Origin of the sequence: Dawidia soli (genome assembly GCF_018598185.1) — a bacterium.
Lineage (GTDB): Bacteria > Bacteroidota > Bacteroidia > Cytophagales > Cyclobacteriaceae > Ohtaekwangia > Ohtaekwangia soli.
On record NZ_JAHESC010000026.1, the window covers coordinates 1 to 57,671 of the forward strand.

Sequence of the window (57,671 nt, forward strand, 5' to 3'; positions counted from 1 at the left end):
CTTAGACGCATGGTCGTGGGGTCGGTGATGTGTTTAAGAGACAGGTTCTATAGCCTCGCCCTGGTTTGTGTGGGGGCCTCTCCCACGGTGCTGGCGCTGGTCTGCTGCCTGTTTTGTTTTGGATTCTTTGCCAACCTGCTGAACATCTCGATCAATACCCAAGCCGTTGTGGTCGAGCGACGCTATCAGCAAAAGCTGATGGCAACGTTTCACGGACTGTGGAGCCTGGCGGGTTTTGCCGGCGCGGCGCTTGGCGCCTGGATGATGGCGCACGCCGTGCCGCCGGCCCATCATTACATCCTCATCTGCGTCGTCTTCCTGCTGGTGATCAGCACGTGTGCGTTTTACCTCGTATCGCAAGACGATGTGGCGGGCGAGAAGCTGCCGCTCTTTGCCTTGCCTGACCGGGCGCTGATCAGCCTGGGCCTCATTGCCTTTTGCTCGATGATCGCCGAAGGGGCGATGTTTGACTGGAGCGGCGTATACTTTAGTAACGTGGTGCGTGTCGATGCCGCGTATACGGGCCTGGGGTACACCACGTTCATGATCGCGATGGCGGGGATGCGGTTTGTCGCCGACAGGCTTTCCGGCCGGTTTGGGTTGAAGCGCATTTTACAAGCGAGTGGTCTGCTTACCACGGTGGGTTTATTGGTAGCGGTACTCTTTCCTTCCATCCTACCCTCGCTGGCCGGCTTCTTTTTGATCGGCATGGGCGTGTCTTCGGTCGTGCCCCTGGTCTTTAGTGCCGCGGGGAAGTCGAAGACGCTTTCGCCGGGGGTCGCGATCGCGGCGGTGTCTTCGCTGGGGTTTATGGGCATGCTGATCGGGCCGCCGATCATCGGCTTTATTGCCGAGGCTACCAGCTTGCGGATGTCTTTCCTAGCCTTGCTGGTGTTGTCGGTCTCTGTTGTGATCCTTTCTTCGATGATCAGGCGATCTGCGGCTGACACGGAATAATTGAACCGACCTGAACGAACAATTATATGAAAACTCTTTTTGAAGAAGCTACCCGGAACGAATTGATCCAACGGGTCCATTCGCTGCAAGAAGGCAACGAAGCCCTGTGGGGAAAGATGAATGCATACCAGATGGCTAAACACTGTACGCTGTGGGATGAATGGGTGCACGGGAGGAATAACCCGGTCTATACCCGCTCCTTTCTCGGGCAGATCTTTGGGAAGTGGGCGTTGAAAAACTCGGTAAAGGATGGGACGCCGATGCAGCGCAACATCCCGACGTCCCGGGACCTGGTTATACGGGAAACGAGCGGAGACCTGGGGCTTCAGAAAAAGAAGTGGATGGAGCTTATCGCGGCCTATGCGTTTTATTCAAACCCGGCCTTCGTACATGACTTCTTTGGGAAGATGACGAAGGAGGAGATTGGGATCTTTGCGTATAAGCATGCGGATCATCATTTGCGGCAGTTTAATTGCTGATTTCCTTACACCGTGCGATACATTTTTCAGGAATATTTATTTCTTGCCGGCTAAATACTCCTGTTATGAATCGCTATGCGTCTCTGCTTTTGGTTGTTTTGCTAATATTTGGTAGTTGCCTGGGGCGAAAAACACAGGATGAGTCACCTGCTATAGGCGACAGTTTGGCAGCACCTCGGGAGGTGACTTCGACTATGCCTGACGATACCGTCGTTTATTTATCGGAGGAAACGATGGAAAGCGGTGAAGACGGGTGTGTTTTCGATACCAGTACGTATACGTTCACCACGGATAAGCTCAAGGAGTATAAACCAAACATCTCCTACCACTGGGACCGGTGGCAGGCAAAAGCGCGTACAGTACTGGCTGACGGTGATACGCTATGGCTTCACATAGGCGGGTGCGATCATTTCAGTTACATGGCTACGTTGAGCACTGCCTTGTCGATCAACGACTCTGCGGCGCTGATGGACAAGACGCGTTGGTTGGCTCGCACGTTCCTGGACAATGGATTTGATACCGGGTATGATGAGATGATCACCAAGAGACAATTTGAACTTGGTAAGCGCTCAATTCCCGGGAAGGAATATCTTTACAGCGTTATTGAGTCAGACACAGCCGTGGCAAATCATTTCAATGATGGCTTTCGTTTCTATGATGGATTTTCGTTTACCCGTCATGGGGCGGGTACGCGGATTGAGATTGCGGGGTATATTAATTAGTTGGGAATAATTTTACTATACTATATAAATCCACCACGCCAGTCTGGAGACTGGCACAATGCCAGGCACGTCCCGATGGCTATCGGGACGCCCTCCCTTCGGTTGGAAGACGTCGCGCCAGATGTTGATGTTTGTAAGGGCTACGCCCGTACCCTTTGCTGACGCAAAAAAAGTTTCTCTCTATGTGAAACATTCTCCGGCACGTTATCAATCCTTGTTAAACGTTGGGCAGGGTATAAAGCGTTCTTTTTTACGGGTTTTGACGCGGGTGCCAAGGTCGACTTTGAATTTGAGGGCGATCTCGTGGGCGCCGCCGGAGATGGGGCCCAGGTCGGAGACGGTGACATCGTAGCTATAGGTGAGCTCCACTTTCTGGAGCTGAAAGCCGAGAATAACTACGACAGCATCCTGACTGATATTATCGCGGACGTTTTGCTTGATGGGGATGCCGCGGTACCAGAGGCCCAACACGAGGGGTTCGTAGAGGAAGTAGGTACCGATGTCGAGCTGGTCGAAGGTGCCTTGTGTTTTATATACAAACGACGGTGCCAGGGCGGCGACGCGGTCTTTCTTAAACAGACCGTGATACAACGGTATGCGCACACCGCCGTGTATCGTGGTCTTGATGGGGATCTGCGCTTCGCTGTTGAGCAGCGAGCGGTTGGGACGATTGATGTGCGCGGTGGCCATGCCGATCCAGAACTTGCGGCTATAGGCCAGGATGCCGCCGCCGAAGTCGAAGTACGAGGTGTTCTTGAGGCCCAGGTCCGTGGGGGGCGGCAGGTTGATGCCATCCTGGTCGAACTCGAGCTGTTCATAAAACACCAGGCGGTTATAGTCAACGGTACGGAAGCCCACGCCAAAGTTCAACCCCGCTGATAGCAGCCATTTGTCTGAGAGGTGGACCTTATAGGCATACTGGAGGTTGAACTGCGTGGACTTTAAATTCGCGGAGCCGGCTTTGTCGGCCAGCAGTAAAATGCCCAGCCCGCTGTTGAGGCTGGACAGGTTGTAGTCGTATGAAAAGGCATAGGTCTCGAAAGCGGTGCTAATGTTGGGCCACTGGTTGCGGTAGTTGGCCATGAAACGGTGGTCTTCGGACGTGCCCGCAAAGGCGGGGTTCAGGTATAGCGGCGCGGCGTAGTATTGCGAAAACTCGGGATCCTGCGCCTGGGCCGCGAGTGTATAGACTATAGCCAGTATTGTAAAAAATCTTTTCATGCGGTGCCTGTTATCATTCCTCTTCTACCCTATCCTACCGTAATAAATTGATATCGCCTGTGCGCGTAAACTGCTTACCATCGTCGTACTCGACGGTGATCTTATAGATGTACACATCCTGCTGGCAGAGCTGCCCCTTATAGTAGCCATCCCATCCCGACTCGGGGTTTGAGCTTTCAAACAGCAGCTGTCCCCACCGGTTGAAGACGAACATCTGGAACTTGGTGACGTTACGCATGAGCGGCAGGAACACCTCGTTGTTCGACACATTGGTGCTGCCGGGCCCGGTGCCATTGGGCCGGAAGGCGTTGGGCACAAGCAACTGTCCGCGTTTGATGGTTTGCACGGCGTTCGTGACGGAAACGGTGTCCGAGCATCCGCTGGGGTTGTAGGCGATGAGGGTGATGGTAAAGATGCCCTCTTCGGTATATTTATGCTGCGGTTCTATCTCGGTCGATGTCTGGCCGTCGCCAAAATCCCAGAGGAAGCTGGTCGCGCCGAAGCTGCGGTTGTTGGTATACAGCGGCTCGGTGGGGATGTTGAGCACCTTGGGATAGGTGGCAAACTGTGCCGTGGGGCCGTCGTATGCCTCTATGATCTCTGATTTGGTGATATGAACGGTCTGCCCCAGGGCGTTTGACGCCGAAAGCGTGACCGAGTAGATGCCGGGTTCGAAATAGGTATGGACCGGATTGACGGAAGTCGACGTGCCGCCGTCACCAAAGTCCCAGACGTAGCTGCCCGGGTCGGCGTATTGCGAGGTGTTGGTGAACTGTACCGTTAAGGGTGAACAGCCTGAGGCGGGGTCATAGGTGAAGTCCAGTACGGGCGGAACAGGATGAATGGTGACCGTCTCGATATGGTCATCGACGCAATCATTGTCGCGCACGGTCAGCGTAATGGTATAGGTACCAAAGGTCGCGTACGTGTGCGGCGGCACGTCACGGCCGGTGGCGGTGGTACCGTCGCCGAAGTCCCACCGGTAATCCCACGGGCCGGGAGTACTGGTGTTGGTGACGGTGACGGTGGCATCGGGCAGTGTTTGTTCGACAGGCAATGCGGTAAAGGAGGCGCTGATGCCGGGGTTTCGTGGGATCAGCACGTTGTGTGTCGTGGGTGGACTCGGGCAATTCGCGAAGTTGGTGGTGATAAGCCGGATGACGACGTTTTGGTCTACGGTGGTCGATCGCTGAATGGCATAATCGAGATTATCGCCTGTAGGGGTGGCCATCACCACGCCGTTGATGGTAATGCGCCAGTTGTAAGCCTGCAAGCCCTTTTGTGTGGCGTCGAGGTGCAGCACGACGGTATCGCATGTATACGACACGGTGTCGTAGGTGAAGGCGGACGACGGCACGGGGTTTATGCGGATCGATACGGTCGAGTCGCCATAGCACGTGCTGGGCAACACCGCGCGCAGAGTGACGGTAAAGTCACGAATGGCCTGGGTCGCGTTTTGAAACTCATAGGTGAATGCGGGCGCGGTGCCGGTACTGACCCAATCCAATTGGCCCGAATCGTCGGCGACAGTCCAGATATACTCGGACGGGTTCATCGACTGCGTTTCGGTATCGACGGCAAAGTCCACTTCTACCGGCGAGCAGTTGTCGTTGAAGGGCGAATAATTGAGGGACACAAAGCCTGCCGCGGGCCCGGGAAATACGGTGATCGTAACCGGTGCCGATACGGAGTCGCAGCCACGGTTTGTGACGGCCCGCAACCGCACCCGATACTCGATGTTGACGAGCGTGTTGTTGACAAACTCGCGTGTATACTGACCGTCGAAGCCGGGATCGGTGGGGCGTTGTACGGCGTCTACCAGGAAGGTGCCGCTGCCGTCGTCAATCTCCCACCGGTATTCCTGAATGGTGGCGGCCTGGCTGGTGGCCGTGTTGGTGAAATTCACCGTCAGGATGCTACAGCCTGAGAGGCGATCGGCCGTAAAGGTAGAGAGCGGCTTGGGGTCTACAATGATGTTGGGCTTTACCAGCATCACTTCGCAGCCGCTGCTGGTGACGACGCGCAGGGCGACACGACGTGTACCGGCGGTGGTGTAGGTGTAATCGAATTCTGTTTCATCGTCGAGGGTCGGGTCTTTATCAAAGGTGCCGTCGTACTCCATATCCCACTCACGCACGGTGATGCCTTCTGCCAGGATCGGATCGAGCGTGGTGGCATCTATAAAATGTGTAGCAATACCCAGGCAGACGCGGTTGAAGGTAAAGTCGGGTTTTGGTTTTTCGTATACGCGTATCGTGTCCGTGTCTTCGGTCGTACAAAGGGTTACGTTGTCACGCACGGTGAGTCGTACACGGTAAACGCCGGGGGTTGTAAAGGTGCGATCGAACGGGCCGAGCAGCGTTGTTGAAAAACCACCGCCGGTGGGCGATTCCAGGATCAGGGCTCCCGTGGCGTCAAAGAACTCCCAGCGTCGCCCTGTCGTGGCCGTGGCCGTGCCGGTGGAGATATCGGTGAAGCGTACGTCGAAGTTGGTGAACGGTGCTGCGGCTTCCTGGCAGAAGTCCGTCGTTGCCAGCGGCCCGTTGGTCGCCGGATCGATCAGGCCTATGGCCGCTACGAGCGACGGCGTGATGTTTACGGTGTGGGTAATTTCAGCTTCACACGTTCCCTGCGCCGAGTTATTGCGAACACGCAGGCGGACGAGCTTTGTCCCCCCGGTGGGATAAGAATAAACCGGATTCGCGTCGGTGCTGGTTTCCAGCAACGTGGTACCGGCTGCGTCGTCGTAAAACTCCCAGGTATACCCGAAGTTTCCGGAACCGGTGGTCTGGTTACGGAAAAAGATGTCTTCGTCGATGCAGAAGTTAGTCGTCGTGACGCCGGCGGCGTTGCGCGTAAAGAAGGCAGGCACGGGGGCGGCCACAATCTGCACATAGCCACGGGTAACGATAGCGTCTTCGTAGTTAGGATTGGCGTTGCTGCCATTCCAGGGATTGCATACGTTCCAATTAAACATCGTGACTTCAAAGCGATTACCTACTGCGTTGGCCGCGTCGGCGGGTGCGTTCATCGGTAATGATACGGAGATGGGCGCGTCGGCCGGTACAGGTACTATGTCTACGGGACCGAAGTACGCGGCTGTTACGGGGAGTACCGTGCCGCGGGTCTGTGGGCTTACCAGGTTGCCGGTGGCATTGGTGAGTGGCTGTGCACCGCCGTCGGTCAGTGTGAGATTGCGAATGGTAGCGGCAGGGTTGTGGTTGGTGCCATATACAAACTGCACGTGGCGTGCCGCACGGTTGGGCACGTCGGGCTCGACCTGGATGTTACAATTAAATTCGGAAGCGTCGCGGAAGACGGCATCGACGACGGGGTTGTTGTAACACACATTCCAGTTTTCCGGCGCCATCTCTACCTGACCATTCCCCTGATCGTCCGTGCTCCAAAAGAATGCACTCTGACGCTGGATCGATGTCGGGCAAACGGCACCATTGATAACAATGTAGGCTGTGGGGATAATGCTACAATCGTTGTTGGTGTTGTAGGTAAAGTTCGCGTCTGCGGTAAATTCCGTATTACCGGCACCGACACTTAATCCGTTGCCTACGTTAACAAGTGTCGTAGAGTTTGCCGGGTCATTCCATTCATAGAGGATGGCGATGGCGTTAGGATCTTGCGGCGTGGAGAAGGAATACGTTACGAGGAATTGTGTTACCGACACGGGCGCGCAGTCCTGATCCGTATCGAAATCTACGGAAATTGTCGGGCGTAGCTGATTACACTGCGCATGCGCATGGTACACTGCCCCACAAAACAAAAAAAGAGAGAGTAAAGCTTTTTTTAAATCCATCCCATTGACCCGGTTGCACACTTATCCTACCGATCAAAGGCCAGCTATAGAACTTGAAGACGGCCGTTAATAGCGAAGCGGGCACAAAAGAAACCTTCACAAACGGCCTGAAATATTACCTGATCGTCGAACCCGAATAATCCGGTGTTAAAGTGCGTGAATGTAAGTCGGATGGTTTAAAAAATCGGGCCGAAACCGATCCCAGGTATAACGATGATGTTGAAAGCCTGAACAAATCTTGTCTCGAAACGCGGGCCACTTGTCCGGATTTTATTGGGAAATGTCGCCATCCGGGCATAGAAAGTTGTGAGCACGACACTAATTCACTTGGTTTTGTGGCGTAAATGGCTAATTTTAGAAACCAGAGGATGGGCCTATGGGAAGATTTTTACAGTATCACGTACGACCTCTCGTTACTTTCTATAAAAACCGCGTTTCGGAGGTTTTACGGGTGGCTAAACCTCTGATGCCGGCCGGTAGCCGTGTGCTACGGCTGGATAAACACCCACGAGTCCCCGCCTTTTCTTACGGAAGATACTTCGTAATCAACACAGCGTTTTTTTACCAATTTACTCATTACCATACCTAACAGCATGAAGAAATCTCTACTCCTCGGGCCCCTCCTCCTATGGACGATGCTGCAGGCACATGCCCAGGAATTTAAAGTTTCAGGAAAGGTGACGGCGGCAAAAGATGGTTCTTCCCTACCCGGGGTAAACATCCGAATTAAAAATACCAACCGCGGTACGATCACCGACGGTGACGGTGTATATGAGCTGATGGTGCGTTCTTCGCGCGACACGCTTGTCTTTTCGTTTATCGGCTTTCAGCCGCGCGAGGTTGTCGTGGGCCAACGGACCTCACTGGATATACCACTCGATGCGGAGACGACCGAGCTGGATGAAGTCATCATCACGGGTTTCCAGGAAGTAGACCGGAAGTTGTTTACCGGTTCGACGGCCACGGTGAAGATGGCCAATATCAAGAGTACGGGGATGAACGATGCCAGCCGTATGCTGGAAGGCCAGGTAGCCGGTGTTACCGTTGACAATGTATCGGGTACGTTTGGTACGAGCCCCAAGATCCGCATTCGCGGCAACACCTCCATCAACGGCGATACACAACCGCTGTGGGTGGTGGATGGAGTAATCCTGGAAGACCTTAACAACGTGGCGGCCGACGATATCATTACCGGCAATGCGAATACCCTGACGGCATCGTCTATCGCGGGGATCAACCCGGACGACATCGAGTCGTTCCAGGTACTGAAAGATGCTTCGGCGACGGCACTGTATGGTACGCGTGCCAAGAACGGTGTTATCGTGATCACCACCAAGAAAGGCAAGAGCGGTCAGACACGGGTGAGCTATGCGGGAAACTTCTCGATGAACCTGCGGCCCACTTATAAGCAGTATGACATTCTGAACTCGGCCGACGAGATGTCGGTATACCGCGAGATGTATGAGAAAGGTTTGATCGATATCACCACGGCGGTGAAAGCGCAGACGTTTGGAGCGCTGGGGAAGATGTTCAATGAGAAGAATGCCGGTACGCTAAACTGGAGCAACGAGGGCAGTGGTGGTCTGAATGAAGATTTCCTGCATCAATACGAGACAGCCAACACCGACTGGTTCGATGTGTTGTTCCGCGATTTTTCCTTGCAACAGCAGCACTCGGTGAGCCTCACCACGGGTACCGAGAAGCACAACAGCTATTACTCGCTGAGCTATCTGAATGACAACGGTCAGACAATTGCGGACAACGTAAAGCGGTACTCGGGCACGGCGAAGAACAGCTTTATATTTTCGCCCAAGCTTATGGTCGATCTGAAGCTGACGGGCAACTATCGCGAGCAAAAGGTACCGGGCACACAGAACCGCGACTTCGATCCGATCTCCGGGCGTTTCCGGCGCGATTTCGATATCAATCCCCTGAGCTATGCGCTCAATACGAGCCGGTCGATCCGGCCTTACACCAGCGACGGTGTGCTGGAGTATTTCCGCCGGAACTATGCGCCGTTTAACATTCTGGAAGAGCTTCGCCTGAACTTCATCAATATATCCGTTGCCGACGTTTCTACGCAGGCGGACATTACGTACCACATCCTGGACAACCTCACCTTTCGCAGCACGCTGATGGGCCGCCATGCCACCACCAAACGCGAGCACGTTATACACGAGCGTTCAAACCAGGCAGAAGCATACCGTGCCGACGGCACACAATACATTGCCGATGCCAACCAGCTGTTGTACAAAGACCCGGATGATCCCAACGGCGAGCCCCTGGTCGTATTGCCGGAAGGCGGTTTTAACAACGTGACGGAAGACGAGCTTCGGAACTTCTATGTACGGAACAGCCTGGATTGGTCGCACACCATCAACGACGTGCACCTGGTCAACGTCCTGGCGGGACAGGAGATCAAGTATACCAACCGTACGAGCCTTCGCGCCGACGGTATCGGGGTGATGTATGACAACGGGGGCATTGTTAACCTGGACCCGAAGATGATCGAGTTCCTGAGCCGCCAGGGTATCCGCACGTACGCACTGGCCGTAGACCGTGAGCGGTTTGCCGGTCTGTTTATAAACGGCGCCTACTCCTACCGGGGCAAGTATATCTTTAACGGCACCGTGCGGTATGACGGTTCCAACCGGCTGGGTAAAGCGAAGAGCGCACGTTATCTGCCAACCTGGAACGTGAGCGGTGCCTGGAACGTGACCGAAGAAGACTTTGTCAATATCGACTGGCTGAACAGCCTGAAGCTGCGCGCCACGTACGGCCTGTCTGCCAACCTGGGGCCTAACACCAGCGCACTGCTGAACCTGCAGTCGGGCGTAACCCTTCGCCCGACCGATGTGGAGACCTACTTATACATCGATGCCCTGGAAAACCGCGACCTGACGTGGGAGAAGCTGAAAGAGTTTAACGTTGGGTTTGATTATGCGGTGCTGAACAACCGCGTGTCGGGCACGGTGGATTTCTTCAAGCGCAATTCGTACGATCTGATCGGGTTGATCCAGACGAGCGGTGTCGGGGGGAACCCGTACAAATATGGCAACTATGCGGACATGCAATCGCACGGCATTGAATTTACGATCAATTCGCAGAATGTGCGCGTGGGTAACTTTTCCTGGGCTACGAGCTTTAACGTGGGATATACCAAAGACAAGATCACGCGTCTGAACTTCAATCCACGTTTAGGCGACGCGATCGTACAGGGTGGCGCGGCAGTGCAGGGTGGTCCCCGCCGTGGTCTGTACTCCACACGTTTTGCGGGTCTCGATCACCGTGGCATTCCTACCTTCTATGATGGCAGCGGCGAGATCGTTTACAACTACGACTTACAAGATCGGGAGAACATCTGGGACATTCTGCGGTATGACGGCCCGGCGGAGCCGCGGGGTGCCGGTGGCCTGACGAACATTTTTAATTATAAAGGGTTTACGCTCAGCGCGCTGTTGTCGTTCAAGTTCGACTATAAGATCCGGTTGGACGATGCGTACAGCCCACGATATACTGATTTCAACTCGTTGTCGCGCAACTTTGTGAATCGCTGGGTGGTGCCGGGTGACGAGTTGATCACCGATGTGCCTGCTATTCTGGACAACAACACGATCGTCACGGGAAATCCGGATTACCAGAGCGCATATGATCTCTACAACAAGAGCACGGTACGGGTGGCCGATGGTGGCTACGTGCGGTTAAAGACGGTGCGGGTAAGCTACAACTTACCGGGGCCATGGGTGCGGCGGATCGGTGCCAACACAGCGTCGATCTCGGTGGAAGGTCAGAATCTGGCCCTGCTCTACTCGGACAAAAAGCTCAACGGTCAGGACCCTGAGTTCTTTTCTTCGGGAGGCGTGGCGTTGCCACAGCCGCGACTGTTTACGACGGCGATCAACATCGGTTTTTAATTTAACGAGGGCATTTATATGAAACGATATATCACTCACCATCGCTCTTCGCTGCTGCTGGGTCTCCTGCTGCTGACGGCATGTGACCAATACCTGGAAGAAAACCCGGACAACCGTGTTGACCTGAACACGACCGAGAAGGCGGCGCAGTTGCTGACCAATGCGTACAGCGCAGGGGGCTACCAGTTTACGGAGTGGATGACAGACAACGTGACCTATACCAGCGGCACGACCAAGCTGCCGGAACACGTGCAGGCGTATGAATGGGAAGACATCTTTCCGGTAAACCAGGATACTCCGACGAACTTCTGGGAAAACACCTACGATGCCATTGCGCATGCCAACGAGGTATTGGCGGTGATCGACAATCTCCCGGGCGAGGAAGCGCAGAGAGATGCTGTCAAGGGCGAGGCGCTGCTGGCGCGTGCGTATGGACACTTTATGCTGGTGAACCTGTTTGCCAAACATTACGATGCGAGCACGGCTACTAGCGACCCGGGCATCCCCTACCCGACCGAACCGGAGCGCGACTTTCTGGTACAATACGAGCGCCTGTCGGTACAAGAAGTGTACGACCAGATCGAGGACGATATGCTGGACGGCTTGAGGCTGGTCGACGCGACCTTTTATGCCAATTCGGGCAAGTACCATTTTACCCGTGAAGCTGCGCTCGCGCTGGCCTCGCGCTTCTATCTTTTTAAGGGTGAATGGGAAAAGTGTATCAGCTATAGCACACAAATGCTGGGGGACGATCCGTCGGTCTTTGTAAAGGACATTTATGGCATGCTGGCGCAAAGCAGCAACGACGACGATTTTATCCGCAAGTATACAGCGCCGACGGAGCGCAGCAACCTGCTGATGATCCGGCAGGTGACGAACTTTCCGGTAAACGTGGGCTTCTGGCCGGACTTCAACATTTTCTCTTACTTGTTCTACATCAATCCTTTTAACAGCGATGACGACGCCCGTATCAGCACGGAAGGTTACCCCGTGTACCAGCGCGGCGACAACGGCATCTGTGTGAACAAGTATGAGTTTTTGTTCGAGCGGAACAGCATCACGTCGAACGTGGGCCTGAACTATACGATCGCCACGGCATTTCATGGCGAAGAGGTGCTTCTGAACCGGGCCGAGGCATATGTACAGCTCAACCAGCTCAACCTGGCGCTGGCGGATCTGCAGATCCTTGCACGCAAGCGGTATACACCGACAGCCACGCTGACGACGAACCTGTTGCGCCAGTATTACAACAACTCCAACAACCAGCAGAACGCGCTGGTGTACGTTCTGGAGGAACGGCAAAAGGAGTTCATTCACGAGGGTTTGCGCTGGTTCGACATCAAGCGCTATGGCTACATGATACGGCACCTTTTACAAGATGGCAGCATCATTATCCTGGAGGCAGACGACAAGCGCAAGGTGCTGCAAATACCCCAGGCGGCCATCGACGTCGGTGGTCTTACCCCCAATGAACGTTAATCACCTCCTATCGACATTTCTTATATGAAACATATCATCACTAAAATCACCCCGTTGTTATTGACCGGCACGTTGCTGATGACGGTTGGATGCTACCAGCGCGACGAGATCGATATTGAACAACGCGATACCACGCCTTCGACGGACGAGCTGGACATTTACATTCAACAGAATTTTGTCAAGCCGTATGGCGTCGCCGTGCGGTATGCGTACGTGGACCGGTATGTAGACCCCAGCAAGCGTGTGACACCACCCGACCGCGACAATGTGATCCCGATGCTGAAGTTTTTACAGAGCTATTGGGTCGACCCGTTCACACAAGTGCCGAATGGCACAACATTCTTTAAGAAGTATGTTCCCTCGGAAGTGGTGTTTATCGGTTCGACAATCTACAATGCCGACGGCACGGAGATCCTCGGTACGGCCGATGCGGGAGCGCGCATTACATTGTCGCGCGTGAACTACATCGACACCCTAGACCAGCAATGGATGTTCCTGCAGTTGGGCACGATCTACCATGAATTTGCACACGTGATGCACCAGAACTTCAAGCTGCCGCCTAACTTCCAAAGTATCTCCCCGCAGGGCTATACATCTTCGGGATCGTGGTTTGTGCTGACGGATGAAGAGGCGCTGCAACGCGGTTTTGTTTCCCCCTATGCTACCAGCTCGTTCAACGAAGATTTTGCCGAGACCGTGGCGTTTATCCTGTACTATCCGAACTTCTACGAGCGTTATTATAACGACGAGGAGAATTGCGCTACGCTGGACTGTTTAGCCCGCAACGAGGGCCGTGAATTGATCCGCCAGAAGTACAATGCTATTCTGGCGCATTATAAGCAGTATACCGGTGTGGATCTGTTGGAGATCCGTGCCATTGTTCAAGAGAAACTGTCAGAGTAACCCTTTCTACCGCGCTATACTATGTATTTACCGATAAAAAAATCTCTTTCCCTGACGTGGTTCTGTCTTGTGCTTTTGCTGGCGGGGTGTAAGGATGACGATTTCAATAAATTCGACAAGTCGGCAGACGAACGTGTTGCCGAGGCCAAGGCTGATCTGAAGAACAGCCTGGTGTCGCCCACGCACGGCTGGAAGCTGCTCTATACGCCGCAGGAGGGGTATGGTTCGTTCCTGGTGCTGCTGGACTTTCAGGAGGACAACAAGGTGACCATCAAGACCGATCTGGGTGTGAGCGACGGCAAGTTTTATGAGCAAACCATCGGTTATCGCATTGACAGCTCCCTGGGACTCGAGCTGATCATGGAGAACTTCTCGTTCTTTGCTTATCTGTTTGAATTAGATCGGGCTACGTTTGGCGCCGAGTTTGAGTTTAACTACGTGCGGAAAAACGACAACGGTTCGTTGCTGTTCAGCAGCAAGTCGGACGTTTCCGATCCCACACAACTGCTTTTTGAAGAAGCGAGTGAGGACGACCTGGATGATCCCGGTGTGCGAGTGGCCGAGAAGCTGACGACGATGACGGCCGACTTACACAAGATCACCACATCACTGCGCATGACGTACGAGGACAAGGACCTGATCTTTTATCTATCGCTACAGGAATCTTACCGGCTGCTGACGATTTCGTCGGCCTCCCGGAAGAGTAATACAAATACCACTCAACAGCTGAATTTTACGACGGGTTATTATTTGAAGAACGACTCGATCATATTTCACTCCCCGCTGGCGGGAACGTTTGTCGGCATCGCCACCTCTTTAAAAGGCATCCAGGTGAACGGTTTGGAAAATACCGAGCTGGACCTGTGTGATGATCCCATTCCGCTGCATGGCTATAAAGGTGTAACCTCGGCAGGCGACGATGTGTTGCTGGAAACGTCTGTGGCGGATGCCAGCGGCGCGACATTTACGAAGTTCGATTTTCTCCAGGGGCCTCCTGCCAACGTGGCCTATCTAGGGGAGACGGCATATGAGCAGGTGACAACCGATATCAACACGCCGACACACATTCAACTGTATTACAACTATAGCCTGGGCGACGGCTCGACGATCAACGCCCTGGGCTTCCGCATTCAAAACCCCGACGGTTCGATCACGTTTGCCTTGTGGGAATTTGTGCCGACGCTGGAAGGCAATAACCTGAAGTTCGACTTTGCGCCCGAGATCAGTGAGCTGGGGGACGGCCCGACGTCGGAAGAGAACCTGGCGGCGGTAAAAAAATACATTGAATACCTGACGGATGGCGGTAATACCTATGTATTCCAATACAGCGACGGCGTGTATGAGTTCAGTAACCCCTGTACCGGATGGAGCGCTCTTCTAATTGCACCACAATAGAAACAAAACCTAAATCTTAATAATCATGCGAAACCCTTACCCATTTTCCAAATCGTTGCTCGCACTGGCCGTTGTTGGTGTGAGCTTGTCCGCCTGTAAAGACGACGACGGCGACTCGAAGCCTGTCGTAGGCTTTGCATCTTCTACCCTGTCAGCGAGCGAAAGCAACGGCACGATCGAGGTAGAAGTCGAGCTGGACAAGGCGGCTTCCCAGGATATCACGGTGACCTATAACCTGGGTGGTACGGCGCGTGACCGCGAAAGCGGTGGTGCCATTAATTACGACTACACGATCGCCGGCACGGCCGGTGAGATCACCATTGAAGAGGGTGAAACAAGCGCCACCATCGAGATCGCGCTGAACGACGATGGCATTGCGGACAACAACGAAACCATCGTGCTGTCGCTGGACGATGTCGAGGGCGACCGCGCTGTGGTTGGTGACGATGACGAGATCACCATTACCGTTGCGGACGGCGTGCTGCTTCCCCAGGTATCATTCTCAGAATCCACGTTGTCACTCTATGAGTCGGATGACGAGACTGAGATCGAGGTTATCCTGGATCGGGCGGCCACCACAGACATTACCGTCACGTATGAAGTGGCCGGCACGGCTACCGACGCTGTGACGGCCGAGGCCGAAGACCTCTGGGCGGACTACGAAATTGAAGACCAGGGAACGGTGGTAATCAAGGCGGGACAAACCAGCGCGACTATTTTGCTTTCGCCGATCACCGACATCTGGATGGAGGACGATCCGTTCACCGAAGAAACAGAGGCTGAAACCATCGAGCTCTCCATCACCAACGTAAGCACCGGCGCCATTATCTCGGCAAACAATACCCTGGAGATCGACCTTCTACAGGAGGCCGGGCTTTTTGCTTTCCTGGGCTGGGGCACGGAAGGAAACGAGTATCCTGACGTAGACATGGACCTGATCTTCTGGCTGAAACAATCCGGTTCACTGCAACCATTTGCCGCTTCGTCGTATGAAGGTCCTGAATATTTCGAGGCGATCTTCATTCCGGATGTATTGCCGAACGGGCAATATGGCCTGTCGTATTCGTACACCTCGGGAACGGAGAACGAGATGCAGTTCTTCATCAGCTTTACACATTACGCTGAAGGTGGTTTTGACAACGACAATTCGACTGAATTTACGGAAACATATAGCCTGGCAGACATTACGGACTGGCGCGAGAATGGTGTTTCTTCGATCTTCCTTTCTCAGACGTTTGACCAGACAGACGATGGCTTCGATAATTTCTCAGCCATTATGAAGCCTTCTAATGCTGGCCGTCTGGGTGCTCCGGCGGCAGCAGCGGGAAGCTTCCCGGCGAAGCTACAGCGAAAAACTGCTCCGCGGTCCTTCCTGCATCACAAGGCTGGCTTGCGCGAGCGCGTTCGGGCAGGGCTATAATTCACACTAAAAGCTAAGAAGAAGGCTGTCCTTTATCAGGACAGCCTTTTTTTATTCATAACGCAGGGCACGCGTGGGATTTGCCAGTGCCGTGCGCATGGACCGTGCGGCTACCAGCAACAAGGTAAGGCCGAGTACCGCCACGACGGGTACAACAAACCACCACCACGCCAGCGGCACGCGGAAGGCAAAGGCCTGCAGCCACTGTGCGCTGAAATAATAGGCCAACGGTGTGGCCACCGCACAGGCCAGGCCGATGAGGATCAGGTACGGCTTCGACATCAGTACGATGATGCTGTCGACGGATGCTCCGAGCACTTTGCGAATGCCCATTTCTTTCGTACGCTTGGAAACGGCGAGTGACACCATGCCGAAGACGCCGGTGAAGACGATGACGAGCATCAGCCCCGTGGCCACGCCGGAGGCTTTTTTCAGTCGCATTTCATTTTTATACAGCCTTGCCAGCTCCTGGTCCATGAAAGTGTATACGAAGGGGTCGTCGGGGAATACCTGGCGCCACTTCGCTTCGACGGCAGCCACAGCACCAGCCATGTTGCCGGCTTCCAATTTGACGGAGAAGTGCCGGAAGGCTTTGGTGCCGCGGGTGTGCAGAAAGGCCATGGGCTTTACATTTTCGCGCAGGGAAAAGAAGTGAAAATCCTGGATGATACCGGCGACGGTAAACACGACGGTATCGTTCTTTATCCGCACTTTGTCGCCGACGTTCACGCTCAATGCCTTGCCTGCAGATTCGTTTATCACCATATCTCCCAGGTGCCAGGCATGCTGTTCGTCGGCCAGGAATACCCCTTCTTTCATTGGAATGCCGTAGGTGTCGGCAAAATGTTCGTCGGTCATAAGCAGAGGCATATCGACGGCTTTGTCTTCGTCAACACCTTGCCGGTAACATTGCACCTGGTTGCCGTAGTTGCCGGCGGGGATCTCCCATGACAGGCTTATGTCTTTTACCATGGGTAACGATAAAAACTCCTGTCGCGCGGCTTCGATAGACCGCACTCCTTCTTCGGACCAACGACGGGGTACGGATGAGATGGTGAGCACGTAATCTTTATCGTAGCCCAGATCTTTTTGCAGGAAGAATGCTACCTGGCGTGTAATGACAATGGAGAATGCAAAGACGCCCATGGCCAGTATAAATTGTACGACCACCAGGGATCGCGAGAGGCCGCCGGCCTTCCCCGACGATGCCTTATTTCGAAGGGATTCAACGGCGTTGTACGACGATAATAGAAAGGCGGGATAGGCACCCGCGAGCACTCCCACCGTGAGCGTAATCAACAGCATCACGCCGATAAAAACGATGCCCAGGTCACTCACCGCGGGCAGCAGGATGCCCAGTATGTCGCCGGCATAGGGACGCGCCAGTGCGTACACACCCAATGCCAACAGGAACGCCCCGACACTCAGGGCCGACGACTCGGCCAGGAACTGTGCGATGAGCTGCCCGCGACGGCCGCCGACGGCCTTGCGCACGCCGATCTCGCGCAGGCGCCCCAGCGCGCTGCCGATGGTGATGTTGATAAAGTTAATAACGGCCAGCACGAGGATAAAGACCGCGATGGCCGATACCGTGTAGAGCAGCTTCTTTACGCGGCCGTCGTCGGCTTCCAGGTAATAGGTACGCAACGGGTTGAGCGTGACGGTCAGCTTGCGCAGGTCTTCTGGAGCCTGCGTCTGCATAACGTTGGCGATGGCCTTTTCTGCATCGGTGCGCATGGCGCCGGAGCGCAGCCTGAGGTAGCTGACCATGACGCCGCTCTCCCATTTCTCCGGGTCGTTCAACTTATATACATCGTTCTTTTGTACGCTGAGAAAGATCTGTGCGTCCATGTCTACCAGGTCAGTAACGGAGTTGCGCGGCAGATCGTCGAGGACGGCGGTTATGGTATAGTCGTAGCGTTTGTTGTCGCCCGACTCTCCTGAAAGCGTGAGGGTCTCTCCCACTACATCGGTGCGATTAAAGAAACGCAACGCCGTTGCTTTGGCGATGACGATGGACCGCGTGTCGCGAAAGGCATTCACGGCATCGCCGTGTAATACCGGCAGGCCCAGGAGCGACACCAGTGTCGAGTCGCCGATCTGGCCCTGGAGGCGGAAGTGCTGATCTTCCCTGGATACGGTGATCATCTTATCCCAAAAGCGATAATATCCTTCGAACAGCAGCGGGTATTGTTCGGTGACTGCCGATGGCAGCGGCGCGGGTGACAGAAAGGGACGCCAGAATGTTCCGTCGGCCATCGATGTCTCCGCCATGTACAGCCGATCGACGTCGTGCAGTGACGCGTTCACACGAAGTTCCTGGTGGACGAAGATGCCGATCATCAGGGCAAAGGCCAACCCGATGGTGAGGCCGAGGATGTGAATGGCCGAATGGGTCTTCTGCTTCCACATGGCGCGGAGCATAACCTTACCATAGTTTTTTATCATCGATGCAGGGGTTAGGGTGTACGAGAGCTTGTTTCGCAGGAGTATGCCGGGGCGGAAGAACCGCAGTACCTGCCAGGTAAACCGGCGACGGGCGATGCGATGCCCCACGTTAGCGCAGTCTTCTTCGAACTGCTCGAGCAGGTCTCCTTCTATGCCTTCGCTCAGCGCCGGCGGACAGAACCAACGCAGGAAGCGAAGGGCTATAGCGGGTGGTTGCACGGAATGTCGTTGCATGGTTATGCCGTGGTTATGTCCAGCTGCGGTATAAGTTTCCAAAGGTCCATGCGCGCTTCTTTCATCGTACGCAACATGGACAAGCCGGCATTCGTAATGGTAAAGATCCGCTTGCGGCGGCCGCCGCGGGCGTTCGTTACACCGCCCATGGTCGACCTGACCAGACCTTTGTCTTCGAGCCGGTACAACGTAACGTGTACTGCGCTGAGGTTCGAGTCACGGCCGAGACGGTCTTTGATGGCCGTGACAACGGCATTTCCGTAGGCTTCTTCGCCGAGTACTCCTACCATGGTCAGGACCAGTTCTTCGAACTCGCCCAGGTATTCTTTGCTCATTTGTATATTTTTTGTAAAACAAATTAACGGGATTTGTATATATTTTGTTAGACAAATCATGAATTCTTTAACATCACACTGATTTTCAGACACTTAAATAACAGACAACGAAACGCAATATAGTGATGGGCAATATTGCCGGGGCCACGGATCGGCCCGGCCAGCAGGTGATGTACTTCCAGGATCAGGCATGGTGATCGAAGTCTTAAACTACATTCGGCCCATGGCTGAAGCATCGTTAAAGCAGCCTCCTCATTACTGCTTCAACTGTGCCGCAGCTGTGCTGCAACACTGCGGGAACTATGCTGCAACCCCGGATGTGCCCAGGAGTAACCCTATCTCTACGTTACTAGAAAACGACATCGGCGGCGCGTTGAATGTCGGTATAGGTCTGTTCGATGGCTTCGCGCAGGGCCTGCAGGTCGCCCAGGTATTTTTTTACGCGGGGGCGGTCTTTCATGATCTCGTAGTGGTCTTCGAGCAGGCTTTGGTAGTCGTCGCGCAGGCGGGTGGAAAAGTACGCGCGGGCGGTTTGGAGGCGATCGTATACGGGTTGGAAATCGTTTTGCGCGATGGCTTCCTGTACCATGCGCCGGAGCTGTTCCTGGAAGCGTTGGGCCACGTTCTGCAGTACATTCATTTTCACGACCATGTCGTCGGTCATGGTTTCGGCGTCGGCTTTGTCGCGGAACATGCGCTGGGATAGCTCGTCGCGGAAGCGGTTGAGCTCGTCTTGCACACCGGCCAGATCGAACAGGGCCGCCACGGCTTCGAGTAGTTCCTGGCGTCGCTCCTGCTGCAGCAACGGACTGAGCTAGTCTAGGTGGTCTTCTTCCCGGGCAAACCGGATAATGCGCTCGTCGGTCATGATGCTGCTGGCCTGGATGCGCGAATGCAGCACGATGCCTTGCAGCGAGGTGCACCGGCTTAACGCCACGTATACCTGCCCTGCCGCGAACGAACTGCCGGCATCGACAATGGCTCGTTCAAAGGTCAGCCCCTGGCTTTTGTGAATGGTGACCGCCCAGGCCAGCCGGATGGCATATTGGGTAAACTCTCCGAGGATCTCCTCCTCTACCTGGCGCGTGCGGGTATTGAATGTATAGCGGATATTCTTCCAGGTATCTTTTTGCACCTCCATTTCGGGACCTTCGCCGGGAAAAATAACAACGATGCGTTCGGACGTGATGTGGGTGATGCGTCCGATCTTGCCGTTGTAGTACCGGCGCACGCGCTCCATGTCGTTCTTGATGAACATAACCTGTGCGCCGACGCGCAGGTGCAATACCCGGTCGGTGGGAAAGTTCCGTTCCGGAAAGTCGCCGCGCACCTCGCCTTCGAACCGCCAGGTGGGGCCGGGCAACTTTTCGAGCTCGGCCACATTGATGGCGTCGGCTTTGTGGTTGTGCGTGGTGAGCGTAATATACTGTTCGCGCGGGGGTGGCCGAAAGCCCGGCTGGTATCGTTCGTGCAGCCGGTGGTAATCTTCCTCCTCCATGGTATTGTTGCGCACGTTGTTGAGGATGCGGATAAAGTCGGGGTCGCGCTGTCGGTAGATCTTTTTCAGCTCCAGGTATAGGGGCTTTACCTGTTGCAGGACGCGTGCGTGAAAAAAGAATGGTCCTTCGTAGTACTCGCGCAGGATGCGCCACTGGTCGTCGGGGATCACGGGCGGCAGCTGAAACAAGTCGCCGATGAACAATACCTGTACACCGCCAAAGGGGCGGTAGGGCTTCCGCCGGATGTAGCGCAGCACGGTGTCGATGGCATCGAGGGTGTCGCTGCGCACCATGGATACTTCGTCGATAATGAGCAGTTCCAGCGCGCGAATGACGGCCCTTTTCTCCGAGTCGAGCTTGAGGTCTTGCAACAACGAATATTTGTCGCTCATGTCGTCGGCTTGCTCGGAGCCGGGCCTGACGTCGGGCACGAAGGGTGTGAACGGCAGTTGGAAAAACGAATGCATGGTGGTGCCGCCACAGTGGATCGCGGCTACGCCGGTGGGCGCCACAATGACCGTATTTTTCTTTGTCGTATTCCTGATATGGCGCAGGAAGGTGGTCTTTCCGGTTCCCGCTTTGCCCGTGAGAAACACGGGACGGGAAGTCTGGTGTATGAACTCCTCCGCCATGTCAAAGAGTATATTCCTTTCGATATCAACGGGAGCGGAGAGCATTGCCGCAAGATAGCGAAAAAGATGCGACGGCCGTCAACGTCCGAACAGGCGCTTCAGAAAGCCGCCTTTCTTCTTTTTCTCGTTCTCGGGTTCGCCAAAGGCCCGTTTCTCTTCCTTGTTCTTTTTGCCAAAGATGCGCTGGAACATGTTTGAGTCGGAGCGGTACAAGTCGCAGGAAAGCTTTTTGGCCAGCGACGGATAAAGTGCCGGGAAGCGGGCCTGGCTGATGCTGGCAAACCGGCTGTCGTTATTGACCTGGTGCAGGAAGTCACCTACGATCGGCATCGCCGTGCGGGCGCCCTGGCCAAGCGAGGTTTTGCGGAAGCGGATGCGCGGATCGTCGGCGCCGACCCAGGAGCCGATGACCAGGCGCGGCGTCATGGCGATGAACCAACCGTCGGCATTGGACTGCGTCGTACCGGTCTTGCCGGCAATGTCGTTCTGTATGCCGTAGCGCGACCGGAGGCTGGCGGCAGTGCCCTCGTTGACAGTGTGCTTCAGCATCTCGACCATCATTTGCGCCGTTTCGGGCGACATGGCCTGTTCTGACTTGTCCGGCGTAGGAAAAACTTCCAGGGACTGGCCGGTATGGTCGTGGATGGCGGTGATGTAATACGGGGTTGTCGTCTTGCCATTGTTGACAAAGCAGGTATAGGCACGTACCATCTCGATCATGGAAATGTTGGCCGCGCCCAGGGCGATGGCGGGTACCGCGGGCAGGTCGCTTTCGATGCCCATGCGATGGGCGAGCGCGATGGTGTTGCCGATGCCGGCTTTTTCGAGTACGCGTACCGACACCGTGTTGACCGAATAAGCCAGGCCGCCGGTGAGTGAATACTTCCGATCGTAGTTCTCTTCTGTATTCTCGGGCTTCCAGCCTTCGACGTTGGTATACTCGGTTTTTGCCGCGGAGACAAAATCACACGGGTCTACGCCTTGTTCGAGGGCGGCAGCATAGACGATCGGCTTAAAGGTGGAACCGATCTGACGGCGGGTGTTCTCCCGCACGTGGTCGTATTGAAAGAAGTGATGGTTGATCCCTCCTACCCACACACGAATGGCGCCCTGGCGGGGGTCCATCGCCAGCATGCCCGCCTGCAGAAACCGCAGGTAGTGCCGCACGGAGTCGTAGGGACTCATAACGCGTTCCTTCTCCCCTTCCTCTGTAAGCACGTTCATGAGGACGGGCTCCTGCATGGCCCGGACAATCTCCTCCTGGCTGAGACCCTGCCGGGCCAGCGACCGGTAGCGCTCGGATCTGCGCAAGGCGTTTTCGAGCACTGCGGGTTTATTATACCAGGGATCTTTGCTGCCCCAATGTTCCTTAAACCGCTTCTGAAGACCGGCCATCTGATGGTCCACCGCATTTTCGGCATATTGCTGCAGGCGTGAGTCGATGGTGGTATAGATCTTCAAACCATCGGTATACAGATTATAGGATTTACCATTCGGCTTTGTATGTTGTTTGCACCATTCCTCCAGCTCTTCGCGGATATATTCACGAAAGTAGGGTGCCAGTCCGGAGTGATGGCTGATCTGATTATAAAACAGCTTGACCGGCAGCGCCTGCGCGGCGGCGGCTTCAGCGTGCGGCAGCTTATTGTATTTTTCCATTTGTGCCAACACGACGTTGCGTCGCTGTACGGCCCGCTCGGGGTGCAGGCGGGGATTATAATACGATGTGGCTTTGAGCATGCCGACCAGCACGGCGGCCTGGTCGACAGTGAGCGCGGCAGCGTGCACGGAATAGAATCGCTGCGCGGCGGCTTCGATGCCATAGGTATTATCGCCGAAGGGAACTGTATTGAGGTATAATGCCAGCAGCGCTTCCTTATCATATACCGCTTCCAGTCGCGCGGCCAGGATCATTTCGCGGATCTTATTGATGGGCATCGAAAACAGCCAGTACCTGCGCCGGGGATATAGATTTTTGGCGAGTTGCTGTGTAAGTGTACTGCCGCCGCCGGACGACTCCTGCTGCAGCAGGATACTTTTTATCATCACGCGCAAAAGGCTCTTGCGGTCTATGCCGCTGTGCTCAAAGAAGCGGATATCTTCCGTGGCGATGACCGCGTCGACGACGTGACGGGGGAGCGCAGCATAGTTTACATTAGAGCGTTCCTGAATGAAGTAACGGCCCAGGAGAACACTATCGGCACTGTATACTTCCGTCGCCAGCGGGTTCTCAACTGCTTTTAACTCTTCTTTATCGGGCAGGTGTCCAAGGGCTCCTGTCCAGGTGAGTATGAACAGGATCAATACACCTGACACGGACACACCGATGAATGCCACGGCGATGTAGCCAATTTTTCGCAACGTGGTGCGGTTCTGAAAGGAATGCCATGCTTGCCGCCAGGTTTCGCGGAAGCGCGTTGTAAAGTCAAACTTCATTCTACGGTCTTTCATAAAAAAACGCAGGATTGAACAATATTGTATTCAATCCTGCCTGTTTGTCAGCCTAACCGACTTTTACTTCGCCAAAAAAGCAGTCAACATCCAGTGATGCTTTTCAAGCTTATTGATAAACTTCTTGATCATTTCCTCTGTCCCTGAGTCGCCTTGTTCGGAAGCCGCATGCACCGCGTCCGCCATGAAGTGCAACAGGATGGTAAAGTCGCTTAACACTTCGCGGACCATGGTGCTCGACTCGAGGTCCGTTCCTGTTTCTTTTATGGTCGACACTTTCAGGTAATCCTTCAACGTACTCAGGGGCGTTTGGCCGAATACCCGGATGCGCTCCGCAATCTCGTCGATGTTCATGAGCGTCTCGGTATAAAGCTCTTCGAATTGTTCGTGCAGATCGAAAAAATCGGAACCTTTCACGTTCCAATGGTAGTTCCGGAGCTTTTGATAGTGGACACTATAGTTGGCCAGGACTTCGTTCAACGCCGTTGATATACGCTCTACCTCTTCCGGCGACCAACCCAGTTTCATGGGTTTCGCCTTTGCCAGACGGTTGTCCATTTGCGTCTTGGCTACATTCTCAACATCTGCTTTTGATTCCATACATGCTCATTGTTGGTTCATGAGCAGTTGCGCAATTTTCATTCCCGCCGCGAGGAGAAAGCATCCGCTGAGCCTGTGAGGATATTTTTCCCCAGTCGTCTATTTCATATACGGCTTTAGTACGCGCGTCCATATTTCATAGCCGTTGGCTTTCATGTGCAGGCCATCTTCGATGAACAGATCATCTTTTACCTTACCGGTTGCGGGGTCGATCATGGGCGTCCAGATATCCGCGTAGATCACATGCTTATGTTTTTCGGCCCACGCTTTCAGCATGCCGTTAAACGTGCGATAGGTCTCGTGCTGGTTCCAGCGCGCCAGGCTGGGCTTGGCTGCCAGAAACACTACGTTTACCCGGCGCGATACCTTTTTACGAATGAGGTATAGTAAACTGTCTGCCTGGCGTATAATCTCTTCAGGCGTTTTACCCGATGCCAGGTCATTATCGCCTTCGTAGATAAAGATCTGTTTGGCATGGTATGGCAGGATCAGCTTATCGAAATAGTATATCAGATCGCTCATCTGTGAGCCGCCGAAGCCCCGATTGAGCACGTTCTTGTCGGGAAATGACGACGCCAGGTCGGGGCGCCATAAGCGAAAGCTGGAGCTACCGGTGAACAGAATGAGGTTTTTCTTTTTTACGGCGGTGTCACCTGCGACGAGGTTTGTTACTTCTGCTTCAAAGCGACGGGGATCTTGTGCTACTACGGTAAATTCCAGCAACAACAGACAAGCAATGAGGAGTAGGTTTCGCATGAAAGGAAAATAGGTTATGTTGAAAGACTATGGAAGGCTTGTTATTCAAAGAGATCGGAGCTGAGGTAGCGGTCACCGCGATCGCAGACGATGAATACGATCACGCCTTCGGTGATCTCGGAGGCGATCTGCATGGCGGCACTCAAGGCTCCGCCGCTGCTCATGCCAGCCAGCACACCTTCTTCCCGCGCGAGGCGTTTGGTGTATGTGCGTGCATCCTGCTCGCGCACGTCCATGACGCGGTCTACGCGGTGGGGTTCGAATATTTTTGGCAGGAACTCGGGTGACCACCGGCGAATGCCGGGAATGCAGGAGCCGTCGGTGGGTTGTGTTCCTACGATCTGTATGGCAGGATTTTGTTCCTTTAAGTAGCGTGATACGCCCATGATGGTGCCGGTAGTGCCCATGGCAGAGACAAAGTGTGTGATTTTGCCGGCGGTGTCGCGCCAGATCTCCGGGCCGGTGGTACGATAGTGCATACCGTAGTTGTCGGCGTTGGCAAATTGGTTCAGGATATGATACCCTTCTTCGGCGGCCATCTTCTCTGCCAGCTCGCGTGAATATTCGATGGTCCTGGCCGACGGCGTGAGGATCACCCTGGCGCCATACGCCTCCATGGCCAACACACGCTCGCGCGTGGAGTTGTCGGGCATGATGAGCGTCATTTCCAGCCCCATGATGCGCGCGATCATGGCCAGGGCGATGCCGGTGTTGCCGCTGGTGGCTTCTACCAGTTTATCGCCGGGTTTGATCTGCCCGCGCTGCAGCGCGCCCGTGATCATGCCATAGGCGGCCCGGTCTTTTACGCTTCCGCCGGGGTTGTTTCCTTCGAGTTTTCCGTAAATGGTTACACCTTTTTTAACCGGGATGGTCTGGAGGGTGACGAGCGGTGTATTACCGATGAGGTCTGCGAGCTTCATATAAAATCAGAGCTTCCTTATTTGAATATGACCATGTCGGTCTGATTGGTATCGTCGTTGAACATCTTGGCCTGGTAGTAGATCTTCGAATGCGGGGGCACACTTCTGGTAAGCCAGACGTTGCCGCCGATCACGCTGTCGTGACCGATGGTGGTTTCGCCGCCCAGGATCGTTGCGCCGGCATAGACGACGACATTGTCCTGCAGCGTTGGATGGCGCTTGCGCCGGGCGTCTTCTTTGTTGACGCTGAGGGCGCCGAGGGTAACACCCTGGTATATTTTGACATGATCGCCGATGATCGTTGTCTCGCCTATTACCACACCGGTGCCGTGGTCGATGCAGAAAAAGTTGCCGATGGTCGCCGCCGGGTGGATGTCTATCCCTGTGCGGCTATGCGCATGCTCGGTGATGATACGGGGAATGTCTCCAATGCCCTGGCGGTATAATTGATGCGCGATGCGATAAGCGGCAATGGCGTAAAAACCGGGATAGGTACGCACTACTTCCCCAGCGCTCCTGGCCGCGGGGTCGCCGGCATACATGGCGGCCACATCCTGTTGTATCTTTTCGAAGATCGTGGGTAAGGCATCAAAGAAGTCGGCGGAAAGTTGCACGGCGCTGCTCGTGCTGGTGGCGGCGTTGTTCTGCAGCAACCGCGCGAGGTCGCGCTGCAGTCGCTCCATGAGCTCGGTAAATTGTTCTTCCGAGAGGTGCGCCAGCTGGGTAAAGTCGGCAAACAGGGCTCCGAGCAGTTCCACGAAGAAATGCTGTACCTCTGCCGGCGAGGGGCACGTAGGACACACCAGGTGTGATTGATAGAGCTTGCGTACGAACGATTTATCCATGCACGTGTAAAGTCTGCTATGCTTGTTGAAACAAAAAACGAAAATTCTTACGAATAACACACGTTTTTTAACAATCAGTTCCGGCGATCGGTACCTTAATTCTGCGATTCCGGAAATTTTTATCCCTCATTCATAACACAGAAGACGGGATTTTGTCTATACGTGCACCAATCAAGCCTGTTATTCGACGAGCTCGATGCGGTATGTTCGCTGATTAAATTGAAATTCGTCTCCTGCTTTCTGGCCCATGAGCCGGGTGCCGATGGGTGATGCCGGCGAGACGGCAAAGTAAGCCTCCTTATCCTGGCCAAGCACACCGGCGCTTACCGCTATATAAAAATTCCCCTGCGTGGTTCGTACGGCGCTGCCGAGCTGGATGACGGGGGTACTTCTCCGAGGGTCGATCTGCTCGAGGATCTGTTGCAGCTTTTTGTTCTCCTGCAGTTGCGCATTGAGCTTCTCCATTTCATTCTGGGCCATGGCCCGGGCGGTCTCATATTTATCGCCGGCGGTACTCTTTGTCTCTTCGTGGGCCGATTGCTGTACTTCTTCCAGGGCCTGGCTGATGTCCCGGATGCGACGCTGTACATGGTCCTGGCAGAGCGCATAAAGTTTTTGCTTGTGTGTGCTCATGTGTATTTCAAAATGCTTCGTGAAATTCCACAATATTGATATTTTGGACACCACATTTCCTAGCGTTACTATGATGAATCTCCCGAAATCATTCTTCCGGCTTCTGGCCGTGATGCTGCTCCTGCTGCCGGGTGTCCTGCCGGCACAACAGAAAGAAATAGTCACCTTTCCGCTCCGTGGTTTTTGCATTGCAGCGCCGCGTCCGGCAGACGTCGACCAGTTCGTAAAGTTTATTACCGAAGAGCTGGTTCCGCGGAAGGTAAATACCCTGATCCTGCGGATTGACTGGAACTATCAGTTCGTGCACCATCCCGAGCTGCGCGACAGCGTGGCCCTGAGCAAGGAGGATGTCAAGAAGATGGTATGGGCGTGCCAACGCGGAGGCATTCGTGCGATCCCGCAGATCAACCTGTTGGGCCACCAGTCCTGGGCAGGAACCGTTCACAACCTGCTGCGCGTCTATCCTCAGCTGGACGAAACCCCGCATGTAAAGATGCCGGCGAAATATGCCTGGCCCAACGCCGATGGTTTATACTGCAAGAGCTACTGCCCGTTGCACCCCGAAGTACACCCGATCGTGTTTTCGTTGGTAGACGAAATCTGTGATGTATTCGAGTCGGACGCGTTTCACGCCGGCATGGACGAGGTCTTCTATATTGGCGACGACAAATGCCCACGGTGCGGCGGTCGCGACAAGGCTGAGCTCTTTGCCGGGGAAGTGCGGGTGCTGCGCGACTACCTGGCACAACGCAACCGGAAACTGTGGATCTGGGGCGACCGCCTGATCGACGGTAAGACAACGGGACTGGGCATGTGGGAGGCCAGCCTGAACAATACACACCGGGCGATCGACCTGATCCCCAAAGATGTCATGATCTGCGACTGGCACTACGAGCGCCCCGACAAGACGCCGGTATACTTTGCCATGAAGGGTTTTAAGGTGGCGACATGCCCCTGGCGCAATCCGTCGGTAGCATTAAGCCAGGTGGAAGACATGCGCACCTTCCGGCGGGATGCCACCCCGGAAATGAAGGAGAACTTCCAGGGCATCATTCAAACGGTGTGGTCGGACACGCGCAGTTTTCTGGACGGGTATTATGGCAAGAAGAAAGATCCGGCGGACAAGGGCAACACGCCCTGGAATTGTTTTCGGACAATCTATTAAGTTATTCAAGCGGTGCTATTATCCTATGTGAAATTGTATCTTTAACTCCGCATGAACACCTATTCCATCCTGCTGGTTGAAGACGACCCGGACGACGTTGAGTTAATGATACAGGCATTGCAGGACAACAATGTGCCCTACCGCATGGAGACGATCAGCCAGGGGGATAAGGTGGTGCCCCACCTGGAACATTGTGAGAAGCTGCCCGATGTGGTTGTACTGGATTTGAACCTGCCCAAACTTCATGGGCGGGAGATCTTAAGCCGCCTCAAAGCATTGCCGCGGCTGCAACGCCTGCCGGTCGTCATTCTCACGACGGCCTCGTCGCAGCAGGAACGCGATCAATGCCTGCAACTGGGTGCCGATCTGTTTATCACCAAGCCCTCTACCGTGAAAGGATTTAATGAGATGATCGCGGCCATTGTCGAGCGCGTACGCAGTCAGCCCGACCTGAGCCGTTAGCGTTACAGCAGGTGCCGCTCGATGGCTTGCGCCACGCCGTCGTCGATATTCGCTTCCGTGATCTCTTTTGCCAACGCCTTTACTTCATCCCGACCATTTGCCATGGCTACCCCCCACCCGGCGGCTGTTAGCATATCCATGTCGTTATAGTTATCGCCGAATGCCATGGCGCTGGCGGCCCCGAGACCATAACATGTTTTGAGCACCAGTTCCATGGCGGAAGCCTTGGAGATGGCGCGTGGTGCTATTTCGAGGTAGGTGGACTTGGATCGATAGGCGTGTACATCGGTTGAAAAGCCGTTTTCCAGAGCGTTTTGAAGCGCGGATATCGCACCTTCGTCGCCCATACACATGATCTTATGGGCACCTGTACCCTGGTGCTCCCAGCGGGCCAGGACGTTTGCCGCCGGATCGATCTGCGGTGACACCTTGGTGATGCGGGCTTCACGTTCAGTCCACTGATCGTAGCCGGGAGCGTACCAGTTGTCCTGCTCGTACAGGCTTATGTGCAGCGAGCTGCCTGCGGTCAACGCCAGGATCTGACGGCAAACCGCCACGGGAATCACCACGGAGTCGAGCACGTGTGGCCGGGGACCGTCCAGTTGTAGTACGTACCCCCCGTTGTAGCAGATCAAGGGATGGGTAGTGATGCCCAGCTCCTGCTGCAGGTGCCGCATGGCGGCGGGCATGCGCGACGAGGCCAGGATGATAGGCAGGGTGTCTTTTATCCGGCCGATGGTTGCCAGGGTACGGGGTGACAGCTCGCGGCGGCTGTCCAGCAGGGTTCCGTCTATGTCGGTGCAAACGGCTCGTATCCGTTCTCGCAGGGGCGTGATCATGTTTGCGCAATATCTCCAAGCGTGCTGACTGTACGAAGCCTCCTTCTACTATTTTTTTAACATTCTGTGGAATTGCCACCCTGCTATGGGATTTCCCGGGCGGCGAACCGCTGGCAAGGAATTTACACGGTCTTCAGAAAAAACAGACACTTTATGATAGCACGTGACGGTTCATTTGTTAGCCTATGGCAGGAGGTGCCGGTATACGGCTCCCTGCACCGGGCGCAGCAGGATACCCCCTACGATGTAGCCATTGTCGGTGGAGGGATCACAGGCATAACGACCAGTCTTCTGCTTCAGCAGGCTGGCCGGAAATGTATTTTACTGGAGGCCGAGAACATCGGCTTTGGCACGACGGGAGGCACGACGGCGCATTTGAATACGCTGCTCGATACCCCCTATACCACGATCATTAAAAACTTCGGAGAAGACGGTGCCCGGTTGGTAGCACGTGCGGTGCGCGAAGCGATCGATATTATCGAACGGCATGTCAGCGCCTATGGAATTGACTGTGGTTTTGAAGAGGCCCCGGCGTACCTGTTTTCACAGGATGAAAAGCAGTCGAAGGAACTTCAGGATATCTTTGATGCCTGCCGCACGGTGGGTCTGGAGATCGACTATGCAGACGGCATTCCTGTGCCGATACCGATGCAAAAGGCTGTTCGTGTCGAACGACAAGCCAAGTTTCACCCCATGCGGTATGTACACGCCCTCGCCCACGCGTTTGAAAACCTGGGAGGAGCCATTCTGCAATATGCTCCGGTAACGAAAGTGACCGAAGGAGACATTATCACCCTGGAAGCCGGCGGTAAATCCATCCGCGCCCATAACCTGGTGTACGCCACCCATACGCCGCCCGGTATAAACCTGGTGCACCTACGCATGGCGCCCTGGAGAAGCTATGCCATGGCGGTCACGCTGGCCGACGGCAACTATCCCGAAGGGCTCTGTTATGACATGTACGACCCTTATCATTATTATCGCACGCAGGTCGTAGACGGCCAGCGGTACCTGATCGCCGGCGGAGAAGATCATAAGACGGGGCATGAAGAGAATACCGAAAAACGCTTCCGTGCCCTGGAGGCCTACGTCCGGAAATATTTTAACGTTGAATCGATCGCCTATCAATGGTCATCGCAGTACTTTGAGCCGGTGGATGGCCTACCGTATATCGGAAACTTACCCATGCACCGCGATAACATCTATGTGGCTACCGGTTATGGTGGCAACGGCATGGTCTACAGTACGGTGGCTGGCCTTCTTTTGCGTGACCTTATCACGAAGCAGGAAAGTCCGTACCAGGAACTGTTCAGCCCTTCGCGTATCAAGCCTGTAGCAGGATTTACAAGCTTTATGCAGAATAACCTGGACGTGGCAAAGAGCCTGATCGGCGGCTGGTTCTCGACTGAAACGTTGCAAGACCTTGTTAACCTCGCCCCGGGAGAGGGGAAGGTCGTTGATTACGAAGGAAAATCGATCGCTTTGTCGCGCGACAGTGAGGGCGCGTTGCACGCCGTGTCGCCGACGTGTACCCACATGGGTTGTCACGTAGCCTGGAACCTGGCCGAGCAAAGCTGGGATTGCCCCTGCCACGGCGCCCGCTATTCACCGGACGGCAAGGTGCTGACGAGCCCCGCCAGCGCAGATCTGCAGCCGATCGAATTACGCACTGCCGTCGAGACGAATCAATAGTTCGACATGCCCGAAGGACCCTCGATCGTATTGTTGAAGGAGGCCGTGGAGATGTTCGCACGAAAAAAAGTGCTTCATGCTTCCGGTAACACCCGGCAGTTCGACCCGACCATGCTGGAAGGCAAAGCGATTCGCAACTTCAAAAGCTGGGGAAAGCACTTTCTTATTTGCTTCCCCACTTTTACGCTGCGAATCCATTTTTTGTTGTTCGGATCGTATCTCATCAATGAACGCAAGGCCACACCTCCGCGCCTCAGCCTTCAATTCAAGAATGGTGAAATTAACTTCTATGCTTGCGGGCTTCGCATGCTGGAGGAGTCGCCTGACGATGTTTACGATTGGTCGGCAGATGTGATGAGTGAACAGTGGAGCTCTTCCCGGGCTTTACAGAAGCTAAAGGCTATACCCGATACGCTGGTCTGTGACGCGATCCTGGATCAAACGATCTTTTCGGGCGCGGGAAACATTATCAAGAATGAGGTGCTTTTCCGGATACACGTTCATCCCCTGAGTACAATAGGAAAATTATCACCGGCCAAGCGACGGCAACTGGTAGAAGAGGTTGTGCGCTATAGCTATGACTTCCTCGCCTGGAAGCGGGAGTTTACGTTGCGAAAGCATTGGCTGGCGCATACAAAAAAAACCTGCCCGCGGGATGGCGCGCCGCTTCAAAAAGCTTATTTGGGAAAAACCAACCGGCGCACCTTCTATTGCGAAGTATGCCAGAAGTTGTATGTTTAGCCATCGGTAAGTGGCATGCTTTTTTGATTCCCATCAGAAACATTATCTATCATGAATACGCGCATGTACTTATTTCTTATGGCCTTTTCGGTCCTGCTGTCCTTTACTTCCTGCGGTAACAAATCGCAAGACAGCACCGAGGTTGCCGAAGCGGAAAACGACGAAAAGCTCGACACCCTGGATCTGAAGGCCGATGGTGAATTTGCCGTTGCAGCAGCCGACGGTGGGATGCTGGAGGTAACCCTCGGCAAGCTGGCGCAGACAAAAAGCACTACACCGGCGATCCAGGAACTGGGCAAGACGATGGAGCTTGACCATAGCAAAGCCGGCGAAGAACTTAAAGCCATTGCCGGGCAGAAAAACATTTCTCTCCCCGATTCACTCAGCGAAAAGAATCAACGACTGGTCGATGACCTGGACCAAAAGGCCGGGAAAGATTTTGACAAGGCTTACGCCGATCTGATGGTGGATGACCACCAGGAGGATATAGACGCGTTCCGGAAAGAATCTGAAAAAGGCAACGATGCAGCGTTGAAGGCATGGGCTACTGCCAAGCTGCCGATCCTGGCGCACCACCTCGAGATGGCGAAGCTGGCACGCGAGACGTTGAAAGACGAGAAGAAAAAAGAGAAGTAGGGTCTATTGCGGGGCTTATCCCCGGTTGTAATACTTCGTCAGTGTTCTCAGCGACTCTTCCGTTGTTGCTGTTATAGCATCGGGCACCATGCGCCAACGCCAGTTCTCGCCTACAGAACCGGGTGTATTCATGCGGGCGTCACTCGCCAGGCCGAGGATGTCCTGCATGGGAATGACAGCTGTGCGCGCAACTGACCCATAGGCCAATCGTATCAGCGCCGACGGCACCGCCTGTGTCTCGGTGGCAGTGCCGGCATATCCAAGGACTGCTTTTTGAACGGCGGGATCAAGCTCGGCATACCACCCGTGTGTTGTATTGTTGTCGTGCGTGCCGGTGTATACAATGTAATTTGTGCTTTCGAAATTGTGGGGTATGTACGGTGATGTTGCCAACGCGTCGCCAAAGGCAAACTGAAGTACCTTCATGCCCGGAAATTCAAACGTATCACGCAGCGCGTATACTTCGTCCGTTATTTCGCCCAGGTCTTCGGCTATGAACGGCAACGTTCCGAGTGCTTGCCTGACGGCGTGGAAGAATTCCTCTCCGGGGCCTTTTTGCCACTTCCCTCCTACGGCGGTCCTGGCATCGGCCGGTACTTCCCAATAGGCTTCGAATGCACGGAAATGATCGAGCCGAACGAGGTCGAAAAGCTCTATATTTTTACGCAGGCGATCGATCCACCAGGCATATCCCGAATCTTTCAGCGTATCCCAGCAGTATACCGGCATGCCCCACAACTGTCCCTGGTCATTAAAATAGTCGGGTGGTACGCCGGCGACATACTGCGAGCGAAGCTGGTCGTCTAATTCAAAGAGTGCCGGATTGGCCCAAACATCGGCGGAATCAAAGGCCATGTAAAACGGCATGTCACCGAGGAAACGAATGTCTAAACTATGGCAATAGGCCTTCAGCTTTTTCCATTGGCGATCAAATATAAACTGCAGCCAACGGACTTTGTCCAACCGCTCGGCGTGTGTATCGCTGAATTGTTTTAGCGCCTGCGGGTTGCGCCTTCTAAACTCCTCCGGCCACAACGACCAGCTCTTTTCGTGGTAGTGCTCGCGAAGCGCTTCGTATACCGCAAAATCATGCAACCATGCCGCTTCTCGTTGTACAAAGCTCTTGAATGCTTGCTGCAGCGCGTGATGTTCACCCGTTTTGAAGCGCTTCCAGGCATGGTCGTACAAGGGCTGCTTTGCCTCGCGCATAGTCGTAAAGTCCAGGGCCGCTGTAGCGGGTTTGCGTTCGGCTGCCAGCTCTTCGGCGGTGAGCAGACCATCTTCGGCCAGCAACTCGGGGCTGATCAACCAGGGATTTCCCGCCATGGCCGAATACGCGCTGTAGGGCGACTCATCGCTACCCTTTGACGTCGGGGTGAGCGGCAGGATCTGCCAGCATGTCTGGTGCGTGCGGTATAGAAAGTCGGCAAAGGCATAGGCCTGCGGCCCCAGGTCGCCAATGCCAAACGCCGCCGGCAGCGATGTGATGTGCAAAATGATACCGGCGGTACGGTTACGCTCAGGTTCCGTTGCACGGAGTAAGCCCACCGGACATACGGCCAGCACATCCTTCACCAGTATGCGTTTCGTTTCTTTACGGGACTCACGGGTCAGTACATTCACCCAGCGTTCGGGTGCGTCTGACGGAAGTAGTACACAGGTATCCTGCCAATCCACCGCCGCGGCCGTAGCGTACAGGGGCGCGATGACAATATATTGTTTTCTCTTATGCCTTCGTGCAAAGGCGATCACCTTCCGACTGTGGATACCTTCCACCGCCAGGGGTATATAATCACCGTCCGCGAATATTTCTTGTGATGCGGTCCGCTCACGGTACAGAAGCGCTGTAAGCCATAGCTTAATCCCTGCGTCGTGGCGATCGTGCCATAGCTGGCTCCAGATACCGGCGGCGTCCTTTGCTGCGGCTTCGTCCAGCTGTTCCAAATGTTCGAGTCGATGGTGGTAGTCTATGGGGCGACGATTGTCGGGGTCTACCAGGCTCAGGTCCCACAACTCGCAACCCTGGTACACATCGGGAATGCCGGGGCACGTGAATTTCAGCAGTACCTGAGACAATGAGTTCCGGATTCCGGCTTCCGTCGCGCGGGCGGAGAATTCCTGAAATGATCTCATCCAGGGGCGTTGCGTTTGCAAAAGACCTGTAGTAAATCGCTTCACTACTTCCTCATAGCCTGTGTCGGGCGCAGCCCAGTCGGTATGCCGTTTGGCCTCGCGGAGGGCCTTTGTTAAATAAGCTTCCAGCCGCTCGGGAAACTCCTTGTCGCCGGCATCGGTATAGGCGCCCACGAGGGTTTGGTATATAAAGTATTCATCGTTTGCATCGGGGCGGTCGTTTTCCCGCAACGACGCATTTTCCTTTCGCCAGGCTTCCACTGTTTTCACCCACTCTGCAGCATAGGCTGCTACGCCGTTGAGGCGTGCCCGGACATCTTCGCCGCGTTTTGTGTCGTGCGTGGCACTGGCATTGAGTGAAAGCGGCCACGCCCCCTGGCGGTGTTTCATGATTTCATGAAACTTTTCTACGGAGAGGCCAAAGTATTCCGGCGAGTCGCCCACCTCATTGTGCCCGATGAAGCGGTTATAGGTATACATGAGGGTGTCTTCCACGCCTTTGGCCATAAGCGGTCCCGAGAACTGCATGCACCGCATGAGGAAGCGGATGGCCCTGGCATTGTATTCTTCGTCCCCTCGGGTGGTCCTCTCCAGCAAGGCTTCTTCCAGCAATTCCACGGCTTGCGTGAGCTGTGGTATTTCCGCTTGTATCCCCCGGAACAGCGCACGAAGCTGCTGCTCATCCCCGGGGGGCAATGGGACTCTGTTGCCGTATGCCCGGTAGGTGGGGAACCGTATGAGGAGCTCTGCCAGGCAGGACTTGAAGTCTTCTGCGGAAACCTGCGCCCTCCGTTCTTTCGGGATAAGATTGAGATCTACCAGAAAGCGGGCCAGGTTGTTCAACTCGCCGCCCATGTGGCGGAACAGGATGTTCGCCTTTTTAGCGCGGATCTGTCCCTGTATGGAAGCGTCGTCGGGAACAAGCGTTGCATAGTATTTTGATAACGGCTGCTCCGCATCGGGCGGGGTTAACAAGTTGTTGACCCAGGCCAGAAACTCATAGCCTGTGGTGCCCTGGATCGGCCATGTTGCCGGGAGATCCTCCTCCAGCTGCAGGATCTTTTCGGCGACGATGTATACCTCTTCTCCTACCAGCGCGCGAAGGCGCTCCAGGTATTGCGTCGGATCGTACAGGCCATCGATGTGATCGATGCGCAGGCCCTGGAATATCCCCTCGTCCACATACGACTTGATCAGCTTATGATAGTGCTCGAACACTTTTCCGAACTGCATATTCAGACCGATCAGCTCGTTTACCGTAAAGAAGCGCCGAAATGTGATACGTTTATCGGCCTGTTGCCAGGCGTTAAATACATAGTTCTGCTCTTCGGCGACAGTCCGCAGCAACTTCTTATCATCGTTTGTTGCGAGGATCCGCTGCTCGATGTATTCCAGTGTGTCTTCGCGTTTGGTAAGTGCGTCCAGTTGCAGGATCAGCTCATGCCAACGCAGGGTATAGGCTACCGGCTCTTCGATCGTATGCAGCTCTTCAATCTGGTTGATAAATACCTGAATGGCATCGGGCATATCGCTACCGTGCAAGATCGTTGTATAGGAACGCGGATGCAGTGGATAGGCGTTGTCATAATACTGAAATACCAGCCGTTGCTCGGCACGGCTGATCTGAAGCTCCTGATTAAACAGGACGTCCTCCAACGACGAGCCCAGAATGGGGACGATGAGACGTCCCTGAAACAGCTCGCTCGCCCACGCCTGATCGAAGAAGGACTCGTATACCGAGTTGCGGCCTTTTTCGAGCACATCCATTAACCAAAGGTTTTCAGGGTGATAGGCCATGTGGTTGGGCACGATATCCTGCACCCAGAAGATGCCGGCTTCCCGCAGCTGTCGGCTGATGCTGCGCAGTTGGCTGTCGGTACCGATCTCGGGGTTGATCCGGTGCGGATTGATCACGTCGTACCCGTGCATACTTCCGGGTACTGCCTCAAAGATCGGCGACGCATATACGGTCTTTACGCCCAGCTTTTGCAGGTACGGTATTATTTTTTCAAAATCGGTGAAATTGAATTGCTTGTGAAACTGTATGCGGTATGTGGCAACCGGATTGAACATAAGCTTTAACGCGTATAGAGTATAAACGATTCGGGCTGCAAGGTGACCTGGTCTCCCGTCTGGGCCAAACTACCCGGTCCTCCCCATTCTGTGTCGGCCGAGTCGAGGACGCGACGCCAACGCACGTCAGACTCCAGGGACATTGTCTGTGGGACACTCGAGAAATTCATCAGGCACAGGGCGTGTTCCTGATCACACCACCGGTCAAGCCGCAACGTTTGTGTTTCTTCCTGCGCGGTGACAGTAAGCTGGTTCCTGTTGGTGCAACGTAAAGCCGCCGAGCGTTTCCGGATGGCGATCAGTGTTTGATAGAACGTAAACATGGTTTGATGCCGGGGCTCCTGCAGACGGGACCATTCCAGTTTGGATTGCTGGAATGTTCCGGATGCCTGCGGATCGGGGGCCTCGCCTTCATCGTGAAAGGCTGCGAACTCTGCTTTGCGTCCCTTCCGCACAGCTTCGATCAGCGCTTTGTCTTCATGGCTCACGAAGTATAGAAAGGGATTTGTTTCGGCATATTCTTCTCCCATAAACAACAGCGGCAGGAACGGGCTCACCAGCGTATTGGCGGCGAGCAGCTTGAGCATTTCAAAACTTACCAGGCTACTGGTACGCTCACCGAGCATACGATTGCCGACCTGGTCGTGATTTTGCGAAAAAACCACAAAGCGGTCGCCGGAATGGCCATTTGTCTTCACGCCAAAAGATCGCTGCCGGTGCTCGGAATACATGCCATCGTACACATAGGCATCACGATAGGATTTTGCCAGGTGGGTGATGCCTTTGAAATCGCTATAATAACCGGTCGCGGGCTGGCCGGCCGCGACCCGAAGGGCGTGGTGAAACTCATCGACCCATTGAGCGTCCATGCCATATCCCTGGCGGTCGAGCGGGTCGATGAAGCGTGTGTCGTTCAAGTCGAGTTCTACGATGAGGTAATACTGACGCCCGGTCTCGATCATCAACTGCTCCACGTGTTCGCGTATAGCGCGCAGAATATGTTTGGGACTGAAATCGCGTATGGCATGTACTGCATCGAGGCGCAGGGCATCGATGTGGAAATCGCGAAACCACATCAGGGCATTCTCGACAAAATAATTCCGTACGGCGTCGCAGCCGGCATCGTCGAAGTTTATGGCATTGCCCCAGGGAGTTTTATATTTTTCCGTAAAATATTGCCCGAGGGCAGGCAGGCAATTCCCCTCCGGACCGAAGTGGTTATATACTACATCCAGCACGACGGCAATGCCGTGAGCGTGGCAGGCGTCGACCAGCTTTTGTAAGCCTTCTGCTCCACCATACGATGCCTGTACGGCAAAGGGGAAAACCCCGTCATAGCCCCAATTCCGGTCGCCTGGAAATTGCGCCACGGGCATGATCTCAATGGCTGTAATGCCCAGCGCCCGCAGGTACGGCAATTTTTCCTGGATACCTTGAAACGTGCCGGCGGGTGAAAACGTGCCTGTATGGATCTCATAAAAAATATAGTCCTGCAGCTTTGGATTAACCCACGCGGAGTCGGTCCAGTTGAAACCCTCTACCGTTCGCGCGCGCGACGGGCCATGCACGCCCCCGGATTGGTCGAGGGAGGCGGGATCGGGCACCGTTGTTTTTCCGTCAATTTGAAACCGATACACGTCACCCTCGCGCAACGTATCGGTGGTCAGCTGCCAATATCCATACGGTTGTTGGTGCAGCAGTTCGGGGGTATCGTCCTGACCCCGCAGAAGTGCTACTGCTTTTGCCCGCGGAGCCCAAAGTCGTATCGATGCCGTACCCGATGAATCGAAGGTGACGCCCAGGGTGCGTCTACTTGTTTTTACCGGCATTATCATACGCAATCTTATGCTGAAGCAACATAATCGAACGGCTTTCTACTTTGATCGTTTCTTCCGGCGCATGTTTGCTGTCGCGACCGATTTTTCCGTCGGCCGTATTGAGGACCTGAATCCACTCCTTTCCATATTTTGCAGACGGAAGCTTGTATTCCACCGGCTCGTGATGGGCGTTAAAAATGACATAGAAGCTATCATCGACGATCTGCTCACCTTTAGGCCCCGGCGTATGTATACCCCGGCCGTTTAAGAAGACCGCCAGTGTCTTTGCAAAGTCGTTGTTCCAATGCTCATCGCTCATTTCACTACCGTCGGGCAGAAACCAGGCAATGTCCTCCAGTCCGATACCCTTGATGGGCTGTCCCTGGAACCAGCGGCGACGACAAAACACCGGGTGATCCTTGCGCATCTGTATCAGGCCCTGGGTAAATTGCAGAAGATCTTTATCGGCGTGCTCCCAGTTGGTCCAGGAAATTTCATTGTCCTGGCAGTATGCGTTGTTGTTACCCTGTTGTGTGCGACTGATCTCGTCACCAGACAGCAGCATGGGCACACCCTGGGACAGGAATAATGTGGTCAGAAAGTTCCGCTTCTGACGCTGGCGCAAGGCGTTCACCGCCTCGTCTTCCGTATCGCCCTCGGCGCCGCAGTTCCAGGAGCGATTGTGGCTTTCACCATCGTTGTTGTCCTCGCCGTTGGCGTCATTGTGCTTATCGTTATACGACACCAGGTCGTTGAGTGTGAAGCCGTCGTGGGCGGTAATAAAATTAATGCTGGCCGTGGGGCTTCTGTAGTCCCCTTCGTACAGGTCGGAGCTGCCCGTGAAGCGCTGGGCGAATTCACCCAGCATACTGTCGGCACCACGCCAGTAATCGCGGATACAATCGCGGTATTTGCCATTCCATTCGGCCCAACCGGGTGGAAATTTACCCACCTGGTATCCACCTTCGCCCACATCCCACGGTTCGGCGATCAGCTTTACCTGTGATATGACGGGGTCCTGGTGGATAATATCAAAGAAGGCGCTCAGCTTGTTCACTTCGTGCAGCTCACGCGCTAGTGTGGACGCCAGATCGAACCGGAAGCCGTCTACATGCATTTCCAACACCCAGTAACGCAAGCTGTCCATCATCAGGCGCAGTACATTGGGCAGATTCGCATTCAACGTATTGCCCGTGCCGGTATAGTCGAAGTAGAAGCGTTTGTCTTCTGCCAGTCTATAGTAGCTCGCGTTGTCCACGCCGCGGAACGACAGTGTCGGCCCCATCTGGTTGCCTTCTGCCGTATGGTTATAGACCACGTCGAGGATCACCTCGATGCCGGCTTTGTGCAGGTCCTTCACCATTTGTTTAAATTCGTTGACCTGCTCACCGAGCACGCCGCTGCCGGAGTAGCGGACCTCCGGGGCAAAAAAGCCGATGGTGTTGTACCCCCAATAGTTTGTCAGCCCCTTTTCCACCAGGTGGCGGTCCGCAATGAAGTGATGCACCGGCATCAGCTCAATGGCGGTTACGCCCAGTTCTTGTAAGTAGCCGATGGTAACGGGATGGCCGATGGCCGCATAGGTGCCGCGGATCTCCTCGGGTATCTCCGAATTCATCTTGGTAAATCCGCGCACGTGTGCTTCATAAATGATCGTACTGTGATACGGTATTTTTGGTGCGCGATCCCCCTCCCAGTCGAACTCAGGATTGATAACCACACACTTCGGCAGAAACGGTGCGCTGTCGGTCTCGGACATGCTCAGGTCTTCTGCCTCGTTGCCTGTTTCATATCCAAACAGGGCATCGCTCCATTCAATCTTGCCTGCAATCGCCTTTGCATACGGATCGATCAGCAACTTGGCCGGGTTAAAGCGGTGGCCATTGCTGGGATCATACGGGCCATGCACGCGATAGCCATACAGTTGCCCGGGTTTCGCATCGGGAATATATACGTGCCATACTTGCGCCGAGCGCTCGGTGACGGGTACCCTTATCGCTTCCGCTTCGTCGTTCTGATGGTTGAATAAACAGAGCTCTACACCGGTAGCATTTTCGGCATAGAGTGCGAAGTTCACGCCCTTACCATCCCAGGTAGCTCCCAGAGGATATGGACTTCCCGGATATACTTTTGCCCTAACTTTTTTTGCTACTTCCGCTTCTTTAATGTTCATAGGTATTTTGCAGGGTCATTGCCCAGGTGGGCATGTGTATCTCTCTTCTATCGGCTTCCGAGCGAAGGGCACCTTCTTGTTTTTCCGTAACGGGGATGCGTTCGTATTTACTTAACTGATACGAGAAATCATTCAGAATATTCATATAGTTCATGAAGGCTTCGTACGGCGATGCATACGGGCTGAAGTATGCATGTACCACGCCGTCATTGCTCTTTTTGGTCGACATATAATAAAAATGATCGCTTGCCTGCAACCACCGCCACCGCTCCAGCAGGTGAGGATCGTCTATGCTTTTAACATCCTGCTCCATGCGCAGCATGGTTTCGAAGGCATCGCGTTGCATGTCATTGCCCAGCCAGGCAGAGAGATCGCGCTCTTCGTCCGCCCACGATATGTACGAGGGTACCGGAAGGTTATCCACCGCGGGTGTGTGTGCAATGACCTGCGAGGGCGTGGCCAGGGTAAAGTGTTTTTGTTTAACCACGGTCAGCAAAAACTTCTCCAGGAACTTCAGAATGCTTTCGTGACGCTGGTGCTCGCCGAAGGTCTCGTAGTCCATACCCAGCACAACGAGTTGCTCGTGGGCCGGTATGCCGTTCAGCCAGGTCATGTATTTTTCGACCGACAGCGGCTGGTTGTTTTGAAAGAACCGGAACGCGATGTCGTCACTTAGCCGGTAGTTGCGCAGCAAGATCTTCAGCCCCGTCTGATCGGGATGCTGATACACGTAATGGGGCTTACGGCCATGCAGTATTTTCTCTACGCCGTCGGTAAATATACCGGTAAATCCCAGGGCTTCTACGCGCCGGCCGATGTCATCGCTATAGATAAGCTCGGTGTTTCGGAACACGGTGGGCCTGATACCGAAGTACTCGTGCAGCTTGGCTACCTGGTCGAGCACCTGTACCTCAAATTCGTCGCCGGGCATCATACACGCCAGCGAATGTTGGTCGGTCTCTGCCAGGAACTCAACAGAACCGGTATCGGCTAAAGCCTTAAAGCTATCCAATACTTCGGGCGCGTACTCTTTAAATTGATCCAGGGCCATACCGGAGATCGAGAACGTCACTTTGATCTCGGGGTGCTTGCGGATAAGCTTCAACAGCAAAGCGTTTGTAGGTAAGTAGCTTTGGCGCGCGACGCGTTCGACGATAGACCGGTTAAGATCATCGTTAAAGTACTCGCGTTGTGAACCGATATCAAAGAAACGGAATGGCCGAAGCCGGCGAGGCTGGTGTACCTGGAAGTACAGGACCAGCTCTTGCGTGGGGCGTGCGTTAGGTGAAGCGTTCATATTGTTATGGCTTTTTTATTTGTCCGTTATGGTTGCTGAGGAAAAAACTCCCCAGCGTTCGATATAGTGATCACCGATATATCGACCGGATTTTACCGGTGAAAGGGGGCGGTCAGCCGTCTCGGTATCAGCCGGCTGCTTGCGTTTAGTCAACGTTATATTGCGAGCCGGCAAATCTCGGCCAGGATTCGTTGTTTTCATAAAAAGTGTTATTAAATGAGCTTGTGGTTGATGCCAACAATAAATAAAAACCTATGCCTGGGGAATGCATGGGACAAGCTCTGCGCACCCGTCGTGCGTAGTGCGTGGGTAGGGATGAAAAAAAGTGTAAAAAACCTCCGGAATTCCCCGGAACGATATCACATTAACCCGGGTAATTACTATGCCTTCATGGGCAGGATTCGCATAGTACGGATGTATCCCTCCTCGAACCAGAAGAGGTGTTGGACATCTTTAATGGATATTATATTTCCCAAAAGATCACGGATAATCTGATGTACTTCCACAACGACCTCGCCGGAGCCTATGGCGTCACATTGAACGGGCTTGAAGTGCGGATCGATATATTCCCACTGACGTTGCCAATATTGGCGGATCTCTTCATGGCCCGATACGAACCCGCCTTCCATACCGTTTGCCCAGCTTACGTCGTGGTGCATGGAATCCAGGACTGCCTCGATATCGCGGGCGTTGATAGATTCGTACATTCTGTACAAAAGAGCCTTCCGGTCGGTTTGCAGGGTAGTCATGGGAAGCAGCATTTTACGGAAGATGCCACTTCCTGTTCCTCCCGCCAACCGAATTACCATGAACGAACCGTTCGGGCGATAATTGTTGCGTTTACACGGTCTGCCGCGGCGGGATTATTCGTACCGCAAGGATTTGGCGGGATTTACACGTGCCGCTTTGAGCGTATGTATGCCGACCGTCAGCAAGGCCACGATCACAACCGCCGCGCTGGGCAATGCAAAGAGCCACCAGGTTAACGGAATGCGATACGCGAAGTCCTGTAACCAGGTATTCATAACGCCCCAGGACAATGGCACGGCCAGCATAATAGCGATGACCATGAGGACAAGGTAATCCTTACTCATCAGACGCAGGATGCCGGGCACGGTGGCTCCGAGCACCTTCCGCACACCGATCTCTTTGGTTCGTTGAATGGCCGTGAGCGAGGAAAGCCCGAACAAGCCAAGACAGGCGATAAAGATGGCCAACCCCGAGAATATACTAAACACACTCCGGAACTGTTTGTCGGCCCGGTATTGCTGCTCGTAATGCTCATCCAGGAAGAAGTGAATGAAGGGGTTGCCCGGAAATACATTTTTCCATTCCGTTTCAAACCGCACCAGTGATTCCTTCACGTTTGCCGTATTGAATTTGATGGAATACATCCCGCCGGGCGCGCTGTTATACCGGAATATCAACGGGTCGTAGGCCTTCTTCAGCGACTCCTGGTGGTAGTCTTTCACGACACCGGCTATGCGAAAAGTATCTCCCCAGAAAAAGATCTGGTCGTTGATCGCATCTTCTATCTTCTTAAAGCCCATGAGCCGTGTAGCCGATTCGTTCAGCAGCACGTTCTTATATTCTTGTTTGTTGGCATCCGAGAATCCGCGGCCTGCGGCCACCTCCAGGCCATAGGCTTTTATAAAACCACCGTCCATCATGATGACGCGATATTGTTGGGCGTCTTCATCGGTCTGGCTAAGCGTACGGATCCCCCCCGCGTTCCATCCCGGTTGGCGACCCGGCACTTCTGTCGAGGCACAGACACTGACCACCTCGGGGTATTGGCTTATGCGCTCCTTAAATACCTGGAACTTGTTCTCGTAGGTCGAGTCGACAATGTTCGGCGAGTGGATGACCACCGTTTGTTGAATGTCGACACCCAACTGCTGGTCTTGCATAAAACTGATCTGCTGGTACACGGTGAATGTTCCCACGATCAGGGTGATCGAGGTTATGAATTGTACCACGACCATTCCTTTCCTAAAGAACACGCCCTTGTTCGTGTTCTTAAAGCGACCTTTTAACACTTCCACGGGCCTGTAGGCCGACAATACAAAGGCCGGGTATAGGCCCGAAACAACAGCGCCCGCAACGATCAATGCAGCCGTCCAGCCCCAGAAAGAGGACTGCTGAAAGAGTGTATAGCCGATTTCACGACCGGTCAATGTACTGAACGATGGCATCAGCATCACCGCCAGTAAAATGGCGATGAATACGGCGACCACGTTGAGCAGCAGCGACTCAAATAAAAACTGTTGTACCAGCTGGGCCCGGAATCCTCCCATTACTTTCCGCACACCTACCTCGCGGGCACGTTCTACCGATTTGGCAGTCGAAAGGTTTATATAGTTGATCCAGGCGATGATCAGGATCAGCCCGGCTACGATGGAAAGAAAATAGGTAGCCTGCCGGTCTCCATTGGCTTTAAATTCACCAATGAAATTGGAGTCGAGGTGAATAGTGTTAACGGGTTGCAGGTGAAACTTCATGTCGGCGTTGTAGCGCTTCAGCTCCTCGCCTGCCTTCTTTTGCACGTACGCCGGCAATTTGGCCTCCAGCGCCTTTACGTCGGCACGCTCGTTCAGCAGTATATATGTCAGGAAGCCGTCCCACATCCACGAGAGCATGGGATCGTTGTTCAATTTCTCCAGGCTTGTGAACGAGAGCAATGCATGGATCTGCATGTGTGAGTTGATCGGAAGATCTTCAAATACGCCGGTGACCTCATATTCCGTCTTGCCGTTGTTCTTCATGACCTTGCCCACCGGGTTTTCGTCACCAAAGTATTTCTTCGCCAGGCTTTTCGAGATCACCATCTGGAAGGGCTTCTTTAATACGGCCGAGTCCACGCCGTCCAGCAGCCTGACTGAGAATATGCGGAAGAAATCTTCGGATGCGAAGAATACATTCTCTTCTTTAAAATATACATCGCCGTGAGACAACAGGGCGTTGGTGCCAGAAAGCCGTACATACCGCGCTACCTCCGGGAAGTCGGTTTTTAGGTCGGGGCCAATGCCCGCGCAACCCGATGCCCAGCGTGTGGACAGCTCGCCTTTGTCATACCGGTCCAGCTGTACGCGGAAAATGCGGTCTTTCTCGTCGTGAAAGTCATCGTAGCTGAACTCGTGAAGCACATATTGTGTGATGAGCATGCATGCCATCATGCCGATGGCCAGGCCGAGGATGTTGATGGCGGTGAATCCTTTGTTGCGCGATATGTAGCGCAGGACAGCCGTGAAGTAATTTTTGATCATAGGCAAGCGGACGTTAACAGGTATACCGGCCTTACGCCGAAAGGTTACAGCCCTGGGGGCAAGTACGGTGCCATTTCTCAGGTGCCTTAAACCGATGTGCAAGGCGCTTTTTCCGAGTCCGATAGATGGTATAAATGAACAGTGCTTGTCCGCAAACGGACGCCAGGCTACAGCCGTTTGGTGCTTTCCAGCTTGCGGTTGATGATGCGAATGACCTCGTCCAGCTCATTGGCGGCTTCCTGCAGGCGGACGATGATCTCCTCATGCTCGTGGCGCAGCTCCTGAAGCTTGGCCAGTTCCACGAGGCCTAATATTCTGGCCAGCGGGCCTCGCACCTCGTGCGCGGTAAAGAATGCGTACTCCAGCAGCCGTTGATTTTTGGCGGCGATCTCCTCGGTCCGCTCGCGCACCATGGACTCGAGGTTTTCGTTCATCTGGTTGACCTCGTGGTTGAGCTTCAGAAGTGCGTCCTTGGCTTCGGCGTTGCTTTTATTCAGGCCATAGAATTTATAGCCGAGCATGATGGCCAGGATCAGGATCACGGTTACGCCGGCGATCGCGATGTACTGACGCCGCACAATACGCTTTTGGAATCCCAGCTCCTGCTCCTTCTTTTCAAATTCGTAGATCACTTGTATGGTGGCGATCTGCTCTTTGCTTTGCCGGCCATAGATCTCCTGCTCCAGGGTTGCCAGGGCGCGTGTATAGTACAGCGCCGAATCAAGATCTCCGGTCTTTTCAAAACATGTGGCCAGGAACCGCATGGCTTCGACCTCCTCGCGGCGGATGTGATGCCGGTGTGCTACCGCAATGGTGGCCCGCAGGTAATCATAAGCGGAGTCATATTGCTCCTGGGCGAGGAACATCTCGCCAAGCTTTTTATAGGATGCGGTGATCTGCAGGTTATCTTCTATTCGTTGTGCCTGCTGCAGGCCCTGCTTGTAGAACGATGTGGCTGCGGGGAAGTCCCGCTGCCGGGCATATACCTCTCCTATCTGTAACAACGCGTGGCTGATCCCTACATCATCGTGCAATCCCTTGTATCGCTCCAGGGCGGTTTGTCCTGTCCGGAGCGCCTGTTCGTACTTGCCCGTGCCGGTGTAGTAATCCGCTATCGACAGGAGCGAATTTGCAACGCCAAGGCTATCACCCATTTTTCGTTTTAACCCGATGGAGCGTCGCGCGAACGTATAGGCCTGTTCGTATTCTTTATTGAGATTGAAGATGAGGGCCAGGTTATGTAAAATTTTCGCCTCGCCGCCGAAGTCTTTCAGCTCTTCGTATAGCTTGAGCGACTGGTAGTAATATTCGGTGGCAGCGGTGTATTCGCTCCGAACGTAATAGATCACGCCGGCAATCTTAAGCGCGTCGGCCAAACCCTTTTTATAGTGCGCCTCACGCGCACGGCCGATGGACTCGCGCACGATCTTCTCGGCTTCTTCTACAGACGTACGCGTGTAAAATGTCGCAATGCTATTGAGCTGGTCAACGCGCTGAAGCGGGTCGACTACGGCAGGTAGTGATTTCAGAAGTGAATCGATCTTACTCTGCTGGGCGATGCCGGTAACCGACAGCCCTAAAACACTTAACACAAGTACAGCAAAAATCTTCATCAGAACACAATACCAGCAGGCAAACAAGCCGCTAATATAGGTTAAAATAATTCTTTTGCTATGCGATAGATCGGATCGGATTTACCCATGGAATAAAAATGGAGTGTTGGAACACCCTTTTTGATCAATTCTTTCGATTGCTCGATGCACCAGGCAATGCCCAACTCTTTGACAGCAGCATTATCCCTGCACTTTTCAGCTTCGTCGACAAGCGCCTCGGGTATATCAATGTTGAATGTTTTAGGAAGAACGGTCAATTGCGCCTTGCCTGTGAGCGGTTTAATACCTGGAATAATCGGCACATGGATGTCTGCTTCCCGGCAACGGTCTACAAAATCAAAGTATTTCTGGTTGTCAAAGAACATCTGCGTGACCACATACTGTGCTCCCATGTCTACCTTAAGTTTCAGGTATTTGAGATCGGTCTTCAGGTTAGGAGCATTAAAATGCTTCTCGGGATAGCCCGCCACGCCGATGCAGAAACCTGTAGGGGCGGCGGTTTCGAGCTCTTCGTCGAGGTAAACACCGCGGTTCATTTTTACGACCTGTTCGAGCAGCTCGGACGCGTAGCGATGGCCATCGGGCTCGGGTACAAACCGGGCTTCGCTTTTGATCGCATCGCCCTGCAGCAAAAGGACGTTATCGACCCCGAGGAAGTGCAAGTCGATCAGGGCGTTCTCGGTCTCTTCGCGGCTAAAGCCACCGCAAATGATGTGCGGTACCGTGTCTACCTTGTAGTGGTTTTGAATGGCCGCACAAATGCCCACCGTGCCGGGACGCTTGCGGGTGGTGCTCTTTTCGAGCAGGCCGCCCTCCTTCTTTTTGTATACGTATTCTTCGCGGTGATAGGTAACGTCTATGAACGGTGGCTTGAACTCCATGAGCGGGTCGATGTTGCCGAACAGGTTCTTGATGTTCTCGCCTTTCAGCGGCGGCAGAATCTCCAGTGTGAACAGCGTCTTTCCGTTGGCGTTTCGCAGGTGGTCAATGACCTTCATAGCTCAGATAATTTTCTTTTTTACAGTTATAGATGTGGCGCGGCGATCTTACAGGTCGTAGCTCAGGTTGGGTGACAGCCACCTTTCGATTTCTTCCACCGGCATGTTCTTGCGCCGGGCGTATTCGGTAACCTGGTCTTTTTCGATCTTCCCGAGGCCGAAGTATTTCGAGTCGGGATGCGCGAAATAAAAGCCACTGACAGCCGCGGCCGGATACATGGCATAGGACTCCGTAAGTTGAATGCCCACCGGCTCGGCTTGCAGGATGTCGAACAGCAACCTCTTTTCAGTATGGTCGGGGCATGCCGGGTAGCCCGGGGCGGGCCGTATGCCTTTATACTTCTCCTCGATCAGGTCTTCGTTGGTGAGCTTCTCATCTTGTGCATAGCCCCAATACTCTTTGCGGACCTTCTCGTGCAGCAGCTCGGCAAAGGCTTCAGCCAACCGGTCGGCCAGGGCCTTTGCCATGATCTCGGAGTAGTCGTCCTGCTCGGCCTTATAGCGGTCGACCAGCTTCTCCAGCCCGAGGCCGGTGGTGACGGCAAACATACCGAAGTAGTCTTTGCCCCGTTCGGGCGAGACAAAGTCTGACAGGCAGAAGTTGGGCAAGCCTTGCGCCTTCTTGTTTTGCTGCCGCAGGAAGTGGAAGGTGGCAAAGGGAGCTGTGTCTCCCTGCGCCTGGAACAGGTCGATGTCGTCGCCCGTGTTGACCGCCGGGAAAAATGCAAGCACACCGTTGGCTTGTAAGCTTTTATCACGGATGATCTCGTCGAGCATCTTGTTGGCGTCGTCGTACAACTTTTTAGCCTCTGTGCCTACAACGGTGTCCTGGAAGATGCCGGGATAGCGGCCGGCGAGCATCCACGTCTGAAAGAACGGAGTCCAGTCGATATACGGCCGGATCTCGTCCAGCGGGTAGGCTATGAGTTCTTTTCTGCCGGTGAACTTCGGTGTGGCATATTGCGTGGCGCTCCAATCGATCTTTACCGGATTTTTCCGGGCCTCTTCCAACGTGATATAGCTCTTGGTCTGTTTGCGGCTTTCGTGATCCACGCGCAGTTTGGCATATTCATCCTTCATTTTCTGTTGGAAGGATGCCCGCGTCGAGGTGCTGATCAACTCACTGGCCACGGGCACGGAGCGCGAGGCGTCGAGCACGTGTACCACGGGGCCGTCGTATACGGGGTCGATCTTTACCGCCGTGTGGATGCGCGAGGTAGTGGCGCCGCCGATCAGCAGCGGCAGGTCCATTTTCTCCCGCTGCATTTCGCGGGCTACGTGTACCATTTCATCCAGGGAGGGCGTGATCAGACCGCTGAGGCCAATGACATCTACCTTCTCCCGGCGGGCAGCCTCGAGGATCTTCTCAGAGGGGACCATGACACCGAGGTCTACCACTTCGTAGTTGTTACACGCCAGCACCACACCCACGATATTCTTACCGATGTCGTGTACGTCACCTTTTACGGTGGCCATGAGCACCCTGGCGGCCGACTGCTGGGTGGTACCGTTGAGGCGTTTTTCTTCTTCCAGGTAGGGCGTGAGGTAGGCCACGGATTTTTTCATCACGCGGGCGCTCTTTACGACCTGCGGCAGGAACATCTTGCCGGCCCCGAAGAGGTCACCCACGACGTTCATGCCGGCCATGAGCGGTCCTTCGATGACGAACAGCGGGCGGCCGTATTTCTGGCGGGCCTCTTCGGTGTCGTGATCGATAAAATCGATGATGCCCTTGACGAGCGCATGCGTGAGCCGTTCTTCCACGGTGCCTTTACGCCACTCGTCGTCCTGCTCTTTCTTTTTGGCGGCGCCTTTTACGGTCTCTGCAAATTCCAGCAGGCGTTCCGTTGCGTCGTCGCGGCGGTTTAGCAATACATCTTCTACCCGCTCGAGCAGCTCTTTGTCGATCTGGTCGTATACTTCGAGCATGGTGGGATTGACGATACCCATGTCCATGCCGTGGCGGATGGCATGATAGAGGAAGACGGAGTGCATGGCTTCGCGGACCTTCTGGTTGCCGCGGAAGCTGAACGACACGTTGCTCACCCCACCGCTTACGTGCGCCCCGGGCAGGTTCTCACGGATCCACCGGGTGGCGTTGAAGAAGTCGATGGCATAATTACGGTGTTCTTCAATGCCGGTGGCTACCGGGAAGATATTGGGATCGAAGATGATATCCTGTGGCGGAAACTTCACCACGTTGACCATGATGTCGTACGCGCGCTGGCAGATGGAAATACGACGCTCGTAGGTATCGGCCTGGCCCTGCTCGTCAAAGGCCATGACCACGACAGCCGCGCCATAGCGTTTCACCAGTTTGGCCTGACGTATAAATTCTTCTTCACCTGATTTGAGGCTGATCGAGTTTACGATGCCTTTGCCTTGCAGGCATTTTAAGCCGGCTTCGATCACGTCCCACTTGGACGAGTCGACCATCACGGGTATGCGGGCGATCTCGGGCTCGGAGGCCATGAGGTTGAGGTACCGCACCATGGCCGCCTGGGCATCGAGCATGCCTTCGTCCATGTTGACGTCGATGACCTGGGCTCCGCCCCGCACCTGATCGAGCGCTACTTCGAGCGCTTCTTCGAATTTATCTTCCTTGATCAGTTTCAGGAATTTGGCGGACCCTGTTACGTTGGTCCGCTCGCCGATGTTGACAAAGTTGGAGTTGGGCGTAATTTCAACGGCTTCCAGACCGCTGAGTTTCAGTCGATAATTCATATTTGATATCCAAGGCCCGCTTCCCCCGGGGGAATCTGGGAGGGTCTGTTGTGATCTGTTTACTAATTATACCAGCTCGGTTTCCGCTACCTGCCGGGGCGTATACTTTTTGGCGATCTCCGCGATGCGGTGGATGTGGTCGGGCGTTGTGCCGCAGCAGCCGCCGAGGATGTTGACAAGCCCTTCTTTCAGAAATTCTTCCACTTGTGCACCCATCTCGTCCGCGGACTGATCATACTGACCGAATTCGTTGGGAAGGCCGGCGTTCGGGTATGCGCTTACGAAGAACGGCGCCTGCTCTTTGAGCACTTGCAGGTACGGGCGCAACGCACTTGCGCCGAGGGCGCAGTTCAAGCCGATGCTGAGCAACGGCACGTGCGATACCGAGACGAGAAATGCTTCGGTCGTCTGCCCGGACAAGGTGCGTCCGCTGGCATCGGTAATGGTGCCCGACACCATGATGGGCAGCTCGCGGCCGATCTCGTCGAATAACTCCTGAATGCCAAACAAGGCAGCCTTGACGTTGAGGGTATCGATGATCGTTTCGAGGAGCAGCAGGTCTACCCCGCCGTCTATCAGCCCTTTGGCCTGTTCTTTAAAGGCTACAACCAGTTCGTCGAACGTAATGGCTCGAAAGCCCGGGTTGTTTACATCGGGCGACAGGGAGGCCGTCTTGTTTGTCGGACCCATCGCCCCCGCGACGAACCGTGGCTTGTGCGGCTCGCGGGCTGTGAACTCGTCGGCTACCGCGCGTGCAATGCGTGCGGACTCGTAGTTGATGTCGTAGACGGCATCTTCCAGGTGGTAGTCTGCCTGGGCAATGGTCGTGCCACTGAAAGTGTTGGTTTCGATGATATCGGCGCCCGCCTCAAAATACAGGCGATGGATGTCGCGGATGATGTCGGGACGGGTGATGGACAGGATATCGTTGTTGCCTTTCAGCGGATGCGCGTGGTTCTTGAAACGTTCACCGCGAAAATCTTCTTCTGTCAGCGTGTGCCGCTGGATCATCGTGCCCATAGCGCCATCGATGATCATGATGCGTTCTTTTAGGATGTCCTGGATCTTCATAAAGCCCTCCATAGTTTTCAGATTCGTGCTATCCAGAGAGCCGTGGTTGAGACGGGGTGCCTATCTTTTCCTGGCATGGGTGATCGACGCCCGGAGTGGGATTTAGCACAACACCCTCATGCAAACGTTAGAGGATAGGATGCTAAGACTTCACAGGGCCCAATCCCTCCGTCTTTCTGAATAAGCCTTGCAAAGAAAAACAATAAGCGCTTAAAATAAAAAGGCAATAGCTTAATTTTGACTCGCATGAAGCTCGCCGCGATAGACATTGGTTCCAACGCCATCCGTTTTCAAGTCTCCACCGCGTTGGATAATGCCGCGCAGGTTGTTTTTAAGAAGCTCGAGTATGTACGCTTCCCGTTACGCCTGGGGCATGATGTCTTTACGACGGGGCGGATCAGCGCCAGGAGCATGGAGAAGTTCCGTAAGCTGATGACCACCTACAAACTATTACTGGAGCTTTACGAGGTGGATGATTACATGTTCTGTGCCACCTCGGCCATGCGCGAAGCGGAGAACGGCGCCGACCTGGCGCAGCAGGTATTGGACGAGCTCGGCGTGATCATTCACGTGATCGACGGCAACCGCGAGGCGGAGCTGATCAATCGCGCGATACATTCTTACCTGACCGACAAGACGTACCTGCACATCGATGTGGGCGGTGGTAGTACCGAGCTCAACCTGTACGCAGGCGGGCAGAAGATCCAGACCCGGTCTTTCAAGATCGGCTCGGTGCGGGTGCTGGAAAACAACGACTCGCCGCTGGTCTGGGAGGACATGGAGCGTTGGATCAGGGAGCACATCAAAAAGAGCTACGGCAAGGTGACCGCCGTCGGTACCGGCGGTAACATCAGCAAGCTTTTCGACCTGGCACAATCCAAACCCGGCAAGACCGTCTCCCTGCGAAAGATCCGGGAGACGCGTGATATGGTGAATGCGTATTCGATCGAAGACCGCATTTACAAACTGCAGATGAACCCCGATCGGGCGGATGTGATCATCCCCGCCAGCAACATCTATATCAAAGTGATGGAATGGGCGCGCGCCAGCAGCATTCTCGTGCCCGAGGTCGGTCTCAAGGACGGTATTATGCTGTACCTCTACGAAAAGAACAAACTGCAGCCAAAGCTGTTCTGATCAATACCTCCGTTTTCTCGGATCGTTGGTGCTCTTTCCTTTCTTGCGATTCTCAACCTTCAGGTCGATCAGGTAAGCCAGGGATACGCGGAAACCCTGGTTGCGTACCTTGAGCGGCTCCTGCCAGGTGGGGATCAGCGAAGGATCAAACGCCCCGTCGCTTTCCTTGCTGAGGTAACTGTGGCCGAGCTCGTAGCGCACGGTCAGAACGATCTCGCGGTCGGGCACGGGCTCGAACAGAAAGCCTGCCGTAAAGTTCAGCCCCAATTGCAAGCGCGTAGGTTTTTCTATGACTACTTCGTGTTGCGTGGCCGATTCCGGCGATTTGTTGAAGACCACTTTAACGGGCACAACGACATCGCCGTTGCTAAACTCGTGTGTGTCGTTACTTTCAATCGTGCCTTTGCCGCCAAGCCAGTAGGATATATTGGGGCCTACGCCGAGCGAATATTTAAATTCCTTTTGACCGACGTGACCTTTAAAATAAGCGGTGTACACCAGCGGAAGCTCCATGTAACGGTATGTCATCTCATATTTCAGCGGCGACACCTTCCCTTCCATGGTACGTCCCTTTGTCGAATAGATGAGTGATGAATGTAAGAAAAAACGCTTCCGTACACGAAATGCACAGTGTGCACCGAAATGGTAGCCATACTTTCCCTTGATCTTATATTCGTCTTTCAAATCCTTGTCGCCGAACGAAACCCAGGAATAATTGGCTCCGGCCACTGGTCCTACAAGAATTTGTGCGTCAGCCACTTCCACAACAGTCAAAAGCAGCAGAAAGAATACGGGTAAACCTATTTTCACTATACGTGTAATTTGAAATACGTTTAATTCGACACAAAAATACTTCATTTCACCCAAGTTAACGCGGAGTATCTGCCAATAAACCAGAAAAACGCCGTATATTCGTGAGTTTACTACAAACGTACATAACTCCGGATGCAACACTCGAAGGCGGATGGCATCTAAGTTGACTAACCAGGAGGCAGAGCCTGATTTTTTTTGGTGACCTTCGAACTATTGCCCATATGAATGGACGTAGATGACTTATTTTTTTAACTTTTGTGTTGCCCTCTCCCTGCTTCTTTGCATGACGTCCGTTCATGCCCAGAATTTCCCTGTTTATAATAATTTCTTTATCAATCCGTACCTCTACAACCCGGCCGAGGCTGTGACAGACTACACGTATGTGTACGCCCTGCACCGCCAGCAATGGACCGGGATCGAAGGCGCCCCGACGGTTTCGGCGCTGACGTTCAACACCATGGTGAACGAAAGCCGCGCGGGGTTTGGCGGTAAGATCTCGTCCTACAAACGCGGGCTGCTGACGACGAACGACATCACATTATCCTACGCGTATGCCATGCCCGTGGGGCAAAAGAACTGGCTGATGTTCGGCCTGTCCGGCGGGGCCATTTCGAACTCGATAGACATGGCCAAAATAAGCGACCCCAACGACCCCGCACTGGCGGACTATACCGCCAACATGCAGCCGGTATCGAGCTTTGGCATGCTCTACCGGTCTGGATCGGGTATAAACCTGGGCTTTGCGTTGCCGCAACTGTTCCCGCCGAAGTTTAACAATCCGGGCAGCTTTACGAATACGACGGTGTCGCCAGCCGACAATGTTTTTGTTACGGTTTACTACAAACGGAAGGTTGAAAGTAAGATCGTCAGCAAACGCCAGGGCAATGTCAAGCGAAAGGTTAAGACCAAGGAGACGATCGCTCCGCTGGAGTTTTACTTCAACTATAAATATTCGAAGTTCGGCACCAGTCAATTCGAGCTGCTCGGGAAGATCAACCTGTCCGAACATTTCTGGCTGGGGGGCTCCTACCGGTTGCCCTACGGGCTAACGGGCAATACAGGACTGAAGATAAACCGGTTCATCATGGCCTACTCGTACGAGCCGGTGAATCAACCGGAAGAGGGCTTTTCGCAAGGTACCCATGAGTTTATGCTGGGGCTGCAACTGGGTAAGAAGAAAAAATTCAAGCGGGTTGCCCCGGTACTCCGCTCTACGCTGACGAAAAACCCGGCAGAAAAACATACCGCACGCTTCCAGGAAGGAACGACAGATCCAAACGAGATCAACCAGACGGAGTCTGCCACGAAGCGTTACTTTGTTGTGGTCAAGGTCTTTGTCGACTTTAATCAGGCGGACGCCTATAAACGCCGTCTGCAGAACGAGCAGTTCAACGGCGATATTTTCTACAACCCGCAGGACCGCAAGTACTATGTGCACGTATTGGAAACGACGAAGGCGTCGGAAGCGCACGAGGAGATCAAGAACCTGAAAACCTATACCAAAATCAAACAGGCTCGTCTGCTGGTGGTTACCGGAGAGAAATAGAATGCATTTATAGTCCGAATATGAAACAGGCATTGGCACCGACAGTAAAGACCACTCTCCTGGCCGGATTTTTCCTGCTGCTTGTTACCGTTTCGTGGGGCCAGCGCCCCGTGATCCAGGGCATTGAACAGGTCTCCGGCAGCACCGGTCAGCTTATCCTGATCAAGGGTAACTCCTTTGGCGGTGATAAGACAAAGTTATTGGTCCATTTCGGCGCCGTGCAGGGCACGGTTGAATCGGCGACCGATCAAACACTGAAAGTCCGGGTACCCGCCGGCACGACCTACAGTCACCTGACGGTGACAAATCTGACATCACACCTGACGGCATATTCTCCGAATCCATTTTTACTAAGCTTTAGCGGCGAGCACCCCACGACAGTTGCTTCGTTCGACGCACGGCAGGATTATTCCGCCGACAAAGGTGTCGACGACCTTTGCCTTTGTGATCTCAACAACGATGGTTTATCGGAAGTCATTACAACCCACAGCGGCGTAAGTACGCTCTCTGTATACCAGAACAACAGCACCGCGGGTGCCGGCACCGTGGCTCTGAACAGAATTGTCTTGCCCGGGCCGGGCTTCAGCACGCTTTCACTTCATGTAAAGTGCGACGATTTGAATGGCGACGGCTGGAAAGACGTCGTGGTGACTGGCACGGGGAATGCGAGCGCTGCGGAAAAGGTTTATGTTCTCCAGAATGCGAACGGCTCCACGTTTACGGTGATTCCCATCACGGTGCCGGGCTGGGCCATGGCCGACGTGGAGATCAATGATATCGACCTGGACGGACGTCCTGATCTTGTCATTTCGAACCGGACGGAAAACAACACGTTAGGTATTTTGCGCAATACAAGCACGGGCACCGCGCTCTCGTTCAACGAAGCACCGGTCGTGCTCGTTGCCGCGCCGGATGTTGTTGGCGGCGTCTCGACATTTAAAGGTACGAATGCTCTTGCCGTTCAGGACGTGAACGGCGATGGTCGCCCCGAGATCATGGTAAGCCAACTACAGGAACCCAACCACAACAACCTGTGGATCTTCCCCAATCAAAGTACGTCGGGAACGATCTCATTCGGTTCTGTTACGAAATACTCTATCGACGGTCGAACCGTGCAAAGCATGCGGGTAGGTGATCTTGATGGCGACGGCAAAGCCGATATCGCCTTTAACAGTCTGTCGGGGGGAACGTATCTCGCCCGAAACACGAGCAGTAGTTCCACCTTCAGCTTTGCTTCGCCTGTTGGTATCAATTCCGAGGTCGGCCGGGAAGGTATGGACTTCGGCGATGTGGATGGCGACGGAAAAATCGATATTGTCATGGGTTGCAATCAGTTCAATCGCGCGCTGACCATCCTGAATAATAATAGTACACCGGGTTCTCTTTCGTTTACGGGTATCCCCGTCACCACTCCCCTGGTAAGCAAATACGTGCGCGTGGGCGATATGGATGGCGATGGCAAGCCGGATATCGTTTTCCCTGGCGCTGATGTTACTGCCCCGCAGCTTTCCATTCTGCGGAACAAGTCATGTGTAATGCCTAAAATTGACCCTAAAGAGGACTTCTCTTTGTGTACAGGTGTTGGTGCCGACACCCTTACTGCCACATGGTCGCCGGGGGCATTTTACGAGTGGAAGAAAGGTGGTGTGACAGTAGCCTGCGGCAAAGATCAATACCGCTACAGGATCAACGCCACCGTGGCCAACTCAGGAGCCTATACGGTGACCATTCGCACCGAAGGTGGTGCCTCCTGCACCGCGGGGAGCTGTGCTTTGTCTTCTGAAAGTGTAAACGTTACTATTTCAACAGAAAGCGCTGTAA

Annotated in this window: 38 protein-coding genes, 1 pseudogene and 1 riboswitch (1 of these 40 running past the window's edge); of the genes and pseudogenes, 16 read left to right on the plus strand and 23 right to left on the minus strand. The window is 54.2% G+C overall.

Features of this window, described 5'->3' with window-relative positions; genetic code table 11:
- The 3 genes from KK078_RS17675 to KK078_RS17685 form a co-directional block, all read left to right on the plus strand.
- The coding region (locus tag KK078_RS17675; protein WP_254091632.1) for an MFS transporter at window positions 1-957 on the plus strand (957 nt) is incomplete at its 5' end.
- A 26-nt stretch (window positions 958-983) separates the two neighbouring features.
- On the plus strand, window positions 984-1,436 hold the full coding sequence (locus KK078_RS17680; protein WP_254091633.1) for a DUF1569 domain-containing protein: 453 nt from the start codon (window positions 984-986) through the stop codon (window positions 1,434-1,436).
- Window positions 1,437-1,501: 65 nt separating this feature from the next.
- On the plus strand, window positions 1,502-2,158 hold the full coding sequence (locus tag KK078_RS17685; RefSeq protein ID WP_254091634.1) for a hypothetical protein: 657 nt from the start codon (window positions 1,502-1,504) through the stop codon (window positions 2,156-2,158).
- 207 nt (window positions 2,159-2,365) lie between these two features.
- On the opposite strand, the gene KK078_RS17690 is transcribed toward KK078_RS17685, so the two are convergent.
- Both KK078_RS17690 and KK078_RS30680 read right to left on the minus strand, forming a co-directional pair.
- Window positions 2,366-3,379, minus strand: coding sequence for a PorP/SprF family type IX secretion system membrane protein (locus KK078_RS17690; protein WP_254091635.1), 1,014 nt, complete (start codon window positions 3,377-3,379; stop codon window positions 2,366-2,368).
- Window positions 3,380-3,413: 34 nt separating this feature from the next.
- Window positions 3,414-7,061, minus strand: a complete 3,648-nt coding sequence (locus KK078_RS30680) for a PKD domain-containing protein (protein WP_254091636.1) — start codon at window positions 7,059-7,061, stop codon at window positions 3,414-3,416.
- A gap of 722 nt (window positions 7,062-7,783) precedes the next feature.
- Between KK078_RS30680 and KK078_RS17700 the strand changes: the two genes are divergently transcribed.
- From KK078_RS17700 to KK078_RS17720, 5 genes are read left to right on the plus strand one after another with little or no spacing between them, the layout of a single operon-like run.
- Window positions 7,784-11,104, plus strand: a complete 3,321-nt coding sequence (locus KK078_RS17700) for a SusC/RagA family TonB-linked outer membrane protein (protein ID WP_254091637.1) — start codon at window positions 7,784-7,786, stop codon at window positions 11,102-11,104.
- Between the two features lie 18 nt (window positions 11,105-11,122).
- Window positions 11,123-12,583: a RagB/SusD family nutrient uptake outer membrane protein gene (locus KK078_RS17705; protein ID WP_254091638.1), complete on the plus strand. Its 1,461-nt coding sequence runs from the start codon at window positions 11,123-11,125 to the stop codon at window positions 12,581-12,583.
- A gap of 24 nt (window positions 12,584-12,607) precedes the next feature.
- Window positions 12,608-13,486 (plus strand): substrate import-associated zinc metallohydrolase lipoprotein, encoded by an 879-nt coding sequence (locus tag KK078_RS17710; protein WP_254091639.1) that lies wholly within the window; start codon window positions 12,608-12,610, stop codon window positions 13,484-13,486.
- Between the two features lie 21 nt (window positions 13,487-13,507).
- Window positions 13,508-14,881, plus strand: a complete 1,374-nt coding sequence (locus KK078_RS17715) for a DUF4302 domain-containing protein (RefSeq protein ID WP_254091640.1) — start codon at window positions 13,508-13,510, stop codon at window positions 14,879-14,881.
- Window positions 14,882-14,906: 25 nt separating this feature from the next.
- Window positions 14,907-16,301 carry a Calx-beta domain-containing protein gene (locus tag KK078_RS17720; protein WP_254091641.1) on the plus strand — a complete coding sequence of 465 codons (1,395 nt, stop codon included), beginning with the start codon at window positions 14,907-14,909 and terminating at the stop codon, window positions 16,299-16,301.
- A gap of 51 nt (window positions 16,302-16,352) precedes the next feature.
- Here the strand turns inward: KK078_RS17720 and KK078_RS17725 are convergent, their stop codons facing one another.
- The 10 genes from KK078_RS17725 to KK078_RS17770 form a co-directional block, all read right to left on the minus strand.
- Window positions 16,353-18,983, minus strand: coding sequence for an ABC transporter permease (locus KK078_RS17725; RefSeq protein WP_254091642.1), 2,631 nt, complete (start codon window positions 18,981-18,983; stop codon window positions 16,353-16,355).
- A gap of 2 nt (window positions 18,984-18,985) precedes the next feature.
- Window positions 18,986-19,318 carry a PadR family transcriptional regulator gene (locus KK078_RS17730; protein WP_254091643.1) on the minus strand — a complete coding sequence of 111 codons (333 nt, stop codon included), beginning with the start codon at window positions 19,316-19,318 and terminating at the stop codon, window positions 18,986-18,988.
- A 349-nt stretch (window positions 19,319-19,667) separates the two neighbouring features.
- A complete protein-coding gene (locus KK078_RS17735; protein ID WP_254091644.1) occupies window positions 19,668-20,123 on the minus strand; it encodes a hypothetical protein in 456 nt (151 codons plus the stop codon).
- A 9-nt stretch (window positions 20,124-20,132) separates the two neighbouring features.
- Window positions 20,133-21,494 carry an ATP-dependent DNA helicase gene (locus KK078_RS17740; RefSeq protein ID WP_254091645.1) on the minus strand — a complete coding sequence of 454 codons (1,362 nt, stop codon included), beginning with the start codon at window positions 21,492-21,494 and terminating at the stop codon, window positions 20,133-20,135.
- 33 nt (window positions 21,495-21,527) lie between these two features.
- Window positions 21,528-23,900, minus strand: a complete 2,373-nt coding sequence (locus tag KK078_RS17745; RefSeq protein ID WP_254091646.1) for a transglycosylase domain-containing protein — start codon at window positions 23,898-23,900, stop codon at window positions 21,528-21,530.
- A gap of 63 nt (window positions 23,901-23,963) precedes the next feature.
- Window positions 23,964-24,500 carry a Dps family protein gene (locus tag KK078_RS17750; protein ID WP_254091647.1) on the minus strand — a complete coding sequence of 179 codons (537 nt, stop codon included), beginning with the start codon at window positions 24,498-24,500 and terminating at the stop codon, window positions 23,964-23,966.
- 99 nt (window positions 24,501-24,599) lie between these two features.
- On the minus strand, window positions 24,600-25,256 hold the full coding sequence (locus KK078_RS17755; protein WP_254091648.1) for a GDSL-type esterase/lipase family protein: 657 nt from the start codon (window positions 25,254-25,256) through the stop codon (window positions 24,600-24,602).
- Window positions 25,257-25,297: 41 nt separating this feature from the next.
- Entirely contained in the window at window positions 25,298-26,176 is an 879-nt protein-coding gene (gene cysM, locus KK078_RS17760; RefSeq protein WP_254091649.1) for a cysteine synthase CysM, read from the minus strand.
- Between the two features lie 17 nt (window positions 26,177-26,193).
- Entirely contained in the window at window positions 26,194-27,021 is an 828-nt protein-coding gene (locus KK078_RS17765) for a serine O-acetyltransferase (RefSeq protein WP_254091650.1), read from the minus strand.
- A 180-nt stretch (window positions 27,022-27,201) separates the two neighbouring features.
- Complete coding sequence (locus KK078_RS17770; RefSeq protein WP_254091651.1) at window positions 27,202-27,654, minus strand: GreA/GreB family elongation factor; 453 nt, start codon at window positions 27,652-27,654, stop codon at window positions 27,202-27,204.
- A gap of 70 nt (window positions 27,655-27,724) precedes the next feature.
- Here KK078_RS17770 and KK078_RS17775 point away from each other — a divergent pair, with 70 nt between their 5' ends.
- Together KK078_RS17775 and KK078_RS17780 are read left to right on the plus strand one after the other, a co-directional pair.
- Window positions 27,725-28,819, plus strand: coding sequence for a family 20 glycosylhydrolase (locus KK078_RS17775; protein WP_254091652.1), 1,095 nt, complete (start codon window positions 27,725-27,727; stop codon window positions 28,817-28,819).
- A gap of 51 nt (window positions 28,820-28,870) precedes the next feature.
- Window positions 28,871-29,281, plus strand: coding sequence for a response regulator (locus tag KK078_RS17780; protein ID WP_254091653.1), 411 nt, complete (start codon window positions 28,871-28,873; stop codon window positions 29,279-29,281).
- Between the two features lie 2 nt (window positions 29,282-29,283).
- Here the strand turns inward: KK078_RS17780 and KK078_RS17785 are convergent, their stop codons facing one another.
- Window positions 29,284-30,120 carry a Cof-type HAD-IIB family hydrolase gene (locus tag KK078_RS17785; protein ID WP_254091654.1) on the minus strand — a complete coding sequence of 279 codons (837 nt, stop codon included), beginning with the start codon at window positions 30,118-30,120 and terminating at the stop codon, window positions 29,284-29,286.
- 153 nt (window positions 30,121-30,273) lie between these two features.
- Between KK078_RS17785 and KK078_RS17790 the strand changes: the two genes are divergently transcribed.
- Genes KK078_RS17790 through KK078_RS17800 form a run of 3 tightly spaced genes read left to right on the plus strand, consistent with a single transcriptional unit; the run spans window position 30,274 to window position 33,189 of the window.
- Window positions 30,274-31,812, plus strand: coding sequence for an FAD-dependent oxidoreductase (locus tag KK078_RS17790; protein ID WP_254091655.1), 1,539 nt, complete (start codon window positions 30,274-30,276; stop codon window positions 31,810-31,812).
- A 6-nt stretch (window positions 31,813-31,818) separates the two neighbouring features.
- The gene (locus tag KK078_RS17795; RefSeq protein ID WP_254091656.1) at window positions 31,819-32,553 is read left to right on the plus strand and encodes an endonuclease; all 735 of its coding nucleotides are present in this window, start codon (window positions 31,819-31,821) and stop codon (window positions 32,551-32,553) included.
- Between the two features lie 51 nt (window positions 32,554-32,604).
- Window positions 32,605-33,189 (plus strand): DUF4142 domain-containing protein, encoded by a 585-nt coding sequence (locus KK078_RS17800; protein WP_254091657.1) that lies wholly within the window; start codon window positions 32,605-32,607, stop codon window positions 33,187-33,189.
- Window positions 33,190-33,204: 15 nt separating this feature from the next.
- On the opposite strand, the gene treY is transcribed toward KK078_RS17800, so the two are convergent.
- The 9 genes and pseudogenes from treY to metH form a co-directional block, all read right to left on the minus strand.
- On the minus strand, window positions 33,205-37,395 hold the full coding sequence (treY, locus tag KK078_RS17805) for a malto-oligosyltrehalose synthase (protein WP_254091658.1): 4,191 nt from the start codon (window positions 37,393-37,395) through the stop codon (window positions 33,205-33,207).
- 5 nt (window positions 37,396-37,400) lie between these two features.
- Window positions 37,401-39,224 carry a malto-oligosyltrehalose trehalohydrolase gene (gene treZ, locus KK078_RS17810; RefSeq protein WP_317195944.1) on the minus strand — a complete coding sequence of 608 codons (1,824 nt, stop codon included), beginning with the start codon at window positions 39,222-39,224 and terminating at the stop codon, window positions 37,401-37,403.
- Window positions 39,205-41,385 (minus strand): glycogen debranching protein GlgX, encoded by a 2,181-nt coding sequence (gene glgX / locus KK078_RS17815; RefSeq protein ID WP_254091659.1) that lies wholly within the window; start codon window positions 41,383-41,385, stop codon window positions 39,205-39,207. The genes treZ and glgX overlap by 20 nt, the downstream gene beginning before the upstream one ends.
- Window positions 41,375-42,682 carry a glycoside hydrolase family 57 protein gene (locus tag KK078_RS17820; RefSeq protein WP_254091660.1) on the minus strand — a complete coding sequence of 436 codons (1,308 nt, stop codon included), beginning with the start codon at window positions 42,680-42,682 and terminating at the stop codon, window positions 41,375-41,377. Before KK078_RS17820 ends, glgX begins: the two co-directional genes overlap by 11 nt.
- A gap of 380 nt (window positions 42,683-43,062) precedes the next feature.
- Complete coding sequence (locus KK078_RS17825; RefSeq protein WP_254091661.1) at window positions 43,063-43,431, minus strand: nuclear transport factor 2 family protein; 369 nt, start codon at window positions 43,429-43,431, stop codon at window positions 43,063-43,065.
- 114 nt (window positions 43,432-43,545) lie between these two features.
- Complete coding sequence (locus tag KK078_RS17830) at window positions 43,546-45,948, minus strand: ABC transporter permease (RefSeq protein ID WP_254091662.1); 2,403 nt, start codon at window positions 45,946-45,948, stop codon at window positions 43,546-43,548.
- Window positions 45,949-46,115: 167 nt separating this feature from the next.
- The gene (locus tag KK078_RS17835) at window positions 46,116-47,561 is read right to left on the minus strand and encodes a tetratricopeptide repeat protein (protein WP_254091663.1); all 1,446 of its coding nucleotides are present in this window, start codon (window positions 47,559-47,561) and stop codon (window positions 46,116-46,118) included.
- A 41-nt stretch (window positions 47,562-47,602) separates the two neighbouring features.
- Window positions 47,603-48,559, minus strand: coding sequence for a methylenetetrahydrofolate reductase [NAD(P)H] (metF, locus tag KK078_RS17840; RefSeq protein ID WP_254091664.1), 957 nt, complete (start codon window positions 48,557-48,559; stop codon window positions 47,603-47,605).
- 48 nt (window positions 48,560-48,607) lie between these two features.
- Window positions 48,608-52,354 (minus strand): annotated as a pseudogene (gene metH, locus KK078_RS17845) (methionine synthase).
- A 57-nt stretch (window positions 52,355-52,411) separates the two neighbouring features.
- Window positions 52,412-52,541: riboswitch (SAM riboswitch) on the minus strand.
- Window positions 52,542-52,600: 59 nt separating this feature from the next.
- Here metH and KK078_RS17850 point away from each other — a divergent pair.
- On the plus strand, window positions 52,601-53,491 hold the full coding sequence (locus KK078_RS17850; RefSeq protein WP_254091665.1) for a Ppx/GppA phosphatase family protein: 891 nt from the start codon (window positions 52,601-52,603) through the stop codon (window positions 53,489-53,491).
- On the opposite strand, the gene KK078_RS17855 is transcribed toward KK078_RS17850, so the two are convergent.
- Window positions 53,492-54,301, minus strand: coding sequence for an outer membrane beta-barrel protein (locus tag KK078_RS17855; protein WP_254091666.1), 810 nt, complete (start codon window positions 54,299-54,301; stop codon window positions 53,492-53,494).
- Between the two features lie 238 nt (window positions 54,302-54,539).
- Between KK078_RS17855 and KK078_RS17860 the strand changes: the two genes are divergently transcribed.
- Both KK078_RS17860 and KK078_RS17865 read left to right on the plus strand, forming a co-directional pair.
- The gene (locus tag KK078_RS17860) at window positions 54,540-55,850 is read left to right on the plus strand and encodes a PorP/SprF family type IX secretion system membrane protein (RefSeq protein WP_262898717.1); all 1,311 of its coding nucleotides are present in this window, start codon (window positions 54,540-54,542) and stop codon (window positions 55,848-55,850) included.
- A 20-nt stretch (window positions 55,851-55,870) separates the two neighbouring features.
- Window positions 55,871-57,671 carry the 5' portion of an FG-GAP-like repeat-containing protein gene (locus tag KK078_RS17865; protein ID WP_254091668.1) on the plus strand. It continues 1,520 nt past the right edge of the window, so 1,801 of the gene's 3,321 nt are visible here — the first part of the coding sequence; the start codon lies at window positions 55,871-55,873; its stop codon lies beyond the right edge, outside the window.

What these genes read in the sequence shown, in the direction of transcription:
- KK078_RS17680 (WP_254091633.1), top strand. Translation starts at nt 984, where the DNA reads ATGAAAACTCTTTTTGAAGAAGCTACCCGGAACGAATTGATCCAACGG.
- KK078_RS17685 (WP_254091634.1), top strand. Translation starts at nt 1,502, where the DNA reads ATGAATCGCTATGCGTCTCTGCTTTTGGTTGTTTTGCTAATATTTGGT.
- KK078_RS17690 (WP_254091635.1), bottom strand. Translation starts at nt 3,379, where the DNA reads ATGAAAAGATTTTTTACAATACTGGCTATAGTCTATACACTCGCGGCC.
- KK078_RS17700 (WP_254091637.1), top strand. Translation starts at nt 7,784, where the DNA reads ATGAAGAAATCTCTACTCCTCGGGCCCCTCCTCCTATGGACGATGCTG.
- KK078_RS17705 (WP_254091638.1), top strand. Translation starts at nt 11,123, where the DNA reads ATGAAACGATATATCACTCACCATCGCTCTTCGCTGCTGCTGGGTCTC.
- KK078_RS17710 (WP_254091639.1), top strand. Translation starts at nt 12,608, where the DNA reads ATGAAACATATCATCACTAAAATCACCCCGTTGTTATTGACCGGCACG.
- KK078_RS17715 (WP_254091640.1), top strand. Translation starts at nt 13,508, where the DNA reads ATGTATTTACCGATAAAAAAATCTCTTTCCCTGACGTGGTTCTGTCTT.
- KK078_RS17720 (WP_254091641.1), top strand. Translation starts at nt 14,907, where the DNA reads ATGCGAAACCCTTACCCATTTTCCAAATCGTTGCTCGCACTGGCCGTT.
- KK078_RS17725 (WP_254091642.1), bottom strand. Translation starts at nt 18,983, where the DNA reads ATGCAACGACATTCCGTGCAACCACCCGCTATAGCCCTTCGCTTCCTG.
- KK078_RS17730 (WP_254091643.1), bottom strand. Translation starts at nt 19,318, where the DNA reads ATGAGCAAAGAATACCTGGGCGAGTTCGAAGAACTGGTCCTGACCATG.
- KK078_RS17740 (WP_254091645.1), bottom strand. Translation starts at nt 21,494, where the DNA reads ATGCTCTCCGCTCCCGTTGATATCGAAAGGAATATACTCTTTGACATG.
- KK078_RS17745 (WP_254091646.1), bottom strand. Translation starts at nt 23,900, where the DNA reads ATGAAAGACCGTAGAATGAAGTTTGACTTTACAACGCGCTTCCGCGAA.
- KK078_RS17750 (WP_254091647.1), bottom strand. Translation starts at nt 24,500, where the DNA reads ATGGAATCAAAAGCAGATGTTGAGAATGTAGCCAAGACGCAAATGGAC.
- KK078_RS17755 (WP_254091648.1), bottom strand. Translation starts at nt 25,256, where the DNA reads ATGCGAAACCTACTCCTCATTGCTTGTCTGTTGTTGCTGGAATTTACC.
- cysM (WP_254091649.1), bottom strand. Translation starts at nt 26,176, where the DNA reads ATGAAGCTCGCAGACCTCATCGGTAATACACCGCTCGTCACCCTCCAG.
- KK078_RS17765 (WP_254091650.1), bottom strand. Translation starts at nt 27,021, where the DNA reads ATGGATAAATCGTTCGTACGCAAGCTCTATCAATCACACCTGGTGTGT.
- KK078_RS17770 (WP_254091651.1), bottom strand. Translation starts at nt 27,654, where the DNA reads ATGAGCACACACAAGCAAAAACTTTATGCGCTCTGCCAGGACCATGTA.
- KK078_RS17775 (WP_254091652.1), top strand. Translation starts at nt 27,725, where the DNA reads ATGATGAATCTCCCGAAATCATTCTTCCGGCTTCTGGCCGTGATGCTG.
- KK078_RS17780 (WP_254091653.1), top strand. Translation starts at nt 28,871, where the DNA reads ATGAACACCTATTCCATCCTGCTGGTTGAAGACGACCCGGACGACGTT.
- KK078_RS17785 (WP_254091654.1), bottom strand. Translation starts at nt 30,120, where the DNA reads ATGATCACGCCCCTGCGAGAACGGATACGAGCCGTTTGCACCGACATA.
- KK078_RS17790 (WP_254091655.1), top strand. Translation starts at nt 30,274, where the DNA reads ATGATAGCACGTGACGGTTCATTTGTTAGCCTATGGCAGGAGGTGCCG.
- KK078_RS17795 (WP_254091656.1), top strand. Translation starts at nt 31,819, where the DNA reads ATGCCCGAAGGACCCTCGATCGTATTGTTGAAGGAGGCCGTGGAGATG.
- KK078_RS17800 (WP_254091657.1), top strand. Translation starts at nt 32,605, where the DNA reads ATGAATACGCGCATGTACTTATTTCTTATGGCCTTTTCGGTCCTGCTG.
- treY (WP_254091658.1), bottom strand. Translation starts at nt 37,395, where the DNA reads ATGTTCAATCCGGTTGCCACATACCGCATACAGTTTCACAAGCAATTC.
- treZ (WP_317195944.1), bottom strand. Translation starts at nt 39,224, where the DNA reads ATGCCGGTAAAAACAAGTAGACGCACCCTGGGCGTCACCTTCGATTCA.
- glgX (WP_254091659.1), bottom strand. Translation starts at nt 41,385, where the DNA reads ATGAACATTAAAGAAGCGGAAGTAGCAAAAAAAGTTAGGGCAAAAGTA.
- KK078_RS17820 (WP_254091660.1), bottom strand. Translation starts at nt 42,682, where the DNA reads ATGAACGCTTCACCTAACGCACGCCCCACGCAAGAGCTGGTCCTGTAC.
- KK078_RS17825 (WP_254091661.1), bottom strand. Translation starts at nt 43,431, where the DNA reads ATGACTACCCTGCAAACCGACCGGAAGGCTCTTTTGTACAGAATGTAC.
- KK078_RS17830 (WP_254091662.1), bottom strand. Translation starts at nt 45,948, where the DNA reads ATGATCAAAAATTACTTCACGGCTGTCCTGCGCTACATATCGCGCAAC.
- KK078_RS17835 (WP_254091663.1), bottom strand. Translation starts at nt 47,561, where the DNA reads ATGAAGATTTTTGCTGTACTTGTGTTAAGTGTTTTAGGGCTGTCGGTT.
- metF (WP_254091664.1), bottom strand. Translation starts at nt 48,559, where the DNA reads ATGAAGGTCATTGACCACCTGCGAAACGCCAACGGAAAGACGCTGTTC.
- KK078_RS17850 (WP_254091665.1), top strand. Translation starts at nt 52,601, where the DNA reads ATGAAGCTCGCCGCGATAGACATTGGTTCCAACGCCATCCGTTTTCAA.
- KK078_RS17860 (WP_262898717.1), top strand. Translation starts at nt 54,540, where the DNA reads ATGACTTATTTTTTTAACTTTTGTGTTGCCCTCTCCCTGCTTCTTTGC.